This is a genomic window from Oceanobacillus massiliensis str. N'diop (assembly GCF_000285495.1).
Taxonomy (GTDB): domain Bacteria; phylum Bacillota; class Bacilli; order Bacillales; family Amphibacillaceae; genus Oceanobacillus; species Oceanobacillus massiliensis.
Genome location: NZ_HE610978.1, coordinates 121,565 through 173,780 on the forward strand (window position 1 = coordinate 121,565; position 52,216 = coordinate 173,780).

At 41.4% G+C, this 52,216-nt stretch carries 53 protein-coding genes and 3 pseudogenes; 8 read left to right on the forward strand and 48 right to left on the reverse strand.

The features are described from left to right. Window positions 1-46: 46 nt before the first annotated feature. The 10 genes from ccsB to OMHG_RS10485 all read right to left on the reverse strand — a co-directional run bounded on the left by ccsB (window position 47) and on the right by OMHG_RS10485 (window position 8,087). Window positions 47-1,237 (reverse strand): c-type cytochrome biogenesis protein CcsB, encoded by a 1,191-nt coding sequence (ccsB, locus tag OMHG_RS10445; RefSeq protein ID WP_010650731.1) that lies wholly within the window; start codon window positions 1,235-1,237, stop codon window positions 47-49. A gap of 57 nt (window positions 1,238-1,294) precedes the next feature. Beyond that, window positions 1,295-2,935: a cytochrome c biogenesis protein ResB gene (gene resB, locus OMHG_RS10450; RefSeq protein WP_010650732.1), complete on the reverse strand. Its 1,641-nt coding sequence runs from the start codon at window positions 2,933-2,935 to the stop codon at window positions 1,295-1,297. 29 nt (window positions 2,936-2,964) lie between these two features. After that, on the reverse strand, window positions 2,965-3,543 hold the full coding sequence (gene resA, locus OMHG_RS10455) for a thiol-disulfide oxidoreductase ResA (protein ID WP_010650734.1): 579 nt from the start codon (window positions 3,541-3,543) through the stop codon (window positions 2,965-2,967). A gap of 59 nt (window positions 3,544-3,602) precedes the next feature. Further along, window positions 3,603-4,337 (reverse strand): pseudouridine synthase, encoded by a 735-nt coding sequence (locus OMHG_RS10460; RefSeq protein ID WP_010650736.1) that lies wholly within the window; start codon window positions 4,335-4,337, stop codon window positions 3,603-3,605. A 74-nt stretch (window positions 4,338-4,411) separates the two neighbouring features. After that, window positions 4,412-4,942 carry a spore maturation protein gene (locus OMHG_RS10465; RefSeq protein WP_010650738.1) on the reverse strand — a complete coding sequence of 177 codons (531 nt, stop codon included), beginning with the start codon at window positions 4,940-4,942 and terminating at the stop codon, window positions 4,412-4,414. 2 nt (window positions 4,943-4,944) lie between these two features. Beyond that, entirely contained in the window at window positions 4,945-5,529 is a 585-nt protein-coding gene (locus OMHG_RS10470; RefSeq protein WP_010650740.1) for a nucleoside recognition domain-containing protein, read from the reverse strand. 1 nt (window position 5,530) lies between these two features. Beyond that, a complete protein-coding gene (locus OMHG_RS19055; protein WP_154648233.1) occupies window positions 5,531-5,698 on the reverse strand; it encodes a hypothetical protein in 168 nt (55 codons plus the stop codon). Then, a complete protein-coding gene (locus tag OMHG_RS10475; RefSeq protein WP_010650742.1) occupies window positions 5,695-6,627 on the reverse strand; it encodes a D-alanyl-D-alanine carboxypeptidase family protein in 933 nt (310 codons plus the stop codon). The genes OMHG_RS19055 and OMHG_RS10475 overlap by 4 nt, the downstream gene beginning before the upstream one ends. A 120-nt stretch (window positions 6,628-6,747) precedes the next feature. Next, window positions 6,748-7,344, reverse strand: a complete 597-nt coding sequence (gene scpB / locus OMHG_RS10480; protein WP_010650743.1) for an SMC-Scp complex subunit ScpB — start codon at window positions 7,342-7,344, stop codon at window positions 6,748-6,750. 2 nt (window positions 7,345-7,346) lie between these two features. Continuing rightward, a complete protein-coding gene (locus OMHG_RS10485; protein WP_010650745.1) occupies window positions 7,347-8,087 on the reverse strand; it encodes a segregation/condensation protein A in 741 nt (246 codons plus the stop codon). Window positions 8,088-8,237: 150 nt separating this feature from the next. Here OMHG_RS10485 and OMHG_RS10490 point away from each other — a divergent pair, with 150 nt between their 5' ends. Next, window positions 8,238-8,321, forward strand: coding sequence for a YjcZ family sporulation protein (locus OMHG_RS10490; protein ID WP_044476913.1), 84 nt, complete (start codon window positions 8,238-8,240; stop codon window positions 8,319-8,321). Window positions 8,322-8,419: 98 nt separating this feature from the next. On the opposite strand, the pseudogene OMHG_RS10495 reads toward OMHG_RS10490, so the two are convergent. From OMHG_RS10495 to OMHG_RS10590, 21 genes and pseudogenes are all read right to left on the reverse strand, one after another. After that, window positions 8,420-8,802, reverse strand: a pseudogene (locus OMHG_RS10495) (GNAT family N-acetyltransferase). A 179-nt stretch (window positions 8,803-8,981) separates the two neighbouring features. After that, window positions 8,982-9,449 carry a site-2 protease family protein gene (locus OMHG_RS10500; protein ID WP_010650750.1) on the reverse strand — a complete coding sequence of 156 codons (468 nt, stop codon included), beginning with the start codon at window positions 9,447-9,449 and terminating at the stop codon, window positions 8,982-8,984. A gap of 32 nt (window positions 9,450-9,481) precedes the next feature. After that, window positions 9,482-9,919: a peptidylprolyl isomerase gene (locus tag OMHG_RS10505; protein WP_010650751.1), complete on the reverse strand. Its 438-nt coding sequence runs from the start codon at window positions 9,917-9,919 to the stop codon at window positions 9,482-9,484. 70 nt (window positions 9,920-9,989) lie between these two features. After that, window positions 9,990-11,297: a diaminopimelate decarboxylase gene (gene lysA / locus OMHG_RS10510; RefSeq protein ID WP_010650752.1), complete on the reverse strand. Its 1,308-nt coding sequence runs from the start codon at window positions 11,295-11,297 to the stop codon at window positions 9,990-9,992. Window positions 11,298-11,385: 88 nt separating this feature from the next. Further along, complete coding sequence (locus tag OMHG_RS10515) at window positions 11,386-12,861, reverse strand: spore germination protein (protein WP_010650753.1); 1,476 nt, start codon at window positions 12,859-12,861, stop codon at window positions 11,386-11,388. A gap of 23 nt (window positions 12,862-12,884) precedes the next feature. Next, the gene (locus OMHG_RS10520) at window positions 12,885-13,313 is read right to left on the reverse strand and encodes a stage V sporulation protein AB (protein ID WP_044476914.1); all 429 of its coding nucleotides are present in this window, start codon (window positions 13,311-13,313) and stop codon (window positions 12,885-12,887) included. Continuing rightward, the gene (locus OMHG_RS10525; protein WP_010650757.1) at window positions 13,291-13,929 is read right to left on the reverse strand and encodes a stage V sporulation protein AA; all 639 of its coding nucleotides are present in this window, start codon (window positions 13,927-13,929) and stop codon (window positions 13,291-13,293) included. The genes OMHG_RS10520 and OMHG_RS10525 overlap by 23 nt, the downstream gene beginning before the upstream one ends. 137 nt (window positions 13,930-14,066) lie before the next feature. Continuing rightward, complete coding sequence (sigF, locus tag OMHG_RS10530) at window positions 14,067-14,825, reverse strand: RNA polymerase sporulation sigma factor SigF (protein WP_010650758.1); 759 nt, start codon at window positions 14,823-14,825, stop codon at window positions 14,067-14,069. 10 nt (window positions 14,826-14,835) lie between these two features. Then, window positions 14,836-15,276: an anti-sigma F factor gene (spoIIAB, locus tag OMHG_RS10535; RefSeq protein ID WP_010650760.1), complete on the reverse strand. Its 441-nt coding sequence runs from the start codon at window positions 15,274-15,276 to the stop codon at window positions 14,836-14,838. Further along, window positions 15,273-15,626 (reverse strand): anti-sigma F factor antagonist, encoded by a 354-nt coding sequence (gene spoIIAA / locus OMHG_RS10540; protein ID WP_010650762.1) that lies wholly within the window; start codon window positions 15,624-15,626, stop codon window positions 15,273-15,275. The genes spoIIAB and spoIIAA overlap by 4 nt, the downstream gene beginning before the upstream one ends. Window positions 15,627-15,731: 105 nt before the next feature. Then, complete coding sequence (locus OMHG_RS10545) at window positions 15,732-16,913, reverse strand: D-alanyl-D-alanine carboxypeptidase family protein (protein ID WP_010650764.1); 1,182 nt, start codon at window positions 16,911-16,913, stop codon at window positions 15,732-15,734. Between the two features lie 553 nt (window positions 16,914-17,466). Next, window positions 17,467-17,628, reverse strand: a pseudogene (locus tag OMHG_RS17945) (SDR family oxidoreductase); the annotation flags it as partial. A 99-nt stretch (window positions 17,629-17,727) separates the two neighbouring features. Next, window positions 17,728-19,032 (reverse strand): pyrimidine-nucleoside phosphorylase, encoded by a 1,305-nt coding sequence (locus tag OMHG_RS10550; protein ID WP_010650767.1) that lies wholly within the window; start codon window positions 19,030-19,032, stop codon window positions 17,728-17,730. A 20-nt stretch (window positions 19,033-19,052) separates the two neighbouring features. After that, the gene (locus tag OMHG_RS10555; RefSeq protein WP_010650769.1) at window positions 19,053-19,874 is read right to left on the reverse strand and encodes a purine-nucleoside phosphorylase; all 822 of its coding nucleotides are present in this window, start codon (window positions 19,872-19,874) and stop codon (window positions 19,053-19,055) included. Window positions 19,875-19,889: 15 nt separating this feature from the next. Next, complete coding sequence (deoB, locus tag OMHG_RS10560; RefSeq protein WP_010650771.1) at window positions 19,890-21,068, reverse strand: phosphopentomutase; 1,179 nt, start codon at window positions 21,066-21,068, stop codon at window positions 19,890-19,892. Window positions 21,069-21,155: 87 nt separating this feature from the next. Then, a complete protein-coding gene (xerD, locus tag OMHG_RS10565; RefSeq protein ID WP_010650772.1) occupies window positions 21,156-22,046 on the reverse strand; it encodes a site-specific tyrosine recombinase XerD in 891 nt (296 codons plus the stop codon). 5 nt (window positions 22,047-22,051) lie between these two features. Then, window positions 22,052-22,258, reverse strand: a complete 207-nt coding sequence (locus OMHG_RS10570; RefSeq protein ID WP_010650774.1) for a DUF4227 family protein — start codon at window positions 22,256-22,258, stop codon at window positions 22,052-22,054. Window positions 22,259-22,476: 218 nt separating this feature from the next. Next, window positions 22,477-22,932, reverse strand: a complete 456-nt coding sequence (gene fur, locus OMHG_RS10575) for a ferric iron uptake transcriptional regulator (RefSeq protein WP_010650776.1) — start codon at window positions 22,930-22,932, stop codon at window positions 22,477-22,479. Window positions 22,933-23,037: 105 nt separating this feature from the next. Then, window positions 23,038-23,676 carry a stage II sporulation protein M gene (gene spoIIM / locus OMHG_RS10580; protein ID WP_010650778.1) on the reverse strand — a complete coding sequence of 213 codons (639 nt, stop codon included), beginning with the start codon at window positions 23,674-23,676 and terminating at the stop codon, window positions 23,038-23,040. An 86-nt stretch (window positions 23,677-23,762) separates the two neighbouring features. Further along, on the reverse strand, window positions 23,763-24,929 hold the full coding sequence (locus OMHG_RS10585; protein ID WP_010650779.1) for an endonuclease Q family protein: 1,167 nt from the start codon (window positions 24,927-24,929) through the stop codon (window positions 23,763-23,765). A gap of 2 nt (window positions 24,930-24,931) precedes the next feature. After that, entirely contained in the window at window positions 24,932-25,477 is a 546-nt protein-coding gene (locus OMHG_RS10590) for an NUDIX hydrolase (RefSeq protein WP_010650780.1), read from the reverse strand. 130 nt (window positions 25,478-25,607) lie between these two features. Between OMHG_RS10590 and OMHG_RS10595 the strand changes: the two genes are divergently transcribed. Then, window positions 25,608-26,528 carry an aldo/keto reductase gene (locus OMHG_RS10595; RefSeq protein ID WP_010650781.1) on the forward strand — a complete coding sequence of 307 codons (921 nt, stop codon included), beginning with the start codon at window positions 25,608-25,610 and terminating at the stop codon, window positions 26,526-26,528. A gap of 132 nt (window positions 26,529-26,660) precedes the next feature. Here OMHG_RS10595 and OMHG_RS10600 read toward each other — a convergent pair whose 3' ends face one another. The 3 genes from OMHG_RS10600 to OMHG_RS10610 all read right to left on the reverse strand — a co-directional run bounded on the left by OMHG_RS10600 (window position 26,661) and on the right by OMHG_RS10610 (window position 28,815). Continuing rightward, window positions 26,661-26,996, reverse strand: a complete 336-nt coding sequence (locus OMHG_RS10600) for an iron-sulfur cluster biosynthesis family protein (RefSeq protein WP_010650782.1) — start codon at window positions 26,994-26,996, stop codon at window positions 26,661-26,663. A 72-nt stretch (window positions 26,997-27,068) separates the two neighbouring features. Next, window positions 27,069-27,863, reverse strand: a complete 795-nt coding sequence (locus OMHG_RS10605; RefSeq protein WP_010650783.1) for an SDR family NAD(P)-dependent oxidoreductase — start codon at window positions 27,861-27,863, stop codon at window positions 27,069-27,071. Beyond that, the gene (locus tag OMHG_RS10610) at window positions 27,853-28,815 is read right to left on the reverse strand and encodes an MBL fold metallo-hydrolase (protein ID WP_010650784.1); all 963 of its coding nucleotides are present in this window, start codon (window positions 28,813-28,815) and stop codon (window positions 27,853-27,855) included. Before OMHG_RS10610 ends, OMHG_RS10605 begins: the two co-directional genes overlap by 11 nt. A gap of 169 nt (window positions 28,816-28,984) precedes the next feature. On the opposite strand from OMHG_RS10610, the gene OMHG_RS10615 reads away from it, so the two are divergent. The 3 genes from OMHG_RS10615 to OMHG_RS10625 are packed head-to-tail and all read left to right on the forward strand — an operon-like array spanning window position 28,985 to window position 32,060. Then, window positions 28,985-29,710: a glycerophosphodiester phosphodiesterase gene (locus tag OMHG_RS10615; protein WP_010650785.1), complete on the forward strand. Its 726-nt coding sequence runs from the start codon at window positions 28,985-28,987 to the stop codon at window positions 29,708-29,710. Between the two features lie 39 nt (window positions 29,711-29,749). Further along, window positions 29,750-30,676, forward strand: coding sequence for a ribonuclease Z (gene rnz, locus OMHG_RS10620; protein WP_010650786.1), 927 nt, complete (start codon window positions 29,750-29,752; stop codon window positions 30,674-30,676). 13 nt (window positions 30,677-30,689) lie between these two features. After that, window positions 30,690-32,060 carry an aldehyde dehydrogenase gene (locus tag OMHG_RS10625; protein ID WP_010650787.1) on the forward strand — a complete coding sequence of 457 codons (1,371 nt, stop codon included), beginning with the start codon at window positions 30,690-30,692 and terminating at the stop codon, window positions 32,058-32,060. Between the two features lie 45 nt (window positions 32,061-32,105). Here the strand turns inward: OMHG_RS10625 and OMHG_RS10630 are convergent, their stop codons facing one another. From OMHG_RS10630 to OMHG_RS10650, 5 genes are all read right to left on the reverse strand, one after another. Next, window positions 32,106-33,359 carry a DNA polymerase IV gene (locus OMHG_RS10630; protein WP_010650789.1) on the reverse strand — a complete coding sequence of 418 codons (1,254 nt, stop codon included), beginning with the start codon at window positions 33,357-33,359 and terminating at the stop codon, window positions 32,106-32,108. A gap of 184 nt (window positions 33,360-33,543) precedes the next feature. After that, complete coding sequence (locus tag OMHG_RS10635; protein WP_010650790.1) at window positions 33,544-34,671, reverse strand: M20/M25/M40 family metallo-hydrolase; 1,128 nt, start codon at window positions 34,669-34,671, stop codon at window positions 33,544-33,546. A 44-nt stretch (window positions 34,672-34,715) separates the two neighbouring features. After that, the gene (locus tag OMHG_RS10640; RefSeq protein WP_010650791.1) at window positions 34,716-36,260 is read right to left on the reverse strand and encodes an acyl-CoA carboxylase subunit beta; all 1,545 of its coding nucleotides are present in this window, start codon (window positions 36,258-36,260) and stop codon (window positions 34,716-34,718) included. Continuing rightward, window positions 36,260-37,081 (reverse strand): methylmalonyl-CoA epimerase, encoded by an 822-nt coding sequence (mce, locus tag OMHG_RS10645; protein ID WP_010650792.1) that lies wholly within the window; start codon window positions 37,079-37,081, stop codon window positions 36,260-36,262. Before mce ends, OMHG_RS10640 begins: the two co-directional genes overlap by 1 nt. A gap of 15 nt (window positions 37,082-37,096) precedes the next feature. Beyond that, on the reverse strand, window positions 37,097-38,743 hold the full coding sequence (locus tag OMHG_RS10650) for an acyl-CoA mutase large subunit family protein (RefSeq protein WP_010650793.1): 1,647 nt from the start codon (window positions 38,741-38,743) through the stop codon (window positions 37,097-37,099). 125 nt (window positions 38,744-38,868) lie between these two features. On the opposite strand from OMHG_RS10650, the gene prli42 reads away from it, so the two are divergent. Then, a complete protein-coding gene (gene prli42, locus OMHG_RS18335) occupies window positions 38,869-39,006 on the forward strand; it encodes a stressosome-associated protein Prli42 (RefSeq protein ID WP_147629059.1) in 138 nt (45 codons plus the stop codon). A 39-nt stretch (window positions 39,007-39,045) separates the two neighbouring features. Here the strand turns inward: prli42 and OMHG_RS10655 are convergent, their stop codons facing one another. From OMHG_RS10655 to OMHG_RS10700, 9 genes are all read right to left on the reverse strand, one after another. Next, window positions 39,046-40,035 carry an aromatic acid exporter family protein gene (locus OMHG_RS10655; RefSeq protein ID WP_010650794.1) on the reverse strand — a complete coding sequence of 330 codons (990 nt, stop codon included), beginning with the start codon at window positions 40,033-40,035 and terminating at the stop codon, window positions 39,046-39,048. Window positions 40,036-40,124: 89 nt separating this feature from the next. Further along, on the reverse strand, window positions 40,125-40,556 hold the full coding sequence (locus OMHG_RS10660) for a BrxA/BrxB family bacilliredoxin (protein WP_010650795.1): 432 nt from the start codon (window positions 40,554-40,556) through the stop codon (window positions 40,125-40,127). A gap of 621 nt (window positions 40,557-41,177) precedes the next feature. Further along, window positions 41,178-42,446: a dihydrolipoamide acetyltransferase family protein gene (locus OMHG_RS10670; protein ID WP_010650796.1), complete on the reverse strand. Its 1,269-nt coding sequence runs from the start codon at window positions 42,444-42,446 to the stop codon at window positions 41,178-41,180. 23 nt (window positions 42,447-42,469) lie between these two features. Next, window positions 42,470-43,453, reverse strand: a complete 984-nt coding sequence (locus OMHG_RS10675; protein WP_010650797.1) for an alpha-ketoacid dehydrogenase subunit beta — start codon at window positions 43,451-43,453, stop codon at window positions 42,470-42,472. Window positions 43,454-43,467: 14 nt separating this feature from the next. Beyond that, a complete protein-coding gene (locus OMHG_RS10680) occupies window positions 43,468-44,463 on the reverse strand; it encodes a thiamine pyrophosphate-dependent dehydrogenase E1 component subunit alpha (RefSeq protein ID WP_010650798.1) in 996 nt (331 codons plus the stop codon). A 17-nt stretch (window positions 44,464-44,480) separates the two neighbouring features. Next, entirely contained in the window at window positions 44,481-45,902 is a 1,422-nt protein-coding gene (lpdA, locus tag OMHG_RS10685) for a dihydrolipoyl dehydrogenase (protein ID WP_010650799.1), read from the reverse strand. A 6-nt stretch (window positions 45,903-45,908) separates the two neighbouring features. Next, window positions 45,909-46,997 (reverse strand): butyrate kinase, encoded by a 1,089-nt coding sequence (buk, locus tag OMHG_RS10690; protein ID WP_010650801.1) that lies wholly within the window; start codon window positions 46,995-46,997, stop codon window positions 45,909-45,911. Between the two features lie 16 nt (window positions 46,998-47,013). Further along, window positions 47,014-48,108, reverse strand: a complete 1,095-nt coding sequence (locus OMHG_RS10695) for a Leu/Phe/Val dehydrogenase (RefSeq protein ID WP_010650802.1) — start codon at window positions 48,106-48,108, stop codon at window positions 47,014-47,016. Between the two features lie 188 nt (window positions 48,109-48,296). Then, window positions 48,297-50,348 (reverse strand): sigma-54 interaction domain-containing protein, encoded by a 2,052-nt coding sequence (locus tag OMHG_RS10700; RefSeq protein WP_010650803.1) that lies wholly within the window; start codon window positions 50,346-50,348, stop codon window positions 48,297-48,299. A 145-nt stretch (window positions 50,349-50,493) separates the two neighbouring features. Here OMHG_RS10700 and OMHG_RS10705 point away from each other — a divergent pair, with 145 nt between their 5' ends. Together OMHG_RS10705 and OMHG_RS10710 are read left to right on the forward strand one after the other, a co-directional pair. After that, the gene (locus OMHG_RS10705) at window positions 50,494-50,721 is read left to right on the forward strand and encodes a DUF2627 family protein (RefSeq protein WP_010650804.1); all 228 of its coding nucleotides are present in this window, start codon (window positions 50,494-50,496) and stop codon (window positions 50,719-50,721) included. 100 nt (window positions 50,722-50,821) lie between these two features. Next, window positions 50,822-52,169: pseudogene (locus OMHG_RS10710) on the forward strand (aspartate kinase). Window positions 52,170-52,216: the final 47 nt, after the last annotated feature.

The following is a 52,216-nucleotide window of genomic DNA, read 5'->3' on the forward strand; positions in this document are numbered from 1 at the left end:
AAAAAAACGAGGTATCTGCATGATACCTCGTTCCATAATCAACAGGCTAAGCGTAGGAATGCAGACCCGCCAATACCAGGTTGACGACAATCAGGTTAAACATAATAATGGCAAATCCTACTACTGCAAGCCAGCCGGATTTTTCCCCATGCCATCCTCTTGATAAACGAAGATGGAGAAAAGCTGCGTAATAAAGCCATGTAACAAGTGCCCATACCTCTTTCGGGTCCCATCCCCAAAATCTTCCCCAGGCGATCTGGGCCCAAATAGATGCAAAAATCAATCCGCCTAATGTAAAGACAGGAAATCCAATTGCAACGGAACGATACATTATCTCATCGAGTAAGCCAGGCTTCACATTTTTCAGAAGTGGCTGAAGTTTTGCACCAATCCGCTTTCGGGTAAGCAGGCGTGTCAGACCATAAAGAACCGTTCCTGTTATAAATGACCAGATTACAGTATTAAATTTCCTGCCGGCATCTGCTCCATGCATCCATGCTGGTGAATCGAACCAAGGTTCCATGGTATCTTCAGTGAGAAGGTTGCCTTCATTTGGACCTGCAATGGCAGGCAGATGATAATCAGTTGTCAGCATACTTTCACCTTCCGGGTACTCGAATGTAACATTATAATTCGTTAAGTTGAATGCTGATGTAATTACGATAAAACCAACAAATAAAAAGATTGTGTAAAGCACTACTTCCAGCCAAATATTCTTTTTGTTTCTGACCGTTTGATCGACCTGACTGATCAAATACATCAAACCTGCAACGAAGCTGATAAACAGGATTCCCTGTCCAAGAGCAACGGTGGTTACGTGTATATAAAGCCAGTGGCTTTGCAGAGAAGGTACCAATGGTGCGATTTCGGTTGGAAACATGCTTGCATAAGCAATAATGATCATTGTTATTGGAAGTGCAAAGAGTCCAAGAAAAGTCAATTTGTAATAAAAATAAACAATGATAAAGCCTAAGACCATACACATTCCGAAAAATGTCATAAACTCGAACATATTGCTTACAGGAGCATGACCACTAGCAATCCATCTCGTAATTAAGTAGACAAGCTGGGTCGCAAAACCAATCATTGTGATTATGATTCCGATCGTGCCAGTCTTTGTTTTCTTTCTCCGTTCCGCTTTATCTTGTCTGATGGAAGCTCCAAAGAAAAACGTTGCAATCAGATATAGAATAAAGGCGGTATATAGCATTGTACTGCTTAGATTAAGTAAATCCATGAAAAACTCCTCCTACTTCTTGGATCATACAGCTGCGTGTGATGCACGCAGCATATTTTATTCATCCTGTTCCTGCTGATCTTCAACCATTTTAATGGATGTGGTTTCAATAGCATTTTCTATATCTTTTTTAATACCGAACCAGTTTTTATTGGTATGTGCAGCCAGCAATAATCCATTTCCTTTTGGATGGATCCAGATTCTCCGGTGGTGCCAGTACATTCCCTGAATGACCCCAATCATAAAGATAACAGCTCCGATAATGAAGAACGGCAAGGTATTGTCCACCCGGAGTGTCAAACCACTGACATCGTGCATCTCAAAATCCTCTATGCCTAATTTATAGTCATTTTCCCCTGTTGCGTCAATATTCCTTCCAATACCGATAAAGCTGACTTCAGGCTGGTCACTGTCAGGCGGGTAAACCATCAGAACAAATGCTGGATTTCTTGGGTAATCCGTTTCAGAGGCTGGGATGCCGTTGTCATCCAAATAATAATCCGGATAATATTTATCAATCATGACACGGAAACCACTATCAAGTTCGTAGACCGATTCTGGATTTCGTAAATCAATTGTAAATGTGTCAAGCGCTGTTTCGTCAGGATCATCCGTTTCATGGAGTTTAAAGGTCATATTGGTAAACTCATTTACTTGATATCCCGATTGATATAACGTATATTTGTCAAATTTAGCTGGCTTATTCATCTGAATGGAATCTTCAAGAATCGTTTCCAGTTCAGGCTCAGCACCGGGAACGGATGTATTGCTATCTTGGTAGATTACAACATCTGTCTGGAAATTACTGGGTACAGAGCCCTCCTCCTGAATCGCTTGACTGAACCGCTCATCATCTTCATCATGCGTTTCCATGATAAAGTCTTTGTTTTCAATATAATATTCCTGGCTTGTCCCGGGGATTACAATAGTCTCGCCTTCACGAACCCAGACATATTCGTCCGTAAACATTAAAGGGGTAGAACGCAAGATTGCTGCAACCAGGATAATAATTAGCCCAATATGGTTTACATATGGACCCCATCTGGAGAATCTGCCTTTTTCAGCAAGAATGTGCCCATTTTCATCCCGGACATTATAACGGGATTTTTTGAGATTGGCTTTAAGGATTTCAATGTCTTGTTCTGATATGTTTTCGGATTCACTGTACAGACGCTGTCTGTTTAAAAATGATTCATGGCGCTTTGCTTTTTGTCTCTTGAGTGCTTTGTATAATGGTATAAATCTATCAAGACTGCAGATTACAAGCGAAATGCCGATAAGGGCTATTAAGATCATATACCACCATGAACTATACAGCTGGTGGAAGCCTAATTGATAGTATATCAGGCCAAAAATCCCATAAGTATCTTCATAAAAAATAGCAGGATCTCGCGATTCTGCGGTTGCCGGTATGTACATTTCCTGTGGGAAAATCGTTCCGATCATTGAAGCGGTAAGCGCTATTACGATTAACCAAACACCAACCTTGACAGAAGAGAAAAAACTCCATATTTTATCAATAATCGATTTATTATGTGTTTGGGATCGGCGTGCACTGCCATCATAACGCATATTGAGAAGTTTGTGGTCCTCATTTCCGTCAATATGCTGGTTTCCTTCTATAGGCTTCCCGCAAGCTTCGCATAAGACTGTGCCCTCCGGGTTGATATGCCCGCATTCACATTTTACATTATCCATTTAAATCCCTCACAATAGCTGTATACTGCTTAATTTGTTTCTGGCTGTATTTCCTGTAAATACCCTTCAAGTCGTTCCAGTGAAAGTGCACCGTTTACAACCTCCTCTATTTCTCCATCAGGATTGATGAAAAAAGTGCTGGGAATCGGACCTACTTTATACAGATCAACGATTTCTCCTGTCTTGTCATGCGGAGTTGGGAACGTCAGACCGTATTCATCAATAAATCGGTCGACTACGAGTTCTGTACTGTCTAGGCTTACAGCAACAATTTCAATTCCTTTTTCTTTATACTCTGGATATAGCTCCTGCATGTATGGCATTTCGGATTTGCAAGGTTTGCACCATGTCGCCCAAAAATTCAGCATCACGCCTTTTCCTTCCAGGTCACTCAATTGGATAGATTCTGCCTCGTTATTGTTATTGATCTGTTTCAGCTGGAAATCCGGTGCCTTATCTCCTGCCTTATATACAGTGTTATCTTTTTGCAGATTTGTAATAAGGGCAAAAGCGACTGCTGCAACTAACACTGCGAGTATTGCCGTTCTGAATATAAAGCGATTTCTTTTTTTATTTTTTTTGCTGTTCTTTTTCTCTTCCAAGCTCAAAACCATCACTCCCTTCGCCATTATACCATTCTAATAGAGGGGATATTTTGACTATTCTTTTACAATTCCATCGCAGAGTTTCTGATTTGTTTAATTTCCTTCGGTGTCAATGCCCGGTAGTCTCCTGGCTTTAACCCATCCAATGTAAGCGTGCCATAGCGTTCACGTTTCAGTTTCATCACAGGATAGCCTAATTGTTCCATCATTCTTCGCACATGTCTGTTCTTTCCTTCTTGTAAGGTCAATTCGATAATCATTGTATTTTTCTTTTTATCGGTTGAGAGAATAGCATAATTTGTTGCTTTGAGGAGATCCTTTTCCGCTTTTACCCCTCTTTTAAGTCTGCCTAATTCTCTTTTGTCAAGAATACCTTTGATTTTCGCCACATAGACCTTCTCCACTCCATGCTTTGGATGCATTAACAGATTGGCAAAATTACCATCGTTTGTCAAAAGCAGCAGACCGGATGTGTCGTAATCGAGTCTGCCGACTGGGAAGACCCTTTCGCTGACGTCTTCCATTAAATCGATGACAACTTTTCGGTTCTTATCATCCTTCAGGCTGGAAATGACGCCTCTTGGCTTATAAAGCATATAATATACAAAAGCTTCCTTTTCCAGAGGAACGCCGTTCACTTCGACATTGTCATCCCCAGTAACCTTCGTACCGAGTTCAGTGACAGTTTGTCCATTGACCTTGACTTTACCATCTATAATCAGCTGCTCCGCTTTCCTTCTTGATGTTATACCGCTTTGCGCGATAACTTTCTGTAGTCTCTCACCATTAGTTGTCATTGTATCACCATGCTTTACGTATTATTTACTACATAATAATAGCCTTAACTGTCCATTAAAGCCACCTTTATATATTATCCGAATACCATTTTAACAAGAATGATTGAAGAAAGTATAGCAATTAGGTCTGCAAGCAGTCCGACTTTCAAAGCATATCCCATCTTTTTGATACCTACTGCACCAAAATAGACAGTCAATATGTATAGCGTTGTGTCTGTAGTTCCCTGCATGGTAGATGCCAATCTGCCGATAAAGGAATCCGGACCATGTGTGGCAATCAATTCGGTGGTCATTCCCAGTGCAGCAGTACCAGAAATCGGTCTGATGAGGGCAAGTGGCATGATATCTGGCGGGATGCCGACCATATGCAGTACTGGAGAAATCAGCTGAATGATTGCATCCATTGCTCCTGAACTTCGCAGTATAGAGATGGAGACAATCATTCCTACTAAAAAAGGAAGCAAAGAAAATGCCATCTTGACACCTTCCTTTCCTCCTTCAACAAATAATTCATATGCTGGAATTCTTTTAATGACAGCTATTGTCAAAACGATAAGCAGAAAACATGGAATGATCCATGTGCTGATAGCCGTAATGATCTCCATAATTAATTCCTCCAAGTACTTTTGTAATAAAAAAAACGGTCGATCAGGATGGCACTTATGGTAGATATACAGGTTGCAAGGATAGTAGTTCCCACTATTTCAGTCGGAGATACCGAGTTATACTGCATTCTGATTGCGATAACAGTCGTTGGAACAAGCGTTAATCCGGAAGTGTTCAAAGCAAGAAAGGTAATCATTGATCTAGATGCGGTGTCTGTTCCGCTCAATTGCTTCATCTGCTCCATTGCTTTTATACCAATTGGGGTTGCCGCATTGCCCAGTCCGAACATATTTGCCGTAATGTTGGACACAATATATCCAATTGCAGGATGATCCCTTGGAATGTCGGGGAATAACCGAACGATAATAGGACGGAAAAGCTTACTGAGACCCTCCAATATTCCAGCACTTTCCGCCACTTTCATAATCCCCAGCCAAAATACCAGAATGCTTATCAGTCCGATTGAGAGCGTCACTGCATCACCCGCACTCTCAAAGATTGCTTTATTCACTTCCTCCATTTTGCCGTTTACCATGGCGAAAACGATACCTATGATGGCCATGCAGGCCCAGATAAGATTGATCATCTTATCTTAACCCAATCGTATTCTTAAGAATGGACTTCACTTCGAACAAGAGGGATGTCTCCTTATCCCGGAGTCTATTATTATATATAGGTGTTTCAGCAAGCTGATTATCGCCCAAATAAAAGACGGTTTTTCCGATGATATCCTCTTCTGCTATGTTGTCATTCATAACAATATAATTTTTTTGTTTAGTGATAGCTGTTCCTCTTCTGTCAAGGGGTAGGATATCTGTTCTCCAATGTAACCGGGTATCGTCTGATTGTTGTTTACAATATAATCGGACGGACCTTCGTTGGAGAGGGATTCCATTTGGTAATTGTCAAATCCCCATTCGAACATGGACATATGGTCTTGCCAATCATCTGGTGCATCAAGAGTAACGGCAATCAGCTCGACACCGTCCTTCTCAGCAGTGCTGACTAAGGTTCTGCCCGTTTTTTTTGTATATCCAGTCTTTCCGCCTGTACAATATTCATAAAACTGGGTAAGCAACTTATTCTTATTTTGCCAGGAATAAGATCTGTTCTCAGATTTATACGTTTCTGAGGCAGTTATTTTTTTGAAGAGATCGTTCTCCATTGCATAGCGCATCAGCAGCCCCATATCATAGGCGCTGGAGTAATGCGTGTCCGAATCCAGACCATGCGGATTATCGAAATGGGAATTGGTCATACCAAGCCATTTTGCCTTCTCGTTCATTAAGAAGATAAAGCCATCTTCGCTTCCGCCGACATGTTCAGCAATCGCTACAGCGGCATCATTTCCGGATCGCAGCATTAACCCATATACAAGGTCTTCCAGTTTCATTCGCTCGCCCTGTTCAAGATAAATGGATGATCCTTCTGTATAGATCGCTTCTCTGGAAGCCTCTGCCATCTCTTCCATTTTTCCAGATTCTATCGCAATTATTGCTGTCATGATTTTGGTGATACTGGCAATCGAAGCTTGGTCATTGGCATTCTTCTCGAAAAGCACCCTGCCTGTCGACTGCTCTATCAGAATCGCATTATTTGCAGATACAGAAGGGGCAGCTTGTCCTATCGTTGGAAAACCAAGATTAAATAACAATAAAATAATGAGCAATAGAAATAAACGCATGGTTTAAAAGCCTCCCAGAAAAGATGTCTCTATATTTTATGCTGGTCGGCGGCAGTTATGAGTAGTAAATGCAGTAAGCATAAAAAATCCCTGCATTGTCATTCCATGCAAGGATCTTGTCTAATCATTTAGGTTCTTATCGATTTCATCACTAAATCGTTCAAAGAATAAATCAGCTTCATTCGAGTCATCGTCAGAATCATCCGATTCCGGTAAAGGCGGTAACTCTTCAAGCGAGGTAAGTCCAAAGTAAGTCAGAAAATCCTTGCTTGTTCCAAAGAGTATCGGTCGTCCCACGCTATCTTTTCGGCCTGTCTCCTCAATCAGCGATCTTGCGAGCAGCGTTTGGACTGGGCGATCGCTTTTAACTCCTCTTATATCTTCTATTTCCGTTCTCGTGATTGGCTGCTGGTAGGCTATTATCGCAAGAGTTTCCAGTGCGGCTTGAGACATTCTGCTTGTCTGCGGAAGCTCGAGCAGCTTTTTGAAGTAACTGCTGTGCTCCGGTTTCGTTGTCAAATGCAGAACATCATGGGACTGCATAATCATTAGTCCTCGGTCACTGCTTTCGTAATCAAATTTTAATTCTTCAATTATATGAAGGGCAGCCGACTCTGAGACATCCAGTATTCTATATAGTTGTTTAATCGTAATTCCCTCATCACCGCTGGCAAAAAGCAATCCTTCGGCGACAGCTTTCAACTCATCAATCTCCACAGTTATTCCTCCATGTAATATATGTACAATGATTCAAAGTGCTGGTCCTGCTTACAGTATATTTCCTTTGACTTCATAAGCTCCAGTACCGCTATGAAGGTGACTACAATATGTCCCCGTGAAGGGTAAGGAAATAAGTGATCGAACTCGATTCCGTCCTTGGAACTCTTGACCTTGCTCAATACATCCTGCATTCTTTTTTCAATTGGAATATCCATCCGTTGTACTGTTGTGTCAAGTGGCGTATTCCAATTTTTCCGCTCCATCATCTTCCCGAGCGCATTCAGCATATCATATACCGATAGCTCCCCCCGCACCACAGGAGCTTTTTCCTTCTCTAAATCCTCAAAAATAACTGGCGGTCTGGTGTAGACCTGATTTTCTTCCAGTTCTTTCTTTTTAAGCTCCTCGGCCGCCTCTTTAAATTTCCTGTATGCAATAAGACGCTGCATCAGCTCTTCTCTTGGGTCCTCCATATATTCTTCGGATTCGTCGACTGGAAGTTCCTGCTTTGGCAAGAGCATTTGGCTTTTAATGGCAACCAGTGTGGATGCCATCACAAGGTATTCACTCGCAATATTTAACTCCAGGCGCTGCATGGTATGGATATATTCCATATATTGTTTCGTTATTTGTGCAACTGGGATATCGTATATATCAATCTCATACTGATTAATTAAATGGAGCAATAAATCAAGCGGTCCTTCAAATGCATCGAGTTTCACCTGATATGCCTGATTCATGTTGTTTCTTCCTTTCTTCAACGACAGTTTATTCAAAGTTTAGCATAAGTGCCCATACAACGCTCTTCATCCTTACATAAGCTATAAGCGTAAGATAAATGTTACCACAAAACATTTATGGAACGAAGAAGAAAAAGGAGGAAATTTATTATGAGTAATAGTTATGGCGGAGGCTTTGCGTTAATTGTAGTTTTGTTCATCCTTTTGATCATCGTGGGTGCTGCTTGGTTCTAAGTTAAAAGCTTATATAGCGTTACATGAGCACGCTTTGTTATTGGATGATAACTGCCATTAACAGAAAAACCAGCCCTTACTGGATAAGGGCTGGTTTTTTATTGGTCATCAGCAGAGGTGGCAGGGTCTTCCACATCCAAACACTTGTTATAAAAATCCTCAATTTCATCCGTGGTGGAAACTACGTATTTATTCTGGTATAGACGGTGAATCTCATTAATCATCTTTTTGCCGATTCCGGAATTTCGATGTGAAGGATTAACAGAAATATGCTGGATGACAGCATCGATTCCATCCTCGGTCCTCACACCAATGGCTCCCAGTACATCTTCTTCTTTCCACAAATGAAGATGCCAGTTATCATTGGTCTCATATTCCTTAATGGTTTGCTGTAATTTCTTGACATCTTTTTTTCTTCCGGCATAAAAGACAATAAACCCATCGCTATCTTTTCCAAATTTTTCTTATAACGAATTAACATAATTACCCCTCATTAATAAAAACTTTTGATTGGTCAAATAAGCTTTCTAAACTTAAAACTGTCTATGCCAAATATGAAAAGTATATCTCTATTTATTACACTATTGAAGCCTTTTGTCAAATTTACTCTGGCTAGTCGTTTATATTTTATAAACATTGACTATTTTCGCAGTCATTATACTATTTAGCTGAATTTTGACGATGTATGCGCACTGCTTTGATTATAGCGAACCCGTCTGTTTCCTTTCCGCCAATTCGGAATGGGACCATATTGCCGATGGTCATCCAGATATTGAACCAGAAAAACAGCTGGAGAAAGCTGCTGGGAACAAACTCGTTGATTATAAAAATAAATAATGCCGTTGCCCCGTTGAACAGTGGTCCCATTACAGCTATCCTCACGGCTTCTGATTTGCTGTAAGGGTCTTTTCTCCCGCTACGGGTGAACCCACTTAAAAAGTAAACAGGATGAAGGATAATCTGAAGGTTTTTAAAGGTAATAATCCGCGACTGTCTTCCAATCCCGACCGATAGATGGATAAAATCCGCCCTAACACTAAACGCCCCTGATACATGGCCAAGCTCATGAATCAGGGTGCTTAGAGGAGCAATAACAAATAAGAGGCATGCCAATAAATACATATCCATTTAATATACCTTTAAATCAGCTATAATGATAACTATTCTGAAATGACCTTAACTTCTTTCATTACATCACCATTTTGCATTGCTTTTGCATGCTCGATTCCGGAAGTCACTTGCCCAAATACAGTGTGTACTCCGTTAAGATGCGGTTGTGGCTCGTGCACTACGAAGAATTGACAGCTTCCAGTGTCCTTTCCAGCATGGGCCATCGATAAGGAACCTTCAACATGTTTATGCGGATTTCCTTCTGTTTCACACTTGATTGTATAACCGGCAGAGCCTGTCCCATTTCCAATCGGACATCCTCCCTGACTTACGAAACCAGGAATTACACGATGGAAAGTTAATCCATCATAGAAATTTTCATTTGCTAGCTTTTCAAAATTAGCAACCGTCTTTGGTGCTTCATTTGGGTATAATTCAAATTCGATTTTATTTCCATTTTCCATTAAAATGTAACCTTTTTTAGACATATGTACATCTCCCTGTAAATTATTTAGCAAAGCTATTTTACCACTTTATCTATAGGAATGGCAGTAATAACTATTCATAGGATAGGTCATTTCTTGCAACATCCTGAAAGGTTTCCCGTTTGACCACCAATTTATCGCTTCCAGCTTCAACAAATACAACAGCCGCATTTGGCAGGCGATTATAATGGCTTGCCATAGAATAGCTGTATGCACCAGTTGAGAATACTGCCAGGATATCGCCATGATCCACTGCTGGAACCGGGAGATCCCAGATGAGCATATCGCCGGATTCACATGCCTTACCTGCAATCGAGACCGAATTGCTTACTTCTGCCTTCGGTTTATTGGCAATTACCGCTTCATATTTTGCCTGATAGAGGGCTGGTCTTATGTTGTCTGTCATACCGCCATCGACAGACACATAATCACGGACTCCGGGTATTTGCTTCATTGCGCCGATGGTATAAAGGGTCAAGCCAGCGTTCCCGACTATTGATCTGCCAGGTTCGATCCAGATCTCCGGCATCGGTATTTCCATTTTTTCCGAATGCTCCTTCACCGATTCAACTGTGCTTCTAACATAATCACTGTGCGGCAGTGGTTCATCATCTTTCGTATAACGGATACCGAACCCTCCTCCAAGGTTAAGCACTTGAGGAACAAATCCATACTCATCTTTCCATTTTGCGAGCTCATTGAATAAGATATCCGCTGCAACCCGGAACCCCTCTGTTTCGAAAATTTGTGAACCGATGTGGCAGTGAAGTCCTTTCAGATTGATGGACTTATGCTGATTGACCGCTTTAAAGGCTTCCTCTGCCTGTCCATTCTGTAAATTAAATCCGAATTTGGAATCTTCATTGCCGGTTATGATATACTGATGTGTTTTAAGCTCAACACCTGGTGTTACCCGCAGCAATACATCCATTTGCTTGTTGTGGATTTCCAGTTCCTGCTCCAGCAACCTGATATCGTGAAAATTATCGATAACAATGCAGCCAATGTCATTTTCAATTGCCATAGCTATTTCCGCAGAGCTTTTATTATTTCCGTGCATATGGATTCTTTCTGTTGGAAAATCGGCTTGTAAGGCGGTATATAATTCCCCCTCGGAGATGACGTCCAGACAGAGTCCCTCCTGTTTAGCTACCTGAAGCATTGCAATAGCAGAGAATGCTTTGCTTGCATATGCGACCTTAGCCTTTACATTCAAATCTTTAAAGGTATCGACAAATGTTCTTGCATTCTCCCGAATCATGGCCACATCGTAGACATAAAGCGGTGTACCGTATTTTTCAGCAAGGCTTACTGTATCTATTCCGCCTATTTCGAGATGACCTATATCATTAACCTGAAACGGATGGTTATCGATTATCATAATATGTACTTCCCCCACTTAAACTTTCAAATAATAAAAATACTTTAACATATTAAAGTCAAAAACAAAAGAGCTAACCATTGTCAGCTCATTTTATTGGTTGCCGGTAGTTATTTTTTGGATGTACAATGCTTGGCCGGGTATTCGTATACGGTACTGGAACTCGTAATAATATCTGGAGCATTGCTTTTGGATTGAAAGGAATGAACGGCCAAAGATATGGCGTTCTAAGGGACGTTATTGTTGCGAGAAATAAGATATTTATCATAACCCCCACCACGAATCCCGGCAGTCCGAACAATCCTACAACGACTACAAGAAACAGGTTCATCAGCTTGTTGGCGACACTCAGTTCATAGCTTGGTGTCACATAGGAACCTATAGCACTAATGGAAACATAAAGAATCACTTCGGGTGAAAACAATCCGACATCAATAGCAATTTGGCCAATTAATACCGCTGCAATTAACCCCATTGCCGTTGAAAGTGGTGTGGGTGTATGGATGGCCGCCATACGAAGAAATTCAATCCCAAATCCAGCAATAATGATTTGAATGACTACTGGAACATTCCCTTCTTCATTTGGGCCAATGAATGCCAGTTCTTTCGGAAGCAATGAAGGATCCATTACAAAAAGAAGCCATAGAGGAAGCAGGAACATGGATAAAAATACTGCCAGATACCTTATAAACCGTATGAAAGTTCCGATGATCGACGATTGTCTATATTCTTCCGCATGCTGTAGATGATGGAAGAAAGTTGTAGGCAGTATGATGGCGCTTGGAGAAGTATCCACAAAGACCATGACATGGCCTTCCAGCAAATGACTTGCTGCAACATCGGGTCTTTCTGTATAACGGACAAGGGGAAAGGCATTCCATTTGCGATTGATGATATACTCTTCGACTGTCTTTTCTGCCATCGCTATTCCATCAATCTCGATTGCATCGATTTGCTTTTTGATTAAATCAATTAAATCGTCGGAAGCTATATCCTGCAAATAGGTAATACAGACATCGGTCTTGGAACGCTCCCCAACTTTGGTCATAACATTTCGCAATCTTTCATCACGCAATCTTCTTCTGGTTAATGCAGTGTTCTCGATAATATTTTCGGTATAGCCATCCCTGGATCCCCGAATGACTTTTTCGGTATCAGGCTCTTGTGGTGTTCTGCCGGGATAGTGTCTTACATCGACTATTTGGGCATATTGTTCCCCGTCAATAAAAATGCCAATAAGCCCCGAGAGTATCGAATCGACCGCCTCATCCATTGTTTTTACTGGCTTCACCTGCTGATGGACAATTCTATTTTCGATTATTTCGGGAAGCTTTTTGTGACTCACTTCCACATCGTTGATCTCTACAAGTTTTTTAAGCATCTCTTGTATGATGGAAGCTTCACATAAGCCGGTAACATAATAGATATGGACTTTTCTTTTCAAAATAATCAATTCACGAAAGCCGACATCGAATGAACTTCCCATTCCGAGTCTCTCTTCCATAAATGCTTTATTATTTTCAATGCTTGATGATATGGTAGGCTTTTTAGAACTAGTCCTCATGCAGTTGCTCCCTTACAAAATATTCAACGAACAAAGTAGGTCCACTGGAATAAGGATCCAGCTATTTTTCCAAACACAATGGCCATCAGCAATATCAGTAAATAATTATCTATTCCAATTCTTCTGGACAAAATGGGGAAAACGTTTAATACCTCTGTCAGTGCAGCGGCAAGCATCCCGTTAAATATGCCGTGCAGCAGTCCCCAGCTTGCCAATGCGATAAGCGGCTGATTGTAGCTGACTGCAGCAAAAGAAAAATACGTTCCCATTATCAGTCCCAGAATGACACTGGCGCTATATACTCTGATCAGTGTTTCCGTTTTGCTCAATTGTATCAGTCTTGGAATAATTCCAAGTACTGTTATAAATGCCACGAACCCGGCTCCCACAGCAAGACCTCCACTGAACCCAATTACTAATTGTATGAGATTAATGAGGAGGTTTTTTATCATTCAGCTTATTTTCGTGATGGTTCAGATAATCATTGAGATCCTGCTGGTATTTGTGAATTTCAACTTCCAGTGGGCTGGGTTCTTCATTAAATCTCCTGTTAAACCAGTGATTGAAAAACAGTAATGTGCCGAGACCTAAACCGAATGAGTAAGGAATCTGAATCCAAAGCGGGAAATCATTTTCCTCGCCTGTCAGGATGAAGTGCAGTTTTTGCTGTACCTCCTGCATACTGACATCATAATGGAAGTTCATGATTGTCATGGCAGTCCCGATAAATAACAGAAGCCATACAAATGAAGCAATCCATATATTTACAGGTTTCTTTTGCTCATTGATATGGATAATTGTCTGTTCGGGGCCTAAAAGCTGAATCTCAATGCCATCGATATTTGACATCAGGTGATCAATGATTAGATAACTATCGATAATCACTATATTTCTATCCTTTTTGGTGAGCTGATAGACAGGTATGTCCTCAAGCTTCTTTTTGTATTTGGCGGCAGCTGATATATAGGCGATATTCTTAAGATATATCTGCTGGAGTGATTGGACTTCGATATTTTTTTCATACGAAGATAGATGACTTCTGCCACGATATCCCCCCTTTTTTACCAACTGATAACATTAGTATTTGTCAGGACCGATAAATTTATCAGGCAAAAGGCAAAAAAATCACCACCGAAGTGATGATTCAATTGAATAGAAGTGAAATGGAATTGTTGAATATCATCAAGCAGAAGCATACTTAAAGGCTAGCTTGAATCCATATTTTTCTTCATGTCTTCGAGTATTTTCTTCTCTAGCCTGGAGACTTGCACCTGGGATATTCCCAGTCTGTCAGCAACTTCTGTTTGAGTTTGGTCCTTGTAATATCTTAAGTATACAATCAATCGTTCTCTTTCGCTTAGCGTTCTAATGGCTTCCTGAAGTGACAGTTTATCAAACCATTTTGAATCCTGATCAGCTATTTGATCCATCAATGTTATAGGGTCACCATCATTTTCAAATACTGTTTCGTAAATCGACTGAGGAGACTTGGCGGCTTCCTGGGCATGGACGACTTCCTCCGGCAATATTTCCAGCGCTTCGGCGATCTCCTTTACCGTAGGCGATCTGCCATACTGTTTCGTTAATTCATCCCTTTTTCTGCGAATCTTATTTCCCGTTTCCTTTAATGAACGACTTACCTTTACACTTCCATCATCTCTGATGAAACGTTGTATTTCACCGATTATCATCGGTACAGCATACGTAGAAAATCGTACATCATAAGACAAATCAAATTTATCAATCGATTTGATCAGTCCAATACTGCCAATCTGAAATAGATCATCAGAGTCATACCCGCGGTTAATAAACCGCTGCACAACGGACCATACGAGCCGGATGTTTCTTTCAACTAAAATATCTCTTGCTTCTTTATCCCCCTGCTGGCTTTTTCGAATATAATCTTTAACCTTCTCATCTGACAGCTGTTCCTTCTGACGGGTATTTTTCACATTTACATTCATGTCAGCATCCTCAGTTATAAACTGTTTTTGATTTTGAAAGCTGCTTTGTCATATTGACTACCGTCCCTTTATCAGGGGTTGAAATGACTTCAACAGAATCCATAAAATTTTCAATGATGGTAAATCCCATTCCTGATCTTTCCATTTCAGGTTTGGATGTATATAACGGCTGACGAGCTTCTGAAATGTCCTTTATTCCAATTCCTTCGTCTTTTATAGTTAATTCGATTTCTCCATCATCAAGGGAACATGTGATAAAAATTTTATGATGTGATTCACCATTGTAGCCATGGATGATGGCATTGGTGACCGCCTCTGAAACAACCGTTTTAATCTCGGTCACTTCATCCATCGTTGGGTCAAGCTGTGTGATGAAAGCAGCTACGGTGACCCTGGCAAAGGCTTCATTTTCACTGACACTGGAAAATTCGAGAGTCATTTCGTTCTTCATGAGGCCACCCCCAGTGTAGCTAAGGCAAATTCTTCATTTTCCTCCAGCCTGATAATCTTGAACATACCGGACATTTCAAATAGGCGTTTGACTGGTGGGGAAATGGAACAAACAACCATCTCTCCGCCTAATTGGATGACTTCTTTGTATCTGCCCAGCACGACTCCTAAACCAGAGCTGTCCATAAATGACACGGCTTCCAGATTTAAAATAATATGTTTGACAGGGTTCGAATAGAGCATATCTTTCCATTTGTCCCTTAAGCCTTCTGCTTCATGGTGATCCAATTCACCAGATAGCCTTACAATCAGGACATCTCCCTTTACATCGAAAATTGAATGAAGACTCATTTATCTTCCTCCTTTATAAGAACTGTGTTTATCTATTTCTTCATCTGGAGGTCATATTCCTGCTATCCGACAAAAGTAGTGTACATTCTGCTAAAATAGTTAAGATCAGCGAACTTTCACCATTTCCTGCATTGTCCTCTTTATTAAAGATAGAAGAGAGGCCTTTTCGACATCCGCTTTAACGGTAAGCGGCACTTCAGATAATACCGAACCATTTTCTTTCACTACCAGCTTTCCGACCTCATCCCCTTTTTTGACAGGGAGTGTCCAATTTTCTTCCAGTATTACATCGGTCGTAATCTCTCTCTTTTCCTCCCCTTTTTTATGAAGGGTACTGATTGATTGCGTGGATACGATGTCAATCTTTTTCTGCTGTGATTTCAATAGTGCTATGTCCGTAATTTTTTCGTCTTTATCAAACAGTTTTTTGGTTTCAAAATGATTGAATGCATAATCAAGCAAACCCGTCACCATGGCATTCCGTTCTTTCGGAGATTCAGCTCCCATAACAACGGCAATAACCCGCATGTCATTCCTTTTTGCTGTTGCAGTCAAACAGTATTTAGCCTCATTTGTATATCCTGTTTTCAAGCCATCAACATCGGGATAAAAGTGGACGAGTTTATTTGTATTCACAAGCCAGAATTCGTTCTCCTCGCCTTTTCTCAGGTAATCCTCATAAACAGAAGTATATTCTGTTACGCTTTCATGTTTTAATAATTCATTTGCAATGATGGCCATATCATATGAGGTGCTATAGTGATCATCGGCAGGCAGGCCTGTAGAATTTTGGAACTTTGTATTTTCAAGTTTTAACTCTTTAACTTTTTCATTCATTTTTTCGACGAATGCCTCTTCGCTTCCGGCAATTCTTTCGGCAAGTGCAACGCTGGCGTCATTTCCGGATGCAATTGCTACACCCTTCAAGAGATCATTAACAGACATTTCTTCACCCGTCTCAAGAAATATTTGTGATCCGCCCATAGAGGCTGCACGATCACTGACTCGGATCATCTCTTCCTTGCTTAATTTGCCTTCTTCCAGCGCTTCCATAATCAAAAGTAATGTCATAATTTTGGTCATGCTGGCAGGCGGCAATTGTTCTTGAGCATTTTTGTCAAAAAGTATTTCTCCCGTATCCTGTTCGAGTAAAATAGCTGATTTCGCATTTTGGGCTAAATTTAATGAATCACTGTCGTCACTGCCGTTTTCTTCTGCAAACACAGAAAAAGGCACAGAAACAGCTATGAGTACCATTAATGTAAGGCGTGTTATATACTTTTTCATAGTCTTACCTCCAGCAATCAATATAATGTAAGGATTGCCGATTTATGGAATTTTCATACACCAAATTAGAGAAAAAGATGGCTGATTGCAGAAGATCATTTATAAAAGGCCTTTTCGTGAACATTGCTGTTTCCAAACAATGGGGTTGACAGTGGGATAGCGGGATTGGCGGCTGAAGCGCGGAATAAACAGCAAAAGCGCGGAATTAGCAGCAGAATCGCGGAATTAGCAGCAGAACCGCGGAATTAGCAGCGGAAGCGCGGAATTATCGCCAAAACCGCGGAATTAACAGCGGAATCGCGGAATTATCGCCAAAACCGCGGAATTAACAGCGGAAGCGCGGAATTAGCAGCAAAAGCGCGGAATTAGCGTCGGAACCGCGGAATTAGCAGCGGAAGCGCGGAATTATCGCCAGAACCGCGGAATTAACACCAGAACCGCGGAATTATCAGCGGAAGCGCGGAATTAGCGGCAGAATCGCGGAAAAAGCGTGAGAACCGCGGAATTAAGCAAGGTTTGGAATAATCTCCTGCCATGCCTAAGATGAGTGCGCTTAAATAAATCCGCCATTTACGCGTATTGTTTGACCAGTTACCCACTGCGATTTTTCGCTTACTAGAAATTCGATGACATTCGCAATATCCTCTGGTTCACCGAGACGACCAAAAGCATTCATTTTTTTCATCCCTTCTATTTGTTGCTCCGTTTTTCCAGCAATTCTGCGTAAAGCGCCAGCTGCGGAAATCGGCTGCCGCTATCATGTCCCTTTTTAAAAAGAAAAAAGCACACAGAGTTGTATGCTTTTTAAATCTTATCATTCGTTTATTGTAGTATATATAAGTGATGGAGCTTCTGCTTTACCCTGTGTTATGGATATACTCTGATATAATTTGTCGATTACTTCATCAACGTTTTCCTGATTGGAATGGATGGTAAGAATCGATTCACCGGCATTAACCGTATCACCGACCTTTTTATGCAGAACTAATCCAACACTTAAGTCTATTTCTGACTCTTTGGTTGCCCGCCCTGCTCCCAGCATCATGGCAGCTGTTCCTAGTTCGTCTGCAATCATTTTCTCGATTTTACCTGAAGATTTTGCCGGCAATTCCGTTTTATACGGTGCCTGCGGAAGCAATTCAGGATTATCAGCGACCCGTGCGTCTCCGCCTTGGGATTCGAGGAATTGTTTAAATTTAGCAAGAGCCTTGCCGTTTGTCAGGTTTTCTCTTAACATATTTCTTGCTTCTTCAATATTTTGAGCCTTACCCGCCAGAACTACCATCTGGCTTCCAAGGGTTATACAAAGCTCGGTTAAATCTGCTGGTCCATTACCTTTTAATGTATCGATTGCTTCTCTCACCTCAAGTGCGTTGCCGATTGCAAATCCCAACGGCTGACTCATATCAGAGATTACAGCCATTGTATTTCTCCCGACACGATTTCCTATAGAAACCATCGCATGGGCAAGCTCTTTTGCCTCATCAAGATCCTTCATAAAAGCGCCTGCTCCTGTTTTGACGTCAAGGACAATTCCGTCAGCTCCAGAAGCAATTTTTTTGCTCATGATGGAACTGGCAATGAGCGGAATCGAGTTAACAGTTGCTGTAACATCTCTTAGACTATATAGTTTTTTATCTGCAGGAGTTAAATTACCGGACTGTCCAATAACGGCTACTTTATTTTCATTGACAAGGCTGATAAATTCCTCATTTGAAATTTCAACATGAAATCCTTTAACGGATTCCAGCTTATCAATTGTTCCGCCAGTATGGCCAAGTCCCCTGCCGCTCATTTTGGCCAATGGGACATCAAGGGATGCCACAAGTGGTGCGAGGATTAAAGTGGTTGTATCCCCAACACCACCAGTAGAGTGCTTGTCCACCTTGAATCCTTCGATTGCAGATAGATCTATCTGGTCACCGGATTCAACCATCGCCATCGTCAAATCTGCACGTTCAGCTTCTGTCATATCCTGAAAATAGATTGCCATCAGCAATGCACTAATCTGATAGTCAGGAATGGCGCCATTTGTATAGCCATCAATAAAGAATTTAATTTCTTCACTCGATAGTTTTTCACCATTTCGCTTCTTTTCGATGATGTCGTACATCCTCATTTATAATCACCTTTTTTTAGTTATAGTGGTAGCGTACTTATAATTTTTTTCACAAACGTTAGAAAGTTTTCTCTGACCCTTTCAGTTGTTTCCATTACTTCATGATGGGTAAGCGGCTGATCCAGAATTCCTGCAGCCATGTTTGAGATGCAGGATATACCAAGAACGCGAATCCCTGCATGTCTGCTCACAATTACTTCAGGAACTGTTGACATTCCTACTGCATCCCCGCCAAACGCACGAAGCATTCGTACTTCTGCTGGCGTTTCATAGGTCGGTCCAGTATTGCCGATATATACTCCCTTTTGTATTTGGATTCCGATTTCCTTTGCACATTCTTCTGCATAGCGAATATATTCTCTATCATAGCTTTGAGACAGGTCGGGGAAACGAGGTCCGAGTTCTTCGTCATTTTTGCCGATTAGTGGATTATTCCCCATATTGTTAATATGGTCTGTTATCAGCATGAGATCACCGGGATTGAATGATTCATTTATGCCGCCGGCTGCATTTGTGACAATTATCGATTCAATGCCCAAATCCTTCATAACCCGAACAGGGAAAGTTACCTGTTCCATGGAATAGCCTTCATAGTAATGAAACCTTCCCTGCATTGCGATTACCTGTTTCCCTTCAAGATTTCCTGCGATTAGCTGCCCCTTATGGCCAGCTACAGTGGATTCCGGGAAGTGCGGTATATCCGAATACGGGATAACAATCGGTTCCTCAATTTCATCTCCAAGCACACCTAGACCCGATCCTAGAATCAGTCCAATCTTCGGAGTTTCTTTTAATTGCCTTTTTACATAACTGCTTGCTTCTAAAAGTTCTGTTCGGTTCATCTTCGTCTATCCCCTCTATTTAATATCATTTAAGAAACTTTTGCCGTATTCAGGCATCTGGATGCCGAAATTGTCAGCAATCGTAGCACCAATATCAGCAAATGTCTCTCTGATTGGAATTTGCTTGCCTTCAGATATACCTGCATGATGGATAACTAGCGGAACATATTCTCTCGTGTGATCTGTCCCTTGATGTACGGGGTCATTTCCATGGTCAGCTGTAATAATCAGCAGATCATCTTCTCTTAATTTGGTTAAGGCTTCTGGAAGTCTTGCATCAAAATCCTGTAAGGCCTTTCCATACCCCTCCGGATCTCTTCGGTGGCCGTATTTGGCGTCAAAATCCACCAGGTTCAGGAAGCATAGTCCCCGGAAATCCTTGTCCATTGATTCAGTGAGCTTCGTCATGCCATCATCGTTGTCCACTGTCCGAATAGCTTCCGTTACACCTTCTCCATCATAAATATCAGAGATTTTACCAAGGGCAATTACATCCAGTTCATTATCCTTCATTTCATTCATAACCGTTCTGCCAAAAGGCTTAAGGGCATAATCATGGCGGTTGGAGGTTCGTTCAAATGCTCCTGGTTTGCCAATAAATGGACGCGCAATGACCCTTCCCACCATATATTTTTCATCCAGTGTCAACTCGCGCGCTATTTCACAGATGCGATACTGCTCCTCTATCGGAACAATGTCTTCGTGTGCAGCGATTTGCAGAACGGAATCGGCAGAAGTATAAACAATCAGTGCGCCTGTGTCCATATGCTCTTCCCCTAGTTCGACAAGGATCTCTGTTCCAGAAGCCGGCTTATTGCCGATTATTTTCCTGCCTGTCCTATCTTCCAGCTCCTGCAGCAATTCATCCGGAAATCCATCTGGGAAGGTTCGGAATGGTTTGCTGATATTTAGACCCATAATCTCCCAATGCCCTGTCATTGTGTCTTTCCCATTTGAAGCTTCCTGCATTTTTGTATAATATGCTTTTGGATGGACTGCTTTCTCTATCCCTTTTATCTTTCTTATATTGCTTAAACCGAGCGCTCCCATATGAGGCATTTCGAGACCGTTCATTTGCTCAGCGATATGCCCTAAAGTATCTGCGCCAAGATCATTGAATTTTTCTGCATCAGGTGCTTCCCCAATGCCAACTGAATCCATTACAACCAGAAATACACGTTTAAAATTCGTCATATTCATTAACCCTCCTGTAAGTATCTTCCCGCATCAAATAATTTATATGTTGGATTTTATGATGTAGGATGTCAGACAACTAAAAAATCATGCCCTCGGATGATAGGTATTGTACATATCTTTCAATCTTGTTTTGGTTACATGCGTATAGATCTGGGTAGTCGAAATATCTGCATGTCCAAGCATTTCCTGGACAACCCTTAGATCTGCACCATTTTCCAGTAAATGGGTAGCAAAGGAATGTCTTAATGTGTGCGGAGTAATTGTTTTGCTGATCTTTGCACTCAGCGTAAGCCCTTTAAGTATTTTCCAGAATCCTTGACGAGTCAAGGGCCTGCCATGCCGGTTTACAAACAGAGTGTTCTCCGGTTTGTTTTTGATCAGTTCCTGTCTTGACATTTCCAAATAATGTTCCAAAGCCCTTTTGGCCACATCTCCCAGTGGAACAATCCTTTCTTTCGAGCCCTTCCCAAAGCATTGAACGAATCCCATTGTCAAATGAAGATCGCTGACTTTTAGTGTGATCAGTTCTGAGACACGCAAGCCGGTTGCATAAAGCAATTCGAGCATCGCTTTGTTCCGGATTGCCAATACGGAATTTTCCTGGATATCCAGCAGTCGCTCCACTTCATCTTGTGAAAGTACATCCGGAAGCTTTCTTTCTTTTCTTGGTGTTTCAATATGTAAGCTTGCATCATGTGTTACGATTTGTTCGCGTATCAGGAATTGGTGAAACGAACGAATCGATGAAACGTGTCGAGTTATCGTTGCTGTCGATTTTCCTTCATCCTTCAATATATACAGAAAGCCCATTACATCCTTTCTGTTTACGTTCTCCCATGCCTGTTTCTGGACTGTATTCTCAAGGTAATCCAGATAGTGTTTCAAGTCACGTCCGTATGAATGAATAGTGTTATCAGACAGTCCCCGCTCAATTCTCAGAAAGTGAAAAAAATCCTCCAACGCGTGTTTAAGCATAGCTTCTACTCTCCCTGCTGAAAAATTAGCTGGAAACGTTCCAGTATTTTGCTCTGTGATTGAAATACTTTCACTGCCGGTCCTTCTGGAGGATCGTACCGATGTATCTGTTTATATTCGTTATGCAATACCTGTAAACCAAAATAGAAAATGAAGGTGCATATTGTAAATATGATAAAAACCTTGAAGGTGTCCCACATCATTCTGCTCATGCACAAATCTCCCTAAAATTAGTATCTATTTTAAAGATATGCAGAGTCTGAAACACAATATACTATTCAAATGTAACCTTTTTCATCTAAATTGTAAAATAGATGACATGTTGGTTGTAAGATGGGAACAGGATATGGATAGTCTTGTGGAACGAAAATGTACGCTACAAAGTATTAAAGCCTTTCTCCAAGTGGAAAAAGGCTGTTGCATGTAAGTATTAATTTGCTTTAACCGCCGACTGCTGGCATTGTTTGCAGATACCGTGAAAGGTCAATCGATGATCTTTCACCTCAAAGCCCCAATCATTCTGCACAATTCTCTCCACATCTTCCAATAAATCATTGACTATTTCTTCTACAGAGCCGCATTCAATACATACCAGATGATGATGAAAATGTTTTGCTCCTTCTTTCCGAAGATCATAGCGAGAGACTCCATCACCAAAATTGATTTTATCAACTATTTTCAGTTCGGAAAGCAGCTCCAGTGTCCGATAGACGGTAGCTAATCCAATTTCAGGAGATTTTTCCTTTACTAACAGGTAAACATCCTCTGCACTTAGATGGTCCTCTTCTCTCTCTAATAAGACACGAACCGTCGCCTCTCTTTGAGGAGTCAACTTATAGCTCTGTGCATGCAGCTGCTTTTTGATTTGTTCTATACGGTGTTCCATGGCAGGTCGCCTCCCTCATATCCCTTCTTTATTATATGCACCATTCATTATCATGTCAAAGCATATTCTCATCTTTTAATTATAATAATTATAAAATAGTATTGTTTATAAGTAAAATGATTTAATCAGCTCTTCCATTGCTTTGTTGGAGATATAGGATTCCACGAAGGCTGCAACTAATGACACTCCCACCAAAATAACGTAAATGATGCTGTATCTTCCCAACGGCTGCAGGAGCTGTTGATTATTTCTGCGTGAGAATAATTTGTTCAGCAATGTCAGGGAAAAGATCATAGATATGGACCCTGCGGTAATATAGACCGGGATGGCAATGATATTCTGAGGGGCGATCGACAAGGATGCAAGAAGTAACCCTTTCATACCAAGCTGATTGACAATAAAGCCCACCGAAAAGCCAACCACCAATCCCTTAATGAATATTAGTACCCATACTAAAGGAAGTCCAATCACAGACAACCCTAGGATAAACAATAGCAAAAGATATTTTCCATGATAGATAAAACTCTCCCAGAGAATCTCATTTTTCTCAATGAAAATTCCATCGGTAATCTGACCGAAGAATCGTTCCAAGTAAAAAAACAAATCCTGTTTCTGTATGAATCCCATACTATTAACAATGACGGCCCCGAATATGATTCCAGTCAGGAATAAAATGATCATAAATAGATAGATTGTTGCATGATTTTTAATATGTTCCCATACGAGAAAACTGTTTTTATACATTGGAATCCTCCCAATAAGCAATAGTCTATAATTAAAACTATGAGGATTCCGGTTCAAAAATACCTATAATCCTGATTTAATAGATATCAGGAAGTCTCAATACTTCCATACCTCCCGCCACCGCCGGCATGTATCCGGAGTTCGCCTTCCCGCAGCTGGATAATAGAGTGTGCTAGTTTTTCAGGGACTACCTGCCGTAATTGTTCGATGGATGCATGGTGAATCACATTCATCTCTGTCCCAAATCTATGAAGCAGTTTTTGCATCGTTTTTGGTCCTAGAGATGGCAGATACTCCAATGGGACCTGATATAAATAAGGTGGACGATTCTTAGAATTGAATTTTCCATCGTCCAATTCCTGGATGCGGTCAAAGACTCCTTTTATAATCTTTTCACAGCCGCAGGATTTGCATGCCAAAGCATTTACCGGAAGCTCCTTCAGACAGCTGCTGCAAACGGTTGTATGGTATTTCCCAAGCTGTGGATTCATGCCGAAATTACGTTTTATCTCTCTGCCTGCCACACGGTGCAAAGACCAATTAAATTCTTTGAAGGATGGTTCCAGCATTGTGATTTCCTGGTACTCTCTGGCTATTTTAGGTAAGGAATGCGCATCCGAATTTGTAAGGAACGTATAATCATGCAGCTCGCTTATTTGATCAGCCATATTTGTATCGGAACTTAACCCAAGTTCAATACCATCTATAAGGTCTGGGTCAAACACTTCCCGCAGTGATTTAATGACGCCTTTTCCGTATAAACTTTTAAATGGTGTAAATACATGAGCAGGGATAAACAACCCTTCCAATTCTTTGACTTTATACTGCAGTCCTTTTGCAGAGCCGTAATATCGCTGAGAACTCAATGTGATATTTTTCATGTTCATTGCCAGCCATTCCGAAAAAACCTCAATCTTTGATAATGTTGGAAAAAAAGCAAGGATATGTATTGGTCCTTGGCAATTTTCGTCATAGATTTCAATTTCCGATCCCAGCACTAGAACAACATTTTCAAAACGGATACCACCATCTTGCAATTCATAGGCCCTGCCGGCATTGATCAGCTGTTTGATTTCCTGCTGTACGGCAGGTGCATGACAGTCAATGACCCCGATTATATCAATCCCTTTATTTCTGCTTGCTTCCTCAAGAATATTTGTCAGTGTCAGAGTTTTTGAAGCGGTGATTTTTACCGGTTTACCATACATATCCCTGCCGATATGAATGTGCATATCAGCAAAATAGGAATTCAATGTTAGAGCCTCCCTAAGGCATGCAAATATAGGATTGCGTAATTTGTTTTTGCATCTTGGATGCGTTCATCAATAACATATTGTTTAGCCTCTTCCAGTGTCAGTTCAATGACCTCAACAAATTCATCCTCATCACCGTTTGGCGGGTTATCCATTTTGATAAGCTGATCGGTGACATAGATATGAATCAGTTCATCAGCGAATCCAGGTGATGTATAAAACGAAGTCACAAACGAGAGATCATTTGTAGTATAGCCTGTCTCCTCTTCCAGCTCACGAACGGCGGCCGCCAGAGGGTTTTCCTGATTATCAAGCTTTCCGGCAGGAATCTCTACCAGTGATTTTTCCAGTGGTTTACGATATTGTTCAACAAAAATAATCTTATTATCCTTTGTAATCGGTATTACCGCTACCGCTCCCGGATGTTTGATCAGTTCCCTGGTGGATGTCTTGCCATTTGGAAGCGATACCTCGTCAACTTGCAGGTTAATGACTTTACCGTTAAATATCTTCTCACTTTTGATTGTTTTTTCTTCAAATTTCTTCACAATTGACCACCCTCATCTGATTTCTAGTGTTTATTTTAGTTTAGCACACTTCCGTTCTGAGTAGAAAAGTTGTATTCCGGTTTGTCAGTCCTTACAATAAACTAATAAATGAAGAAATGGGAGTGAGAAAATGAAGAAAAAGCAATTAGGCAAGTCAGATATGAAGATTTCCGAACTGACATTGGGGTGCATGTCACTTGGCACGGATCAGAATCAGGCAGAGAGAATCATTGATACTGCAATTGATGCTGGAATAAACCATCTGGACACGGCCGATCTATATGATATGGGCAGGAATGAAGAAATCATTGGGAAGGCCATAAAAGAAAAAAGAGATCAGCTCATCCTAACGACGAAGGTAGGAAATCATTTTAATAAGCAAACTGGGGATTGGTACTGGGATCCTTCCAAGGAATATATCAACAAGGCTATAAAGGATAGTTTAAGACGTTTAGATACGGACTATATTGACTTTTACATGCTTCATGGCGGAACAATAGAGGATCCAATCGAGGAAACAATAGAATCGTTTGAAGAACTGAAGAAGGAAGGGCTGATCAGGGCCTATGGAATCTCGTCCATCCGGCCAAATGTGATTCGCGAATATGTGAAATCCTCTTCCATTGACGGTGTGATGATGCAATATAGCCTTCTTGACCGCAGACCGGAGGAAGAGATATTGGATCTATTGCATAAAAATGACATCAGTGTTCTTAGCAGGGGTCCACTCGCTAAAGGAATGTTGAGCAACCAAGGTGGAGCTGTTCTTGAAAGAAAAGGGGAAAATGGCTATCTGGATTATCGTTATGATGAATTGAAAGCAATACAGCAGCACATCGCTGAACTTTTGGATGAAAGGCAGACCATGAATGGGCTCGCGCTGCAATATGTACTGAATCATCCGGCCGTGGCAACAGCTGTATTCGGTGCTAGCTCTTCGGAACAAGTCGAGGAAAATACAGTTGTTGATAATTCGGAGGCGCTTTCGGCAGAAACGATTGAGAGATTACAGACGATTACAAAACTAAACCGTTATGATAAACACAGATAATGGAGAAGATAATTTCGGCAATCGGTAGCTAAAAAAGTGAAACGGGCCAACTAATTTTCCTCTTTAAAGATAGGATTGAACAAGGCTGCGGTAAGCGATGACTTACCGCAGCAAACTTGCAAATTGAAAATATCAATCCTGTTCCTTTTGCAGCAGATTCTGTGCCGGGATTATCGGGTTTAATATCCCTTCATTGCTTGATAGCCGGAAAACATCATTTCGGATATCGAGTTTCATATTATTTGCAAAGAAGACGCTTTTGGCCTCATCTATTAAAACTTGTACATCGTCATTTTCGATGGTGACATGATGCTTTGGATCTCTTTCTCCAATAAACCGAATAGCAGGTAAACCATTTACGCCACATCCGCAGCCCTCTGTGTCATACCATAAGAGAAGATAATGGTCTTTTTCAGTGCGCAGTTGTTCCAGTTTCAATTGGGCATCAGGAGTAATTTCCAGTTTCATAATCAAGCTCCCCTTTATTTTTATACTCATCATACTATATTTCGTTTCAGATTTATTGCCTAAGCAACCGCATTATTTTTTGTTGAATTGGCTTTTCAGCATTTTCTCCATCACCCCTGGGAAAATCCTATACAATATACTGCCCATCTCCATCCAAAAAGGCATGTTTATTTCCCTCTTTTTCGAAAACAGATGACTTACGGTCACTTTGGCAACTCTGTCTGGATTAAGCATGTAGCGTTCAACACTCCTTTGATAGGAACCCTCCTTATCTGCATGAGAGAAGAAATCGGTTCGAACCGGACCTAGATTCACCGCTGTCACAAAGATATTCTTACTTTCTATTTCCTGCCTCATTGTATTAGTAAACCCGAGTATCGCATGCTTTGAAGCGCCGTATGCAGCGGATTTCGGGGTGGCTATTTTGGCAGCTTGGGAGGCAATATTGACAATATGCCCTTCTTCAAATTTTTGGAAGTGAGGAATCACCAGTTGTGATAATCTTATTGCGGAATACACATTTAACTGAAACATTTGACGGATATCTGTCCAGTCCATTTGCTGAAAAGGATCAAAAACACCTATCCCAGCATTGTTTATCAAGGCATGCACCTGCTGATGTTCTAACAGTATATTTTGCAGCACATAGTCAACCTGATCTTGCTCCTGAAGATCTACTACATAAATATAACTTTCACGATTGAATTCATTTTTAAGGGTTAATTGAAGCTCTGCCAGTTTATCGGCAGAACGCGCCAGCATAATTGGTATACCGCCGGCTTTGGCTATATGCAGACAAAGCTGTTTTCCAATACCGCCGGATGCACCTGTGACTATTATTTTTTTATGAACAAGGTCATTTCGCATAATAATTCATTACACCATCCTCTATCATATAGTCAACCAACCCCTTTTCTTCTAAATAATCCAGCTGGCCAATGGTCTCTGACATTGTTAAATTGATTCTTTTTTCAAAGTATCTTGGGAATAATTGCTTGCAAATCCCGAAAGGCGTTAAAGATTTTGTCTGCAATAATCGATACACCCTGCTGGAACGCCTTTCCTGGCTGACCATTCGTTTATGGATAATCTCGTTTGCATTCGTGAAAATTTCCCCGTGACCAGGGAGAACAGTCTTCAGATCTAATGACAAGCATTTCATTAAACTTTCGCGGTACTGCAGCATTGGTTTGGGTCTAATCGCTCCTTCTTTTGCAGGTGCTTCTATTGTAATGCTTGGTGAAATATGTTTTAGAAGATGGTCTCCCCCAATAAAAGACCTATCCTTCGTTCGTAAAAAGGATAGATGTGTCTGTGCATGGCCATATGTCCCAATCACTTCCCATCCCGGATGACCGGGCAATGAATCACCTTCACCAATCGGATTGGTCAGCCGCCCTTTTCCTGCGTAATGAAGATCGCTGGTAAATTCGGATATGGCATAATGGTATTCACTTGCTATTCCTGTCTGGCAGTAGAGCGACTTGAAAAAAAGCTTACTGCGCTCAAAGAAAGACTGATTTCTTGATAGCCATAAATCAACATCGGGATGAGCTGTTATGTATTTCAGACGCGGAAAGGCTTCAATCAGCCCAGTGTGATCCGGATGATGATGCGTCAAAACAATTTGTTCTATATCACTTACATTATAGCCAATCTCACTTAATTGAGAAACAAGTGCTTCTTTTGCCTGTTTTGTATTAACACCTGCATCTATGAGTGTAAGTAGGTCACCTTTTAACAGATAGGCATGAGTATCTCCCACTGCAAATGGTGTTGGAATTGTCAACTGACTGATTGTCTTATCAAATGTATCCAAATTTCTCTCCCCCTGTGTTGACGGTGAACTGATTCACTTAGCGCAATTTTACTATCTAGTGACGTAATTGTACATTGTTAGCGATTGTAATGGCTTCCGATTGTTGGAAAGGAACTGCTCCATTGACTTTTATATCAAAATCAAACACAATTATGACAGAGGTGAAATTATGACCAGAATCATTGCGCACCGGGGCGCCAGTAAACTGGCTCCCGAAAATACAATGCCTGCCTTTCAGTTAGCTTATAAAATGAAGGCCGATGGTATCGAAACAGATGTCCAATTAACAAAAGATAATATACCCGTTCTCATCCATGATGAACATGTCAAAAGAACAACAAACAGTACTGGCTGCGTTAAAGATTATAATTATGAAGAATTAAGACAGCTTGACACTGGTTCATGGTTTTCCGCAGAGTTTGCTGGGACATCGATTCTTTCCCTTGATGAATTTTTGCAATGGGCAATCGACAAGCCGCTCGATTTGAATATTGAACTTAAAAACAATAAAATAGACTATCAGGATATGGAATGCATTGTATATGAAATGCTAGAACACTATCATGTATTGGACAGAACGACACTCTCTACGTTCAATCCAACTAGCATCAAACGGTTAAAATCAGTCAACTCAAATATCGGAGTTGCACTGCTTACCTCCCGCAAGCGAAAAGATCTGGCAGGATATGCAAAAGGACTTGGCGCCAATGCTCTTCATATCAAATACAGATTGCTGAGCAAGTCGCTGGCACGTAGATGCAAGGAAGAAAATATGGCATTGCGTGTCTATACTGTCAATCGTTATCTGCCTATGTTCCGTTGTTTTCGTTATGGCTGTGACGGTATCTTTACGGATGTCCCAAATAAAGCACGTCTTTTTCGAACTATATTATAATAGATATAGCAGAAATTGATTAATAGATGGAGGATTAATATGGAATTGGTATTTCTGGGAACCGGTGCTGGTGTTCCGTCCAAAGAACGAAACGTCTCGGCAGTTGCCTTGACACTCTTGCAGGAACTTGGGAGCATATGGCTGTTCGACTGCGGAGAAGCAACACAGCACCGCATATTGGATACTTCTATTAAACCAAGAAAAATAGATAAAATATTTATTACACACTTGCATGGTGATCATATATATGGTCTTCCTGGCTTATTGAGCAGCCGTTCCTTCCAGGCTGGAGATCAGCTGCTGACCTTGTATGGACCTCGAGGCATTAAGGAATTTATTACGACAAGTCTTAAAGTCAGCGGAACACATCTTTCATATCCTCTGGAAATTGTAGAAATAACAGAGGGTAAAATCCTGGATGGAGACAAATTTTCTGTTTATGCGAAACAGCTCGATCATGGGATTACGTGTTTTGGTTACAGAATAGAGGAAAAAGACAAGCCGGGAGAACTTCTTGTACAAAAGCTGCGGGAACTGAATATTCCTCCAGGGCCCATCTACCGTGAAATTAAACAAAATGATAGAACAGTTACCGATGACGGTACAGTGCTTTACCAAAAAGATTTCATTGGTCCGAACAAAAAAGGCAGGATAGTCAGCATTCTTGGAGATACTCGTATGCAGGCTGAAAATGTATCTTTTGTCAAAGGTTCCGATGTTCTGGTCCATGAAGCTACATTCATGCATGATAAATTGAAGATGGCGAAGGATTATTATCATTCGACAAATACTCAGGCTGCTTTGCTTGCTGCTGATAGTGATGTCAATCAACTGATTTTGACCCATATATCATCCCGTTATCAACAGGATGATGATAACCGTATATTAGCCGAGGCCAGCGAAATTTTTCCTGCGACATTTCTTGCTAAAGACTATCTAGAATTCAAAATAGATCATCAAAACTAGAGGAGAGATTTCAATGGGTTATATTGAAACAATTGTGGATAATCAGCGGACATTTTTCAAAAATGGGAATACCGTTACATACTCCTTCCGCAAAAAACAATTACAAAAACTAAGGGATGCCCTTAAGGATAACGAAGAAAATATCTATCGTGCATTAAAAAGGGATCTAAATAAATCAAGACACGAAACACTAACAACAGAGCTGGGGATGCTTTATTCAGAGATTGATCTAGCTATTAAAAATCTGCGGATATGGATGGAACCGGATAAGGTTCATTCGCCCATGACCCATAAGGGATCAAAGAGCTATATTATGAAAGAACCATACGGAGTTGTGCTGGTGATTTCTCCATGGAATTATCCCTTACAGCTTGCCATCGCTCCGGCAATCGGTGCCATTGCCGCCGGGAACTGTGTCATCATAAAACCATCTGAACATGCCCAGGCAACATCTGCCATTATAGCTGATTTAATCAATCGTGTATTCGACGCCTCCTATCTAACGGTTATTGAAGGCGCACAGGAAACAAGTGAAGTACTATTGCAACAACAGTTGGATTATATTTTCTTTACCGGCAGCTCCCATATCGGAAAAATAATAATGCGTGCTGCCAGTGAACATCTTACACCTGTCACGCTTGAACTAGGAGGCAAAAGCCCTGCCATCGTAGATGAAGATGCAAATATCAATCTTGCAGCTAAACGCATTGTATGGGGTAAATTCACAAATGCCGGCCAGACATGTGTAGCCCCTGATTATATATATGTACATGACAAAGCAAAATTTAAGCTATTAAAAGCAATGAAAAAGCATATTAAAGCACTCTATGGGAAAGAACCATTGAGAAATGACAACTACACTCGAATCATCCATGAAAAACATTTTGATAGACTCGAGAAATTCCTCTCACAGGGTACGATATTGCATGGAGGAGCTTCCGATAAGGGAATATTGAAAATAGAACCGACAATATTGGATAAAATCCATTGGGAAGATCCTGTTATGAAAGAAGAAATCTTTGGGCCGATATTACCTGTTCTTACATTCACCAATATTGAAGATGCCATGTATAAAATCAAACGAATGGAAAAACCGCTGGCCCTGTATTATTTCGGTGAAAATGATAAAATGCAGCAGCAGGTGATGGAATACGTGTCCTTCGGCGGGGGAGCTATAAATGACACACTTTACCATATTGCCAATCCCCATCTGCCTTTTGGAGGGGTCGGCAACAGCGGTATGGGCTCCTATCATGGGAAATACAGCTTTGATACCTTCTCACATCGGAAAAGCATCTTGAAACAAACGACCAAATTCGATCTTCCTTTCCGGTATCCTGGCAGCAAAGTAGCATCCAAGCTAGTGAAGAACATAATGAAATAATGCTTTTCATCTAAAAATACCTGCCCCAGTTATTGGTGCAGGTATTTAACGTTTATAATCATCAAGAAAATCCTTCTGAAAACTAGTTCTTGGCTGTTCGGTACTTTCATTAACTTTTGATTGCAATGTTTTAAAAGGACTTTTTCCATATTTTTCGGAAAGCTGATCAATGGCTGAATACAGCTTCTCTTTCTTTGCTTCTTTTTCATAACTAAAAATATCGAGCTGTTTACCCAAATTACGTTTATCCTCGATATCCTGAACGGTAATCCCCAGCAGACGAATCGGTTCCATATTCCAGTGCTTTTGCAGCAATTCATTCGCAGTCAACAGAATGTCTGCCTTCGAATCGATATAGTGCTGCAGCTTTTTACTTCGTGTAATTGTCTTCCGGTCATGATATCGGATGGTAACCTGCACACTTCTGCCCGCTGCTTCTTTCCTATGCATTCTTCTCTCAACATTATCTGCCAGCAGATTCATCAGGCTGCTGATATCTTTCCAGTCAGTTGTGTCCTCTGGAAGGGTCTGTGAGCTTCCGATGCTTTTAAATTCATAAATTGCATCTGGATCTACTGGACTGGTATCGTTTCCGTTGGCTCTGTTTTTAAGTCTCTCGCCATTTATTCCGAGCAATTGTTTAAGTTCATATACATCCTTATTTGCCAAGTCTCCAACCGTCTCGATATTTATCGTTTTTAGTTTCTTTGCAGTCTTTTCACCGACCCCATACATTTCCGAGATGGAAAGCGGCCAAAGTATATTTGAAATCTCTCTCTTCCGCAAAACCGTTATGCCTAATGGCTTTTTCATATCGGATGCCATCTTTGCCAGGAATTTATTTGGAGCTATTCCTATGCTGCAAGGAATGTCCAATTCATTCAGGATTCTCTTCTGAAGCTTCTCAGCTATTTCCAATGGGGTGCCTTGATTTTCTGCTTCCGAAATATCCATATAGCCTTCATCAATGGATACAGGCTGAACATAAGGGGTAACCTCTGACAACATTTTAAAGATTTCCTTGGATGCCTTGCGGTAACGGTCAAAATTAGGTCTCATAACAATAAGTTCCGGACAGAGTTTACGCGCCTGCCAAATAGGCATTGTCGTTTTAACCCCCTTTGCCCTTGCCTCATAGCTGCTTGTCACGATAATCCCCTTACGTTCCTCCGGATTACCTGCAATTGCCAAAGGCTTTCCTTTTAACTTAGGATTATAGGCCATTTCAACTGAGGCATAAAAACAGTTCATATCAATATGAAATATTATCCTACCCTTTTTCCGTTCCGAAACACTCATACCAAAACATCCTTTTTGTTTCGCTGTTTTTTCTATAAGATTTATTATATTTACCACACGATAGATAGCCATGTGGAATATTAAATAAAAACTATATATCCGCAGCACAAGCATTTATTTTCCATACAACAATTATACCATATGTAAACAACCCCAAAAGCAATAGTGCTTCTGGGGTTGTCTGTTAGTTATTGGATGCTTCCTTGATAATCGCGGCTACAAGCTCCGCAACCTTCACAAGGTCTTTTACTGCGATCTGTTCAGCGGTTGTATGTATACCTTCATAGCCAACAGCTAGATTGACAGTTGGTATGCCCAGTCCTGCAATCACATTTGCATCACTGCCGCCGCCGCTTTTTAATAGCTTGCTATCCCGGCCAATAGATTTTGCCGCTTTGCGGGCAACTTCGACTACCTGGTCTCCAGCTTTTTGCTTATAGCCAGGATACATTACTTTGATTTTCACTTCTGCTGATCCGCCATTTTCCTCTGCAGCTGTTTCAAATGCTTCCTTCATTTTGGCAACCTGTGCTTCCATTTTTTTCGGTTCCAATGATCTTGCTTCAGCCAGGATTTCAACGTGATCTACAACAATGTTTGTTTGCTTGCCACCTTCAAAACGGCCAATATTTGCCGTGGTATCCTCATCAATTCTGCCTAAGGGCATTTTGGAGATTGCCTTTGCGGCAAGTGTTATAGCAGAAACCCCTTTTTCGGGTTCGACACCGGCATGCGCTGTCTTGCCTTTAATGATCGCATATACTTTTGCTTGGGTTGGTGCTGCAACAATGATATCTCCAACATCGCCATTACTGTCCAAGGCATAGCCATATTTGGCATGTATCAGTGAACGGTCAAGTGCTTTTGCACCTACAAGACCCGATTCCTCTCCAGCTGTAATGATAAACTGGATGTCGCCATGAGGAATATCGTTTTCTTTGATTAAATGCAATGCTTCAATCATTGCTGCAAGCCCAGCTTTATCGTCAGCACCAAGGATAGTTGTTCCGTCGGAGGTAATCAGTCCATCTTTTATGGTCGGTTTGATCCCTTGACCCGGTACTACGGTATCCATATGTGATGTGAAATAGATTGGATCTGCTCCATCCGAATTTCCGTGGAGTGTACAGATGAGATTGCCTGCTCCATGACCGGTTTGTTCTTTACTCTCATCTTCAAATACTTCAAGACCCAATGCAGAGAATTTCTTTTTAAGAATTTCAGCAATTTCAGCCTCAAATTTGGTTTCCGAATCGATTTGTACAAGTTCTATAAATTCTGCAACTAATCTTTCCTCATTTACTTTAATCATATTATAACCTCCTATTCTATAGGCTACTATAACTTGACCATATTTTACAGTGGAATGTTTCCATGTTTTTTAGCAGGGCGTTCCTCCCGCTTATGCTGAAGCATTTCCAGAGCCTGCATCAGTTTGATTCTCGTTTCCCTGGGATCTATGACATCGTCCACCATACCAAGGCCGGCAGCCACATATGGATTTGCGAATTTTTCACGGTATGTATCAATTTTTTCCTGTCTTAACAGAGCGGGATTAGCACTCTCCGCTATCTCTTTTGCGTAAATTATAGTTGCCGCACCTTCTGGGCCCATTACAGCAATCTCTGCATTTGGCCAGGCAAAGACCAGATCTGCTCCAATCGATTTACTGTTAAGGGCGACATATGCTCCCCCATAGGCCTTTCTTGTTATAACAGTAATTTTCGGTACGGTTGCCTCCGAATAGGCATACAGGATTTTCGCTCCATGACGGATAATTCCGGCATGTTCCTGTTTTACTCCCGGGAAAAACCCGGTAACATCTTCAAAGGTGATAATCGGAATATTGAACGAATCGCAAAAGCGAATAAACCGTGCTGCTTTGTCACTGGAATCGATGTCAAGTCCTCCAGCTAAATATTTGGGCTGATTACATACTAATCCAATTGTCTCCCCCTTTATTCTGGCAAAACCAACGACAATATTTTTAGCGAAATGCTGGTGTACTTCCAAGAAACTTTCTGGGTCAACCACCTGTTCAATGACATTTTTCACATCATACGGTCTTACCGCATGGAATGGTACAAGGTCTGTGATATCAGGACGTAATTCATCTTCCGGATTATTATAGGGGCGTTTCTCTGCCTTTCCTTTGTTGTTCGCAGGCAGATAGTCAATTAATTGACGAACGGCATCCAATGCTTCCTGTTCAGACTGGACTTGAAAATGCGCGTTGCCGCTTTTGCTATTATGTATGTGTGCACCGCCAAGATCTTCGGATGAAATCTGCTCCCCGGTCACAGTCTCAATCACTTTTGGACCTGTTATGAACATTTGGGAAGTCTTCTCAACCATGATGACAAAGTCGGTAATGGCGGGTGAATATACCGCTCCACCTGCACTCGGTCCCATAATCACCGAAATCTGCGGAATCACGCCTGAATAAATGGTATTGCGGTAGAATACTTGTCCATACCCATCCAGGGAAGATACACCTTCCTGAATTCTCGCTCCTCCCGAATCATTCAACCCAATAAAAGGAAATCCATTTTTTGCAGCAAGATCCATCACAGCGGCGATTTTTTTGCCATGCATTTCACCTAATGCACCTCCGTATACGGTAAAATCCTGAGCAAACAAATAGATCGGTTTGCCATTGATTTTTCCGTATCCGGTTACAACTCCTTCCCCCTTGGCATGATGGTTGCCTATATCTTTTACCCGTGCTTCCATAAATGGATTCAATTCGACAAATGAATCTTCATCAAGCAAATAATCAATGCGCTCTCTAGCTGTCATTTTCCCCTTCTCATGCTGTCTGTCAATTCGCTCATCGCCTCCACCCAGGTGAACCTGCCTCCTTTTGTCATATAGCTCATTAATTTTGTCAAATATATCCATTAGCTGTCCCTTCTTTCATGCTGAATTAATTCAAAGAGTACACCGTTTGCAGATTTTGGATGGATAAAAGCTACTTGACTATGATGTGCTCCTGCTGTTGGCTGTTCATTAATCAAGTGGATTTCCTGTCTTTTTAATTGCTGAATCCGACTGGATAGATCATCGACTTCCAAGGCGATATGATGAATCCCTTCTCCTTTTTTATCAAGGAATTTCCGGATTGCCGATGTTTCATTAGATGGTTCCAAAAGCTCCAATCTGGTTTCTCCTATCTTAATGAATGCAACTTTTACACCCTCTGACTCTACATCCTCAACAGCCTCTAGTTGAAGACCTAGTTTGTCTGTATAAAACGGAAGTGCCAGATCAATATTTTCTACAGCTATTCCTATATGCGCAATTTTCCTGGGCTCTCCGACTGCATCTGTATCCGGATCAATCAGGTCTTGAATATATGCAGCAAGGGAAGTAGTGGAAGACCCGCTTGTAAATATTTTTTTGATCCCTTGTTCAATCAAATATGGAATATCCTCACTCGGTATTACACCACCGCCTATAACAGGAATCTCCGCTGCATTTCGCTTTTTGAGCTCCAAAATAACCTTTGGGAACAAACTGCGATGCGCTCCGGATAATGAAGAAAGTCCAATTACATCCACATCCTCTTGCACTGCTGCCTGGGCAATCTGAGCTGGTGATTGGCGAAGCCCTGTATAAATGACTTCCATCCCATGGTCCCTGAGTGCCTGGGCAATGACTAAAGCTCCTCTGTCATGCCCATCCAAACCTGGTTTTGCAACGAGAACACGTATTTTTTTCATTGCTTTCTCACTCCCTTAAACACCAGTATATTCTCCAAACTCTTCCCGTAATACATTGCAGATCTCCCCAACGGAAGCATATACTCTCACCGCGTCTAAGATGTTGGGGATAAGATTGATCTTCGGATTTCGGGCACTTTTTTTAAGGTTTGCCAATGCTTTGTCGACCGTCGCTTGATCCCTATTTTGGCGAACATGCAGCAAAGATTCAATCTGCCCGGTCTCAAGCGCTTCATCCACTTTCAGAATATCGGGATTTACCTCTTCATCCACTTTAAACTTGTTCAACCCTACAATGACCTCGTCCTCTTTTTCAATTTGCTTTTGAATTTCATAGGCATTTTGATGGATTTCGCGCTGCATATAGCCCTCTTCTATGGCTTGGACAGCTCCTCCCAAATCTTTTATCCTGTCCAAATACACATTTACTTCCCTTTCCATCTCATCTGTTAACGCTTCCATATAATAGGAACCTCCAAGCGGATCGATTGTATCGGCAACACCGCTTTCGTGGGCTATAATCTGTTGGGTTCTAAGAGCAATCTGTGCCGACTCTTCAGTGGGCAGGGATAACGCTTCATCCCGTGAATTTGTATGCAGACTTTGTGTGCCTCCCATGACGGCTGCAAGTGCTTGGATGGTAACACGTACAATATTGTTATCCGGCTGTTGTGCAGTAAGTGTCGATCCACCGGTTTGTGTATGGAACCGCAGCTTCCAGCTTTTTGGATCCTTCGCCTGATAGTGTTCTTTCATAATCTTGGCCCAGATTCTTCTGGATGCGCGGAACTTTGCCACTTCTTCAAAAAAGTTGTTGTGTGCATTGAAGAAAAAGGCAAGCCTTGGCGCAAAAGAATCAACATCCAGACCTGAATCAATGGCGGCATCTACATATGCCACCCCATTGGCAAGCGTAAAGGCAGCTTCCTGTACCGCATTCGAGCCCGCTTCCCGGATATGGTATCCGGAAATACTGATTGTATTGAATTTCGGAACGTATTCCTGACAGTATTCAAAAATATTGGTGATTAATCTCATGGATGGTTTTGGCGGGAAAATATAAGTTCCTCTGGCAATATACTCTTTTAGAATATCATTTTGGATAGTGCCAGTTAGCTTACCGGGGTCTACACCCTGTTTCTCTCCTACTGCAATATACATGCATAGCAAAACTGCAGCAGGAGCGTTTATTGTCATGGAAGTACTGACTTTATCCAGTGGTATATTGTCAAGCAATTGTTCCATATCTTTCAGCGTATCGATAGCAACACCTACCTTGCCCACTTCCCCCTCTGACATCACGTCATCGGAGTCATATCCGATCTGGGTTGGTAAATCAAAGGCAACGGAAAGACCGGTTTGACCTTGATCAAGCAAATAGCGAAACCGCTTATTGGTTTCTGCAGCAGAGCCAAATCCAGCATATTGACGCATTGTCCAGAATCGGCTGCGGTACATGGTAGGCTGTATTCCCCTCGTATATGGATATTGTCCAGGATAGCCTGGGCTGTTTATGCTGCCTTCATTGTCATATAGACGCTCAATATCAGAGCCAGAGGAGGTAGTAAACATTTCTTTCCGTTCAGGAAAGCGCTTTAAAGTTTTGGAAACAGAAGCTGCCCATTGTTCTCTTTGCGATTCATCAAGCTTTTTTTCGTCCATTATGGTCCCTCCTTATTTCTAATTTTATCTATTCATTATATTTTCAATCTTTTTTTAATACTTGTCCATATTAAATTTTCACGATAGAATAAATATAAGCAATATGAACCAAAGGAGGACTTATTTTGGCTACTAAAAGTAATTATAAGAATAATACGAAAAAAAGATCGAAACGTGAACGCAGAAATAAAATTATTGTATATATCATGATTATCCTGATGCTGCTTTCCTCACTAACCTATGGACTTTCATTTTTCATCTGATTATATAATAGGATTCTGAATGGATGGAAGACCGGTTGTTTACAGCCGGTCTTTTATCTTGTTGTCCTTTAAGCTTAAGTTGACATCACTTTTTTTGAACTTCTGTTTTATAATCAAATAATCTTCAATTTCATGAAGCAATTGAAATAGATTTGCCCTTGTCTCAAATTCTTCCCTTGTTGCTGGAAGCTCCACCTTATTAAATTCCTCTCTCAGCTCTTTTAATTCATCAAGAAACAGGATGGCAGTATTGCCGGGGTGGACCGAATCTGATAACCCTTCGAAAAAGTCGGCAATTTTTTGTGAAATGGTATCTGAATTAGGTAAATTCGTTACAAGTGGCAGCATTTGTTTCAATAATTCATATTGACTTATACGCATATAGAAATAATCACGATACGGATGTTTGTTTCTTAACAGGTGATTCTCTCTATCTCTCTCGACCAAGTGGATGGCATCTGTCAGGATATCCTCACTCTCAGTAATTTCTTTACCATTCCAGCTGGTATCCTTATATCTAATATAGCGTGAATATTCAAATAAAATAACCCGGAAATTTTCTTCCAGCTTTTGCTGCTTATCCTTTATCGTCTTATCCAAACTTGGCATATATAGATTTAACAGCAGTCCTGTGCCAATACCGACAATAATCAGCAGGTACTGGTCCACCAGGGATGTTACTGTAATATGGGAAGAACTGTATAAATTTAAAATGACGACCGAACTGGTGGAAATCCCAGGTGTCACCTTCAGTAATACTGTAGTTGGAATAAATAGTCCCAGCATCAGGCAAAGAACTAACGGATGATAGCCTAACAGTTCAAAAAACACCAAAGAAAATATGCTTGCTACAATACACGCCAGAAATCGATGCCATGCACTGAAAAAGGATCTTTTCCTGGATGGCTGGATACATAGAATGGTCAGAATTCCAGCCGATACAAAATTTGTCAGTCCCAATAATTGAGCAATCGTAACGGAAAGAGGTGTTCCAATTGCTGTTTTTATTGTCCGATAACCAATCTTCACTTGTACTTCTCCTCGCAAAAACAGTGATATGTATAAAATGAGACTGTCAATCTTATACGTGGCAGCCTCATTTAAGTGCTATTCAGTTATTAAAATTCTTCACAATGTTCGTCGAAGACACTCTGCAATTTACTTGTCACTTCCATCGCGCTGTGTCCTTCAATATCGTGACGTTCTAGCATTGTCACGATTTTACCGTCCTTCATTAATGCAAAAGATGGCGATGATGGCGGGAATCCCTCAAAATACTGACGTGCTTTCTCTGTTGCTTCTTGATCCTGTCCAGCAAATACCGTTACTAAATGATCTGGACGCTTGTCGAAATGAATGGAGTTTGCTGCAGCCGGACGAGCAACTCCTCCCGCACAACCACATGTAGAATTGACCATCACAAGTGTAGTACCTTCCCGATTCAATGCAGCATCTACATCTTCAGGGTTTCTTAATTCTTCATAACCTGCTTCTTTTATATCTTTGCGTGCAGCATCTACAACATCCTGCATGAACAAATTAAAATCCATATTATTATCCATCCCTTTACATGTAAATTGTCTTGCTTTCATAAGCTTACCAAGATAGGAACAAATTTTCAATTTAAAATGTTTACGATTTTTTTATCGGAACTCATTTTTCTTAAGGATTATTGTTTTTGAACACAATCTTTATAAACTATGACGTAACGGCAACGGCCGATTTCCGCTCCGGGCAGTCGCTTTCCGCGGCGGGCGCTCTCAGCTTCCTCAGAAGCAAAACCGGCTTCTTGCGGGATCTTCAGCTGTTGCTTTTCCCGCTGGAGTCGACTGCCCTGCGCTCCAATCCATCAGCTTCATAATTGAATATAGTAAATCGATTCAGAAAACCGAATCACAACGGAGGAAATACACGGAGACTCCTTGAAATTGCATTCGCAATTTCTGCGTGCGATGTCTTGCTGACGCAGCCTTCCTTGTCCTGCGGGAAAAGCGAAGACGCTAAGACCCCACAGAGAGCGAACTTTGCGAGCGAGGAGGCTTAGTGCGAGCCCGCGGAAAGCGCAGTGTATTTCCGGAGCGGGGATAAAGCACCAATCCTTTCCTGTTACGTCGCAGTTTGTATTAATTGTGATAATCAAACACTTGAAAGAGATTTTCTGTATTGCTTGCTCAATATAGGTTTATAGTCTGTTCATTCATATCTTCCAGGGTTTTCTTGACATGTGCAAGGAATCTTCCACAGACAAGACCATCAAGTATTCGATGATCCAGCGACAGGGATAAATTCACCATATCACGTGCAGCAAACATGTCATTGATAATGACAGGACGTTTTACAATTGATTCAACCTGTAAAATGGCAGCCTGTGGATGGTTGATTACGCCCATCGACGAAATGGAACCAAATGAACCAGTATTATTGACTGTAAATGTTCCACCTTGCATATCTTCCGGTGTCAATTTTCCGGTTCTTGCTTTCGCGGCGAGCTGATGAATATCGCGGGCAATCGCTTTAATGGTTTTCTCATCAGCGTGTTTGATGACCGGCACAAAAAGTTCATTCTCTTTTGCAACAGCAATCGACAGATGGATATCCTTTTTCTGGATGATTTTGTCTCCAGCCCACATACTGTTCAGCTGCGGATATTGTTTCAGGGCCTGAGCAACAGCTTTGACGAAAAAGGCAAAAAAGGTAAGTCCATATCCTTCCTGCTTTTTGAAATCATCTTTCACTGTGTTGCGATATTTAACAAGCTCTGTAACATCAACCTCCACCGTCATCCATGCGTGTGGGATCTCCTGTTTCGATTTAACCATATTCTGTGCAATCACTTTTCTGATGCCTTTAACAGGAATTTCAATATCCCCTGTTTGTAATTCGTGATTGACTGCGGGTTCTGCTTCAGTAGAATCGGAATTGTTTTTGGAATTCAATTGTGGCGTCTGATTCTGCTTGTTCTTAGTCCCAGAAGCAATTATCTTTTCCAGGTCCTTCCTTGTAATCCGGCCGCCTCGTCCAGTACCCGTTACCTCCTTCAGATCGATGTCATGCTCTTGCGCCATAGTGAGTACTGCAGGCGAATATCTTTTTTTCATCGAGTCATCGGCAAAATGAGAATCGTTAGAGTCCGTTCGGCTGCTGGCTTTTGCCTCCCCTAAAACAGGTGTTGGATTATCGCCTTTATGGATATCCTTATTGTCTGTTTCGATATAGCAGATCAGTTCCCCAACAGCAACGGTTTCACCATCTGCTGCCACAATTTCCTTAATCGTGCCTGCAAAGGATGATGGTACTTCAGCATTCACTTTGTCTGTCATTACTTCGGCTATCGGATCGTACTTGTTCACTTTATCCCCTGCCTGAACCAGCCAGGTGCTTATTGTACCTTCATTTACGCTTTCTCCAAGTTTGGGCATCGTAATCTTTTCGGTAGGCACTGTTATCCCTCCATTTCCAATTATTAATATGCGGCTAAATCACGCATCGCTTTTTCCACTTTGTCTGGATTCATCATAAAATACTTTTCCATTGGGGGTGCATATGGCATTGATGGAACATCAGGGCCTGCAAGTCTTTGGATTGGAGCATCCAAATCAAATAGGCAATTTTCGGCAATGATTGCCGCTACTTCACCGATAATGCTGCCTTCTTTATTGTCTTCCGTTATAAGCAGTACTTTTCCTGTCTTTTTGGCGGCTTCAATGATGGCTTCCTGATCAAGCGGATAAACGGTGCGCAAATCAAGAACATGCGCCTCTATGCCATCCTCAGCTAATTTTTCAGCTGCCTGCAGGGCAAAATGGACACATAATCCATATGTTATAACGGTAATGTCATCTCCATTCCGTTTCACATCCGCTTTTCCGATTGGAAGAACATAATCCTCCTCAGGTACTTCCCCCTTTAAGAGACGATATGCCCGTTTATGCTCAAAAAATAGGACAGGGTCGTTATCACGGATGGCCGCTTTAAGTAATCCTTTTACATCATATGGTGTCGAGGGCATTACTATTTTCAAACCTGGCTGATTTGCAAACACCGCTTCAACAGACTGTGAATGATAAAGTGCTCCATGAACACCGCCGCCATATGGTGCGCGAATCGTAATCGGTGCACTCCAGTCATTGTTTGAACGATAACGCATTTTCGCAGCTTCTGAGATGATCTGGTTAACTGCCGGCATGATAAAATCAGCAAACTGCATTTCTGCAACTGGACGCATTCCATACATTGCTGCACCAATACCGACACCTGCTATTGCTGATTCTGCAAGCGGTGTATCCAGCACCCTATATTCTCCAAATTCGTCAAACAATCCGTCTGTAGCCCGGAATACTCCACCTTTCTTACCAACATCTTCCCCTAAAATAAACACCTCTTCGTCACGCTGCATCTCTTCTCTTAATGCAGTTGTGATTGCTTGAATATAAGTCATTACAGGCATTATGATCCCCCTTCCTACTTCTCTTCGTATACATATTTCAGCGCATGTTCCGCTTCTGCATATGCTGCATTTTCGGCATAATCGGTTGCCTCATTTACAATATTGTTTATTTCATCGGTCATTTTTTTCTCAATCTCATCGGTTAATACGTTAGCTTCCTTCAAATAGCTCGCAAATGTAAATATTGAATCTTTCTTTCGCGCCTCTTCCACTTCTCCCTTCTCGCGATACGTCCGATCATCGTCATCACTCGAATGGGCTGTAAGACGATAAGAAACCGCTTCTATCAAGGATGGACCCTCCCCATTAACAGCACGGGTCCTTGCTTCTTTAACCGCCTGATAGACGGCGAGCGGATCATTACCATCCACCGTCACTCCCGGCATACCGTAACCTTGGGCCCTGTCAGCGACTGTTTTACTCGCTACTTGCCTGTCGTATGGTACGGAGATGGCATACTTGTTGTTTTCAACCATCGTAATCACAGGTAATTTATGGACACCGGCAAAGTTTAGACCTTCATGGAAATCTCCTTGATTGGACGATCCTTCTCCCAATGTTACAAAGGAAACGAAATTCTTATTCTCCATTCTGGATGCAAGAGCCACACCGACCGCATGGGGTACTTGCGTTGTTACCGGAGATGAACCGCTTAATATTCTGTTTTTCTTTTGTCCGAAGTGACCCGGCATTTGTCTGCCGCCGGAATTAGGATCATCAGCTTTGGCAAATGCAGAGAGCATCAATTCTTTTGCTGTCATCCCAAAGGCTAAGACAACGCCCATATCTCTATAGTACGGTGCCGCATAATCCTCGTTTCTGTCAAGTGCGAATGATGCCCCTACTTGTGCTGCTTCCTGTCCTTGACAAGATATAACAAATGGTATCTTGCCAGATCGGTTTAAAAGCCACATTCTTTCATCAAGTTTTCTTGCTAAAAGCATTGTCCGATACATATCCAGAACTTGTTCATCTGTCAGGTCCATTTCTGTATGCCGAAATTTCGTCATATGCATTTCCTCCTTTGTTAACCGTGGATTTGTTTATTTTCAACAGCCATTGCCGCTTCTCCCATTATTTCCGAAAGGGTCGGGTGCGGATGAATCGTTTGAGCTATTTCCCATGGAGTGGCATCCAGAACCTTTGCAAGTGCCGCTTCTGAAATCATATCCGTTACATGTGGGCCAATCATATGGATTCCCAATATGTCATTAGTATTTTTGTCAGAAATGATTTTTACAAATCCATCCGACTCTCCATATACCAATGCTTTTCCAATTGCCTTAAAGGGGAATTTCCCTGTTTCAACCTCAAAACCTCCATCAATTGCCTCACGTTCGGTATACCCGATGCTTGCTATTTCAGGATTGGAATAAACACATGAAGGGATATTCCTATAATTTATCGGAAGCGGATTCTGTTCTGCCATGTGTTCAACAGCAGTTATCCCTTCATGGGAAGCAACGTGGGCAAGCTGCATGCCGCCAATCACATCACCGATTGCATATATATGCGACTCCTTTGTCTGGAAAAAATCATTTGTTTGGATATAACCATTATGAAAGTCTATTTCTGTATTCTCCAGACCAATGTTCCCCGTATTGGCCTCTCTGCCAACAGATACTAACATTCTATCGGCCTGGAAGGTTTCCTTTTTCCCATTTATGTCTGCTTCTATGGTTACTCCAGTATCTTTAGATAACGAATCTGCCAGTACCTTCGCACCTTTTACGAACTGAATGCCTTTTCGTTTCAGAAGCCGTTCTGCTTCCTTAGCGATCGCTTCATCTTCTGTCGGGAGTATTTGATTGAGATACTCCAGTACAGTCACCTTTACACCAAAATCGGCAAGCATGGAAGCCCATTCAATCCCAATGACACCTCCGCCAACGATGACAATCGATTCCGGCAGCCGGTCCATCTGCAGCGCATCGTCTGAACTCATTACCAAACTGCCATCAAAATCTAAGCCAGGCAAGGATTTTGGTCTTGAACCAGTTGCGATAAGGACATTCTTAGGTACGATCATGGTGTTTTCATCGCCATTCTCGTATTCGATGGAGATGGTCCCGGGCATTGGAGAAAAAATACTTGGACCGAGTATACGGCCAAACCCTTTGAAGACGTCTATATTCCCTTTCTTCATTAAACCTTGTACACCTTGATGCAGCGTATTGACAATAGCTTGTTTTCTGTCTTGAACCTTTGTGAAATTCAAGCTTGTATTGGAAGTTTCCACACCAAACTCCTCTGCATGCAAAGTTTGGCTATAGACCTCCGCACTGCGCAATAATGCTTTAGAAGGTATGCACCCGCGATGGAGACACGTTCCTCCCAATTCACCTTTTTCTACAACCGCAACTTGCATTCCTAACTGGGATGCTCTGATTGCAGCAACATAGCCTCCTGTACCTCCGCCTAATACTACCAGGTCATATTCCTTAGCCATTTACGTTCACTCCTCTTCCATAGAATATATTTTAGAGTCCTCTTTGTTTCTTAGAACACGAATGACGCCTTCACTTAATGACTGCAATTCATTTTCTCCTGGATAAACAATCATATCGGCAATCCAATTGACCCGTTCCATGATCCATTTTGTAAGTTTACTTCGATTGCCTAAATTGCCTGTAATCACAATTGCATCGACTTCTCCGCAAAGTACAACACTCATTGCTCCGATTTCCTTGGAAATTTGATATGCCATAGCGCGATACACGTTTTCTGCCTCGCTGTCACCAGCATCAATTCTTTTCTCTATTTCGGCGATATCGTTTGTCTGCAGGTATGCGTTTAGCCCTCCGCTGCCCTCCACATATTCAAAAATCGTTTCGAATGAATACGCTTCAGAAAAACACATTTTAATAAGTTCAGAAACTGGGACACCACCAGATCTCTCGGAAGAAAAAGGACCTTCCCCATCCAAACCGTTATTAACGTCGACAACCTTTCCCCGCTGATGTGCTCCTACCGTTATCCCTCTTCCAATATGTACGACAATCAAATTGATGTCTTCGTAGTTTGCTTGCAATTCTGCCGCTGCTTTCCTTGCAGCGGCCTTATGGTTTAAAGCGTGAAAAATGCTTCTTCTAGGGATTTCCGGAATGCCGGAGTATCTGGCAATATCTCTCAATTCATCTACTACAACAGGGTCAACGATGTAGGAGTCAATATTTAGTCCTGTAGCTATCTCATATGCAATAATGCCGCCAAGGTTAGATGTATGCTCACCATAAGCAGCTGTCTTCAGATCATATAACATAGCGTGATTCACTTTATAGGTTCCGCCGTCAATTGGACGCAGAAGTCCGCCTTTACCACATACTGCAGTCAGCTTTGACAGGTTGATTCCCTCATAAAACAACTGTCCAAGGATGATTTGTTTTCTATATTCCACCTGATCGGCAACAGAATTAAAGCTTGTTAGCTCTTGCCGTGTATGAAGGACCTTTCTCTCAAAGATACATCTATCATCATCAAATACTCCAATTTGAGTAAACGTGTCTCCAGGGTTTATAACCAAAACTCGCTTCACTGACTGCAATTGTTACCCTCCATTTTTATCTTCTGCTCAATATATGATGTTCATTAAGTAAAAACTGATTCCGGGAATTGCGTACAGACTGTATTCTTTCTTCTGCCATCCGGTCAGCAGCAACATACGTTGGAATATTATCACGCTTCGCAATTTCAAACACTCGCTCCAGGCTGCTGTATATTGTTTCAACATTTTTCATTGCCCGTTCCGCGTTATATCCCACCAGTTCATCAGCCACATTGATGACGCCACCTGCATTGATGACATAATCCGGTGCATAGACAATTCCTTTTTCATGAACAATATCTCCATGTGTGGTTGACTTTAACTGGTTATTAGCAGAGCCCGCAATTACTTTTGCTTTCAATTTCGGAATCGTACTATCATTAATGGTGGCACCAAGTGCGCAAGGTGCATAGATGTCACATTCTGCCTCATAGATATCATCAGGATCCACAGCCTTGGCACCGAAAGCATCAACTGCCCTTTTTACTGCTTCCTTGTTGATATCCGTTACGATTAGCTCGGCCCCCTCATTGTGAAGATATTCGCACAATGCATAAGCCACGTTTCCAACACCTTGTATAGCAATCGTCTTCCCTTCCAGCGAATCATTTCCGAAGGCTTCTTTAGCAGAAGCCTTCATTCCCTTATAAACACCATACGCTGTAACCGGTGAAGGGTTTCCGGAAGCTCCTGAGTAGGATGAAGTACCGGCAACATAATCCGTTTCCAAATGGATAAGGTCCATATCCTGCACTGTTGTTCCAACATCTTCAGCAGTAATATATCTGCCATTCAATCCTTGTATATATCGGCCGAATGCTCGAAACATTTCTGGATTCTTATCTTTTTTTGGATCACCGATAATGACTGTTTTTCCGCCACCTAAATTCAAACCTGCAGCAGCATTTTTATAAGTCATCCCTTTTGCCAATCGGAGGGCATCGACAATTGCATCTTCTTCAGAATCATAGGTCCACATTCTCGTGCCGCCCAGCGCGGGTCCAAGTGTTGTATCATGTAATGCAATGATTGCTTTTAATCCTGAATTTTTATCCTGACAAAAAATCAATTGTTCATAATCGTATTTTTCCAAGCTAGTAAAGATTTCCATGGGAGTTCCTCCTAATTTATCTTTCATTAAATAGCAAAGCTTTTTTCTGACGTCAGACTAGAGTCATTGTAAACTCTCCATCATTATCATAGCAAAAATCGTGCCATTTTACTGATACTGTATATGAATGGTTTATCGCACCTGAAATATGCAAATGATTTCATACATGCAATTAATTGCATGCCATATTAATCAATTTGATATTTCTCCATCTTATAATAAAGGTTTCGGATTGAAATATCCAAAGCGCGGGCTGTCTTTGTTTTATTGAAAGCATGTTGTTCATACACTGTCTGGATATAATCTTTTTCAAATGATTCTGTCGCAGTCTGCAGTGAATCGTTCTGTACCACTACATGCGCGGGCCGTTTAATGGATTGCTTTGTGATGTTGTGCAGTTCCGGCAAATGATATTGCTCAATTTTCTCATCATGGATAGTCATAAAAATCATGGCTCTGCTGATCACATTTCCCAATTCCCGGACGTTTCCCGGCCACTCATAATGCATTAGTTTGGATAAAGCACTGTCAGAAATGGTTTGCACATTCCGGCCATAATCCTGGTTGATTTTTTGGATAATGTGATCAATCAATTCCGGGAGGTCATCTATTCTTTCCTTGACTGATGGAATGAATATCGGAAGTTTGTTTAATCGATAATACAAATCTTCCCTGAATGTACGATTCATGATTGCCTTTTCTAGATTGACATGTGTCGCTGTAATGATACGGACATCAATGGAAATCGGCTTTGTACTGCCGACCCTGACGATTTCCTGTTCCTGCAGTACGCGCAGCAGCTTCGCCTGCATCTTCATCGACAGTTCACCAATCTCGTCAAGAAAGATGCTGCCATTGTTCGCCTCTTCAAACAAGCCTTTTTTCCCACCGCGCTGCGCTCCGGTAAATGCTCCTTCTTCATAGCCAAACAGTTCGCTTTCCAGCAGCGATTCAGCGACGGCTGCACAGTTCACACGAATGAATTTATGGTGCTTTCGCTCGCTTTCATTATGAATAGCATGGGCAAATAGCTCTTTCCCCGTCCCGGATTCACCTCTCAGCAACACTGTTGCGGGCGTTTTTGCACCCACCTTAGCTTGCTCCAGGGCAAGTCTCATTTCTGGAGAACTTCCAATAATATCATCAAATGTGTATCTCGCTTCAAGATTTCGGATGATTTGTCTGGCCCGTTTCAATTCTTTGGTCAGTGACTGGATCTCTGTGACATCGTGCAGGACACCGACACTTCCCTTAATAATACCTTTTACGATAACTGGAGCCACATTTACAATGACATCTTTCTTGGCTGGCCCGACTTTCATATGTACACCTCGAACAGGACGTCTCGTTTGCAGGACTTTCATATGCATGCTTTCCCCTTCGGAAATGTCGACAGTTGCCGGCTGCCCAATCACATCCGTTTCTTTAAGACCGGTAATTCGGGTATATGCAGGATTGATGATCAATCCCAAACCATGTTCATCGACAACACTAATTGCTTCATCGGATGACTTAATGATCGCTTCAAGCATCGTTTTTATTTCATTCAGATCGGTGTTTTCTTCTGCCAGTTTCATTACCTCTGTAATATCTTTAAATACGGCAAAGGCGCCAACTAGTTCACCAATTTCATTAATTATTGGGTTCCGGGTGGATACTAGCCTCTTACCATTTTCCAGCGTTATTTTTTGATTGACTTCTTTTCTTTTAGATTGAAGAACATGCGGCAGCCTGGATGAACTGATCAGCTCTTTTACATTCTTATCTTTATAATGTTTGAGGGTTTTATCAAGAATTTTTTCCGCACTCTTATTGATAAATTGGACCTTTTCGTTACGATCAATAACAATCATACCATCATGAATATGATTTAAGATCAAGTGCTGGCGTTCTGACTGATATTTCATTTTCCCCATCAGCGATTCTTTCTCATAGAGAAGTTCAGAGATGATATATGCAACTGAACCTGGGATAACGATTGTCTTCTTTGGTCTTCTGTCGATGATTTCTTCAAGCACTTGTTCATTGCCGGTAGCTTCGATAATGATATCAATATTCTCTTCCATCCAGTCCGCCCAATCCGAACCAATCGGGATACCTTCACGGGCTGCCTGTTTTAGCCCTTCTGCAGACACATTCGTATCTACTACTGCCGCAATCTCCATTCGTTCAGTTTCCTGCAGCAGGTTTATAAGTGCCGTCCCGCCCTTTCCAGCACCAATTATGAGTACACGTTTCATTTTATCCCACCTTGCAGTTTCTTGCATACCTATATCTTACGTTAGGATGCATTTATTAGCAAATAGAGTGCCATTCCTATTTTCTCACTATTTTGTTATACTTTAGAGACGCATATTGAAATGAATTGTAAGAGGAGATTCGAACATGTATAGAATAATCGCATTGCTCATGCTTTTTATCCCCGGTGCTATAGCTGCGTTTGGAATAAAATTGATGAGAGATACTGTTTTTGATGACTATTATCCGATTTTCATGTATTCCAGCATTCAATTTATATTCGGTCTTTTACTTTTTATCGGTGGCCTTCTGTTTGTTGGAGGATTTATTGTTCATCGTGATAGGAAGAAACACAGGTCCACGGAAGAGAAGTGAAACGGATAGGGAAATGAGCAGCTTTTAAATTTTTTTATTACGATTTTTCTTATAATTGTGGTATATTAGTTAAAAATTAAGCATCAGGGGGATCTTAGTAATGAAAGTGGCAAAATTTGGCGGAAGCTCAGTAGCGAATGCAGAGCAATTAATAAAAGTAGGAAATATCATAAAAAGCGATCCCAAACGAAAGTTCATCGTAGTTTCTGCGCCTGGAAAACGGTTTGCCGGTGATGCCAAAATGACGGATATGCTGATCCAGCTTGGAGAAGCGTTTCATAATGAGGATGACTATGAACTTTATTTATCTGCTGTTATGGCCAGGTTCAGCGAAATTATAGAGGGACTTCGTGTCAATGATGACATCTATGCAGAAATTGAAACTGGCATAAAAACGGCACTTGCGGCTAAAGGATCAATGGAAAGTAAAATGGATGCCATTAAAGCAACAGGAGAAGACAGCTCAGCAAAGATTCTTAGTGCATACCTTAATTCAGTGGGCCTTTCTGCATATTACATAAATCCACAGGAAGCTGGAATCATTGTCAGTGATGAACCTGGAAACGCGCGCATTCTACCGGAAAGTTTCGATAAAATATATTCTCTGCACAATGAGGAAGGTATCCTTGTTATTCCTGGATTTTTCGGCTATACAAAGGAGGGCAAATTGGCAACTTTTTTCAAGGGGAGGATCCGATATAACCGGATCGATTATTGCTGCTGGCGTTAAAGCGGAAATGTATGAGAATTTTACTGATGTGGATTCGGTTTATACAGTAAATCCAAACATCGTATCCCACCCTAAAGAAATAACCACCTTAACCTATAAGGAGATGCGTGAACTATCATATGCAGGTTTTTCGGTCTTTCATGATGAAGCATTGATACCTGCCTTTCGTGAAAAAATACCTGTGTGTATTAAAAACACGAATAATCCGGATGCTCCCGGAACATTGATTGTAGCGGAAAAAGAAACAAGCGAAAAATGTGTTGTGGGCATCGCGAGTGATACTGGTTTTTGCAGTCTCTATGTAAGCAAGTTTTTGATGAATAGAGAAGTTGGTTTTGGACGAAAACTGCTGAATATTTTTGAGGATGAGGGAATTTCGTTTGAACATGCACCCTCTGGAATAGATGATATGTCTGTTATCTTTAGAGACAAAAAATTCACACCTGAAAAAGAGAAAATTGTGGTGGACAGGATAAAGGAAGAACTAAAAGTAGACATGGTAAGTATCCATCGCGATCTCGCTGTCATTATGGTCGTTGGTGAAGGTTTGGTCAATACAATCGGCGTAGCACAGAAAGCGACTACCGCCTTCTCGAATGCCAACGTCAATATTGAAATGATTAACCAGGGATCGTCGGAGGTTTCGATGATGTTCGGAATACAAGCTGCCGATTTAAATGATGCAATCCAATCGCTTTATACATCCTTTTTTTCATAAACGACTTGATTCCAGCTCTTTCTTACAACACAAGAACGAAAAAATAT

What these genes read in the sequence shown, in the direction of transcription:
- OMHG_RS10500 (WP_010650750.1), bottom strand. Translation starts at nt 9,449, where the DNA reads ATGGATATGTATTTATTGGCATGCCTCTTATTTGTTATTGCTCCTCTA.
- OMHG_RS10545 (WP_010650764.1), bottom strand. Translation starts at nt 16,913, where the DNA reads ATGAAAAAGTATATAACACGCCTTACATTAATGGTACTCATAGCTGTT.
- OMHG_RS10625 (WP_010650787.1), top strand. Translation starts at nt 30,690, where the DNA reads ATGGGTTATATTGAAACAATTGTGGATAATCAGCGGACATTTTTCAAA.
- xerD (WP_010650772.1), bottom strand. Translation starts at nt 22,046, where the DNA reads ATGCTTAAACACGCGTTGGAGGATTTTTTTCACTTTCTGAGAATTGAG.
- OMHG_RS10485 (WP_010650745.1), bottom strand. Translation starts at nt 8,087, where the DNA reads ATGAATCAGGCATATCAGGTGAAACTCGATGCATTTGAAGGACCGCTT.
- sigF (WP_010650758.1), bottom strand. Translation starts at nt 14,825, where the DNA reads ATGAATGTAAATGTGAAAAATACCCGTCAGAAGGAACAGCTGTCAGAT.
- ccsB (WP_010650731.1), bottom strand. Translation starts at nt 1,237, where the DNA reads ATGGATTTACTTAATCTAAGCAGTACAATGCTATATACCGCCTTTATT.
- OMHG_RS10595 (WP_010650781.1), top strand. Translation starts at nt 25,608, where the DNA reads ATGAAGAAAAAGCAATTAGGCAAGTCAGATATGAAGATTTCCGAACTG.
- spoIIAB (WP_010650760.1), bottom strand. Translation starts at nt 15,276, where the DNA reads ATGAAGAACGAAATGACTCTCGAATTTTCCAGTGTCAGTGAAAATGAA.
- OMHG_RS10515 (WP_010650753.1), bottom strand. Translation starts at nt 12,861, where the DNA reads ATGAGGACTAGTTCTAAAAAGCCTACCATATCATCAAGCATTGAAAAT.
- OMHG_RS10470 (WP_010650740.1), bottom strand. Translation starts at nt 5,529, where the DNA reads ATGATCAATCTTATCTGGGCCTGCATGGCCATCATAGGTATCGTTTTC.
- resB (WP_010650732.1), bottom strand. Translation starts at nt 2,935, where the DNA reads ATGGATAATGTAAAATGTGAATGCGGGCATATCAACCCGGAGGGCACA.
- OMHG_RS10490 (WP_044476913.1), top strand. Translation starts at nt 8,238, where the DNA reads ATGAGTAATAGTTATGGCGGAGGCTTTGCGTTAATTGTAGTTTTGTTC.
- OMHG_RS10520 (WP_044476914.1), bottom strand. Translation starts at nt 13,313, where the DNA reads ATGATAAAAAACCTCCTCATTAATCTCATACAATTAGTAATTGGGTTC.
- OMHG_RS10695 (WP_010650802.1), bottom strand. Translation starts at nt 48,108, where the DNA reads ATGGAAATCTTTACTAGCTTGGAAAAATACGATTATGAACAATTGATT.
- OMHG_RS10650 (WP_010650793.1), bottom strand. Translation starts at nt 38,743, where the DNA reads ATGGACGAAAAAAAGCTTGATGAATCGCAAAGAGAACAATGGGCAGCT.
- deoB (WP_010650771.1), bottom strand. Translation starts at nt 21,068, where the DNA reads ATGACGAATTTTAAACGTGTATTTCTGGTTGTAATGGATTCAGTTGGC.
- OMHG_RS10570 (WP_010650774.1), bottom strand. Translation starts at nt 22,258, where the DNA reads ATGAGCAGAATGATGTGGGACACCTTCAAGGTTTTTATCATATTTACA.
- mce (WP_010650792.1), bottom strand. Translation starts at nt 37,081, where the DNA reads ATGAAAAAAATACGTGTTCTCGTTGCAAAACCAGGTTTGGATGGGCAT.
- OMHG_RS10550 (WP_010650767.1), bottom strand. Translation starts at nt 19,032, where the DNA reads ATGAGGATGTACGACATCATCGAAAAGAAGCGAAATGGTGAAAAACTA.
- OMHG_RS10700 (WP_010650803.1), bottom strand. Translation starts at nt 50,348, where the DNA reads ATGAAACGTGTACTCATAATTGGTGCTGGAAAGGGCGGGACGGCACTT.
- OMHG_RS10630 (WP_010650789.1), bottom strand. Translation starts at nt 33,359, where the DNA reads ATGAGTGTTTCGGAACGGAAAAAGGGTAGGATAATATTTCATATTGAT.
- OMHG_RS10465 (WP_010650738.1), bottom strand. Translation starts at nt 4,942, where the DNA reads ATGGAGATCATTACGGCTATCAGCACATGGATCATTCCATGTTTTCTG.
- OMHG_RS10505 (WP_010650751.1), bottom strand. Translation starts at nt 9,919, where the DNA reads ATGTCTAAAAAAGGTTACATTTTAATGGAAAATGGAAATAAAATCGAA.
- OMHG_RS10555 (WP_010650769.1), bottom strand. Translation starts at nt 19,874, where the DNA reads ATGAACCGAACAGAACTTTTAGAAGCAAGCAGTTATGTAAAAAGGCAA.
- OMHG_RS10605 (WP_010650783.1), bottom strand. Translation starts at nt 27,863, where the DNA reads ATGCGAAATGACCTTGTTCATAAAAAAATAATAGTCACAGGTGCATCC.
- OMHG_RS10635 (WP_010650790.1), bottom strand. Translation starts at nt 34,671, where the DNA reads ATGATTAAAGTAAATGAGGAAAGATTAGTTGCAGAATTTATAGAACTT.
- OMHG_RS10705 (WP_010650804.1), top strand. Translation starts at nt 50,494, where the DNA reads ATGTATAGAATAATCGCATTGCTCATGCTTTTTATCCCCGGTGCTATA.
- OMHG_RS10640 (WP_010650791.1), bottom strand. Translation starts at nt 36,260, where the DNA reads ATGGATATATTTGACAAAATTAATGAGCTATATGACAAAAGGAGGCAG.
- OMHG_RS19055 (WP_154648233.1), bottom strand. Translation starts at nt 5,698, where the DNA reads ATGAATGACAACATAGCAGAAGAGGATATCATCGGAAAAACCGTCTTT.
- lysA (WP_010650752.1), bottom strand. Translation starts at nt 11,297, where the DNA reads ATGATAATCGATAACCATCCGTTTCAGGTTAATGATATAGGTCATCTC.
- OMHG_RS10615 (WP_010650785.1), top strand. Translation starts at nt 28,985, where the DNA reads ATGACCAGAATCATTGCGCACCGGGGCGCCAGTAAACTGGCTCCCGAA.
- OMHG_RS10660 (WP_010650795.1), bottom strand. Translation starts at nt 40,556, where the DNA reads ATGGATTTTAATTTGTTCATGCAGGATGTTGTAGATGCTGCACGCAAA.
- OMHG_RS10600 (WP_010650782.1), bottom strand. Translation starts at nt 26,996, where the DNA reads ATGAAACTGGAAATTACTCCTGATGCCCAATTGAAACTGGAACAACTG.
- OMHG_RS10475 (WP_010650742.1), bottom strand. Translation starts at nt 6,627, where the DNA reads ATGCGTTTATTTCTATTGCTCATTATTTTATTGTTATTTAATCTTGGT.
- fur (WP_010650776.1), bottom strand. Translation starts at nt 22,932, where the DNA reads ATGGAACACCGTATAGAACAAATCAAAAAGCAGCTGCATGCACAGAGC.
- OMHG_RS10680 (WP_010650798.1), bottom strand. Translation starts at nt 44,463, where the DNA reads ATGACGAAATTTCGGCATACAGAAATGGACCTGACAGATGAACAAGTT.
- rnz (WP_010650786.1), top strand. Translation starts at nt 29,750, where the DNA reads ATGGAATTGGTATTTCTGGGAACCGGTGCTGGTGTTCCGTCCAAAGAA.
- spoIIAA (WP_010650762.1), bottom strand. Translation starts at nt 15,626, where the DNA reads ATGAGTCTTCATTCAATTTTCGATGTAAAGGGAGATGTCCTGATTGTA.
- spoIIM (WP_010650778.1), bottom strand. Translation starts at nt 23,676, where the DNA reads ATGTATAAAAACAGTTTTCTCGTATGGGAACATATTAAAAATCATGCA.
- OMHG_RS10675 (WP_010650797.1), bottom strand. Translation starts at nt 43,453, where the DNA reads ATGCCTGTAATGACTTATATTCAAGCAATCACAACTGCATTAAGAGAA.
- lpdA (WP_010650799.1), bottom strand. Translation starts at nt 45,902, where the DNA reads ATGGCTAAGGAATATGACCTGGTAGTATTAGGCGGAGGTACAGGAGGC.
- OMHG_RS10460 (WP_010650736.1), bottom strand. Translation starts at nt 4,337, where the DNA reads ATGACAACTAATGGTGAGAGACTACAGAAAGTTATCGCGCAAAGCGGT.